We start from the raw sequence: 57121 nt of genomic DNA, 5'->3' as shown, positions 1-57121 counted from the left end.
AACAGGTGATGAGAATGACCTTTTTGTACGGGGTCCCAGCCTGTGTAATTTTTTACTATTTCGCAGAACCACTGACACATATATTCTTTGAATCATCAGCAGCAACCGTGTATTTGCAAATGTTATGGCCATATTTCTTATTCCACTTCTTCTTAATCCCGATGCAAGCTTATTTAATTGGGCTAGGGTTGGTAAAGGATGCGTTTATCCATAATGTATGGTCAACTGTCGTATCATTTGGGATTATGTTTGCCTTGGGCTCCCTTCAAACACTCCAAATGGAAGGAATCATCATTGGCATGAATATGGGCGCTGTTTTACTTGCATTTATGCATTACGTAACAATCTGTAGGAAAATTGGTGTTTCAGTGTTTTCAATCAAGTTTTTACACACGGCGCAATAGTTTGTTTTGTTTGTCTTTATAGTAACTTTGTGATAAAATGAGCATGATTAATGTCTAGCAGTCATTAGTCACATTTTTTATCTTAATAAGAAAGTATCATTTTAATAAATGAAAATGCATTTTTAAAAAGATTGGTAAATGGTAGAATACGATTAAGTCTAACCATGGCCTAGCTTCTATTTGTGTAGAAGTTAGGCCATTTTTTATTGCTTTTTAGGAGGATAATAGATCGGATGTTTAGGAGTTACATGACAAAACAGGAAGAATTAACACAAATCAGCAGCTATGTGAGCAAACAAATAAAATCAAAGTTTGGTAAAGGACCCGAAACTTGCTTTACGTCGATTTCGGAACAATACATTGTGGTTCACATAAAAAGATTCATGACAAAAATTGAATATGAGCTCGTTGAAAAGGAGGATATTGAAACCGCCGAGAGAATCCGAAAAAATATTATGGAAGACCTATTTGTTCCTATTCAGGAAACGTTAGAGGAGCTATTGCATATAAAGATCAACCAATTGTATCAAGACTGGAACTTCCAAAAAAACACGGGTGTGCTTCTGGTGGAAGTGGTTCAAGAAGAGAGGACGCCTTCGGAAAATTCGCTTGAATTTAAGTTGCTACGAAACGAGATCAGCAGACAAAGTGAATTTTATCAATATCAGCCAAAAGAGCTTGAGTTCACAAAAATCGGTTCAACAATTTATATTATTAGATTTGCGGGATATTTACTGCCAATTGAAAGGTTGTTAATAGAGAAAGGTATGCACATTCTCTCAGAAAGGGAAAATAGAGTTCGAAACAACTACAATGCAAATATAAAGAGATTCAGCAAGATTACAAAAAAAGAAATAGATGATATCTTTATGATTTGGAATTATGACAAAGATGTAAGCTATAAAGTTTTTTATTGTAAGTAAGAATTTCCTAATAAAACCTACCGAAAAAGGCAAACTAAACGTGTATGTGGAAAAGCAAGGGAAACGATGCTACAATAATAGAGGCTAATGAATATAAGGTCATTGGTTATTGTAGTGAATTCCCTAAAGGTGGGAATCACATGGATTTACAGGAAGGATTAAAATACATAAGTAGTTACACAAGCAAACTTCTTCGTAATAAATTTGGACGGGGACCTGAAGCCTGTTTTGCGGCTACAGCCGACCAATTTTTAGTTTTGCAAATCCGTGGTTTCATATCTCCAATGGAAGAGGTCCTTTTACAGGAGAATCAGCGTATTCAAGTGGAACATGCAAGAGATGTTATTATCAAAAGTATTGTAGCAGAATTAAAAGGTGTATTTCAGGTAACCCTTGAAACGGAAGTAAAGACATTTTTTCATGATTGGAACTTTCCGAATAATACAGGCGTCATTATTGCAGAATTGGAAAATCCATTAATACCAATGAAAAAGAGTGAGGAAATTAATTTTTCACTTCTTGAATCCGAAGTCGCAAGGATTAGCGAACTCGTTGAAAAGACTCCTGAGGAAACGTCTAGTTTCCAAATTTCCCCGAAAGTTATTATCGTGAAGCGTGAAGGAATATTGGTTCCTATTGAAAAGGCGTTAATCGAGGAAGGCTTTAAAAAAGAGCTCCATTTTACAAAGGACGATCTTGAAAAAAAATATCTGCACCGCTATGGAAAGTTTGATCAAGTATTTCAGCGTACGGTTACCGATATCTTTGTTGACTGGAACTTTAAAAATGATAACAGCTTAATTTGTTTTATTTTATAATAAATATGGTAAATGCGAGGATGTCCTATTTGGACAAGCCTTCGTCATGGCCTAACTTCTATTTATGAGGTTAGGTCTTTTTTCTTTTTGGCTATTTTCGTAAACTTTGTTGCTTTTTGATCCGATTATGCGAGGGATATATTATTGTCCATTCAGTGATTTCAGTGGATGGTACGAGATCCTCGAAAATGCTGGCATTTTCTTCGTGCGGTGTAGTTTCAAGGAAGCAATTCAACGTCCTGCGGGAATAGCGAGCCAGGCGAGACCCCGCAGTGAAGCGAGGAGGCTTGCGGATCGCCCGCGGAAAGCGAGTACCAGGAGCGGAAATCACCCTACAATTAAAAACAACAATCTGTTAGAAAGGAGCCTTCTTTTTTTAATAAAATAGAGAAAAGGTTGGGGAGAAAATGGGAAAGAGAAGATGGAAGGCATTAAATTTTGCGATATTTCTGTGTTCAGTGATTTTGGTATTGGGTCAATTCATTTTTGTTGGTTTTATGAATCGGTGGGAAGTGTATCTCTTCCTAATCGTATTAATTGCATCACTATTTTCTATTTTTGAATCGCGTAAAAATCGAGAGTTCCGCTTTTTGGTGGAAAATGCTCCATATGCAATTGTTCTGATGCGTGAAGAGAAAATTTTCTATATAAATGACATGGGGAAATTTCTTATCGGTGCTTCAGACAATCATTCAGTCATCGGACATCCGCTGTATGATTTTGTCCAATATGAAGCTAATGAGACAACGAGAAAAGTAGAAAAAGGACATAAATTTAAAAAGATAACAGAAGGAACAATTGACCATCCGGTATTAGGCGAAATTTTTGTAGAGTTAAAAGTAATGCCGATTACCTACAAAGGTGATAGTTGTCAATATATAGTCATCCGAGATGTTACGGAAGTGAAGAAGAGCCAAGAGCTTCTTCAACAAACGGATAAACTTTCGATGATTGGTGAAATGGCAGCAGGGATAGCCCACGAGATTCGAAATCCACTTACAAGTTTAAAGGGGTTTGCACAACTTTTACAGGATGAAAAAGCTACAAAAATGATTAATGGTTACTCCGAAATCATGGTATCCGAAATAGACCGGATTAACACTATTGTTGGTGAAATGCTATTACTCGCTAAGCCCAAAAAACTTGAGCTTAAGAAAGCAAAGCTCACAACGATTTTGAATGAAGTGGTGTTTCTCTTAGATACACAGGCAATTCTGCATAATATCCGAATCAAAACAGCCTATGATGATGAAATAAAAAATGCGTTCATCAATTGCGAAGAAAATAAACTGAAGCAAGTCTTTATTAATATTTTGAAAAATAGTATCGAGGCAATCGATGATGGAGGAATCATCGATATTACGTTATATCCAAAAGGGAACAATGCGATACTTCGCTTTGCTGACGATGGTTGTGGGATCCCAAAGGACAAATTGGAGAAAATCGGCAAGGCGTTTTTCACAACTAAAGAAAAAGGCACAGGCCTTGGTTTAATGATCTGCCAAACCATTATTCAAGAGCACGGCGGCCAACTAACAATCGATAGCGAGGAAAACAAAGGCACAACCATAGAAATTACATTGCCGTTAATATCTGCAGGTCTTCATCTGGGATGAAGACTTTTTATTTTGGGGCTGTTGGGCGAGTGAGGGGCATTGGTGGGATGCAAGATTTGAGCTCAAGCTGAGCCGCTCGTGTGAATGAAGTCCCGAACGCGACTGGAGCTGTCGTGCAAAGTCCTTCATAACGTCGATGAAGTCCTGGACACAGGCAGGATCCGCGCGTAAAGTCCTTCATAACGTCGATGAAGTCCTGAACACAGGTAGGGTCCGCTCGTAAAGTCTTTCATAGCATCGATAAAGTCCCGAGCACAGGCAGGGTCCGTTCGTAAAGTCTTTCATGGTGCTGATGAAGTCCCGAACACCAGGAGATCCTGTGCGTAAGGTCATTCATAGCGTCGATGAAGTCCCGAACGCAGGCAAATCCTGCGCGTAAAGTTCTTCATGGTGCTGATGAAGCCCCGAACGTCAACAGATTTCATGCACAAAGTCCTTCATTGCAAGGACGAAGTTCGTTAGGTGTGCTCTTTTTTTAAAGTTAAGGTCTTCATCAAATGATGAAGACCTTAACAGAAGACAAATAATGAACTTAGTCATCCGAATCCAATTGCTTCACAACTTTTAATCCACTATCAGCATCTGGACCTTTCTCCGCGATATACTTTAACACCGAAAGCTTATTATTCCAGAACTGGTCGAAATAACTTAGCCACTCGTGCAGCTCGGATAACGATTCGGGCTGAAGGCGATAGCGTCTTTCTCTACCAACTTTTTTGCCGCTCACTAAATTGGCCTCAGCAAGAATGTGAAGATGCTTTGCTACGGCTGTCCGGCTCATCGAAAAGTGACTTGTTATCTCTGAAATAGGGAGTTCCTTATTTGAAAGTAAACGGAGCACCTCTCTGCGTGTTGGATCAGCAATCGCTTGAAATACATCATATTTCCCGGCTGACTCTGCCACTAATTAGTCGCCACCTGACGAAGTTTTTGTACAATACCTACCCAACCGCCATTCATTGTTTCGCGGATTTCTGAAGCTTTACGATTTGCTTTACCAATAATTTCTTCAGAATCTTTCCAACCGCCATGTATGAGGGTGAACTCAGTTTTTCCATCGACTTCTTTTAATAGAAACTCCACAACCCAACCTTCCGTGTCCCAGGCAAAAGTAAGAAGATGTGGCGCCTCTACTTTTAACACTTTACATGGAGAGGGGCCGAAAGGAGATTGGATATGAAATTCATGGCCTTCCTCCGCTACTAAATCATTTGGCATGAACCAAGTCCCAATTCCTTCCCCGTTCGATACAAGGTCCCATACTTTTTCAATAGGTGCTTCAATTAAAACAGTTTGTTTTATATCAGGTGTTTTTGCCATAATAAAATCTCCTTTATGATTAAATAAAACCATTTGGTTTTGTATTTTGATTATATGAAACCAAAAGGTGTTATGTCAATAGATTTTCATATGTAGTATAAGCATTAATGTTGTGGATAATTCTGGTGGTTTTGCAAGAAAGATTTTGTCCCTGATATATTGAATGTGACAAAAAATAGGAGTATGCTAGAATATGTAATTTATAATCTTGTTATTTTACCATATTATATTGAGGGGGAATTTCCCTATGGATATGCTAACGATTCTTGGACTAGCTATCTCTTCTGGAGCGACAATTGCTCTATTAAAAATTATCGCTATTGATATTATATTATCTGGAGACAATGCTGTAGTAATTGCAATGGCTACCAGAAACCTTCCAAAAGACCAACAAAACAAAGCTATCTTTTGGGGAACGGCAGGAGCGGTTATTCTACGTATTTTATTTGCGGCCATCATTGTTTACTTGCTAAAAATTCCTTATGTGAATGTGATTGGTGGAATATTACTCCTTTTCATTGCCTATAAGGTTTTAGTTGAAGAAGAAGGAGAAGCACATGTGAAGTCTACAAATGGCATTATGGCAGCCATTGGTACGATTATCATGGCAGATGCTGTAATGAGTCTTGATAATGTAGTTGCAGTTGCGGGTGCTGCCAACGGTCACATTGGTATGATTGCACTAGGTGTTTTCATTAGTATTCCTATTATGATCTTTGGTTCTAAGTTCATCGTAAAAGCAATGGACAAATATGCTTGGATTTCATACGTCGGTGCAGGTATTCTTGCATGGACAGCAGGTGAAATGGTGATGAAGGACAAGGGATTTACTAACTTCCTTCACATCGAACATGGTCCAGTTTCATACTTAATCGCAGCAGTATTAACCGTTCTAGTATTAGGACTAGGATACTTGAAAAACAAAAAGATTGCTGCCAAAAAAGAGATTCAAAAAGCAGCTTCAAAAACAGCATAATAAAAAGTAGTAGTAAAGGCCGAATCGTTTAGAGATTCGGCCTTTTTCTTTTACATATGACAATACCAGAGGCTAATTGAAAAAACCCCATAATGTCTTTTATGGGGCAAGATTAATTATTTTGCAATTTTATGAAGCTTTGTGATGATGCTTAACGAGCGACCTGTTCCGATTGCAACTGATTCGAGTGGATTTGGTGCAAGGTGTACCGGGACAACAATTTCTTGGCTGAGCCAATCCTGCATGCCATTTAATAACGCGCCGCCCCCTGTTAAAATAACCCCACGATCCACGATATCACCACTTAATTCTGGTGGGCAATCCTCTAGGGTTGCGCGGATTGCTTCTAAAATATGAAGTAGTGATTCTTTTAGTGTTTCTTGAATTTCGGTTGAACGCAATGTAATGGTTTTTGGAAGGCCAGTGACAAGGTCACGTCCACGAATATCCATTGTTTTTGCTTCGTGTTCAACAAGTGCATAGCCGATTTCGAATTTAACCTGCTCAGCAGTATGCTCTCCGATAAGGACATTGTATCTTTTTCGTACGTATTGGATAATATCCTCATCAAACTGGTCTCCGCCAATTCTAACGGAGTTGCACGTAACAACACCACCAAAGGAAATAATCGCGACCTCTGTATTGCCTCCACCGATATCTACGATTACGTTTGCGACTGGTTCATCAACTGGTAAATCCGACCCAACGGCTGCTGCAACAGGTTCTTCAATTAAATAAACTTGTTTGGCACCACATTGTCTAACTGCGTCTTGGATCGCACGTCGCTCGACAGATGTAGACCCAGAAGGTGTACAAACGACAACATTCGGTTTACGAAGCGAATAACCTGTCTTTTGACTCACTTTTTTCATGACATGACGAAGCATGTCAGCAGTCATATTGAAGTCAGCAATTACACCTTTACGCAAAGGGCGAATGGCTACGATTTTTTCAGGTGTCTTACCGATCATCCTTTTCGCTTCTGCCCCAACGGCAATAACTCTGTTACTTTCGGTGTCAACCGCCACTACTGATGGCTCATTAACGATGATACCTTTATTTTTCGTATATACAAGAATATTTGCAGTTCCTAAATCAATTCCGATTTCCACGTTTGAAAACATTGTTTATCTCCATCCTTTATAAAGTTTGGGGTTATATTTCTAATAGACTAAAAATGGTTTTCCGAAACATTTTAAGTCCACATTGTATTTATAAAAGTAGTCATTTCAACCCACTCACTCTATAAAGATTCACAAAAAAATGTCGATTTTTGGGGGTTGTTGTCAGATTGTAAAAATTGAAATATAGGAGAAATATATGAGGAGAATGGCAAAATGTTCAAAAAACACGTAAAATAGTATTAGATGTAACACTCCAAAAAGGAGGGCGAAAACAATGGATTTTTCAAGTATTGTGTCAGAGGATAAAATTCGTAAGGCCTATAAAGAAGGGGAGTTTGATAACTTACCTGGATATGGGAAACCTCTCAAGCTTGATGATGATTCTGCAATTCCTGAGGACCTTCGAATGGCTTATCGGGTCATGAAAAACGCAGGGTTCATCAATGAAGAAACCGAGATAAAAAAAGAACTTCTTACAATTGAGAATCTCATTAATAACTGTGAGGATGAAGTTCAGCGCCAAATCTACCAGAAAAAACTAAATGAAAAACAATTTCGCTTAAACCAAATTCTAAAAAATAGAAAGACTTCGCATTCAGCCGTTTTTAAAGACTACCAAATGAAATTGCATAATAAATTCAAATAGTGGAGGAGGGCAAAACATTGTGTTTTGCTCTTTTTTTTGGAAGGAAGAGAAAAGTGATTGTATTAAAACGTATTTATGAGCCTTCTAGTGCGGAAGATGGAAAAAGAATATTAGTGGACGGGATTTGGCCACGAGGAATTTCAAAGGAAAAGGCCCAACTTGACAAGTGGATGAAAGAAATCGCTCCAAGTACTGAGCTTCGTAAAGAATTCAACCACAAACCCGAAAGATTTGAAGAATTTAAGGAACATTACATAATAGAACTGCAACAGACTGAGGAGAAAAAAATCGCGTTAAATCAGTTGCTAGAGATGGCGAAGGAAGAAAAAGTTACTCTTTTGTATGGTGCAAAGGATGAAGTACATAACCAAGCGGTCGTGCTGAAGGAAGTATTGGTACGTGCAATGGACGAGGCCCAAAAGGGTTAGTGGCAGTGATTTTGAAATAGCAGCAGTAATTCAGAGTTAGTGGCAGTATTTTTGAAATAGCGGCAGTAATTCTGAGTTAGTGGCACTATTTTTAAAACAACGCCAGTATTTTCACAGTAATTAAATCCACCATATCAGGTTGCTACCTTCCACCAAATCAATAATAGCAATTATTTGACTAACTTGTATATACAAGTTAAACTACAACTACAAATAAGTTTGTTTCCTTTATGAAATACTACAAACATGAATTACTTATATGGTGGTGTAGCAATTGAAGCAGCCTTGGTGGAAGAAGTCTGTGGTTTATCAAATTTATCCAAAGAGTTTTAAAGATACAACTGGAAACGGTGTCGGTGACCTACAAGGGATCATTGAAAAGCTTGATTACCTGAAAAACCTTGGTGTGGACGTCGTTTGGCTAACGCCGATTTACAAATCTCCACAGCGGGATAACGGGTACGATATTAGCGATTATTTTGCGATTCAAGAAGAATACGGTACGATGGAGGATTTTGACCGCTTGCTAGAGGAAGCTCATTCACGCGGTATTAAAATCATCATGGACATCGTTGTGAATCATACCTCGACTGAAAACGAATGGTTCAAGCAGTCCAGGCAGTCAAAGGACAACCCGTATCGCGACTATTATATTTGGAAAGACCCTAAAGATGGTCGCGAGCCAACGAATTGGGAATCAAAGTTCGGGGGGAATGCCTGGAAGTATGATGAAACAACAGGTCAGTACTATCTCCACCTTTTTGACGTAACCCAAGCGGATCTTAATTGGGAAAATGAAGAGGTTCGTCAAAAAGTATATGACATGATGACTTTTTGGTTTGAAAAAGGGGTAGATGGTTTCCGTCTAGATGTAATCAATCTTATCTCAAAAGACCAGAGTTTCCCGGATGATGACGGATCTGTCCCTCCAGGTGACGGCCGGAAGTTTTATACAGATGGGCCGCGCGTCCATGAGTTCATGCACGAAATGAATCAGAATGTTTTTTCGAAATACGATAGTATGACTGTTGGGGAGATGTCCTCAACAACCATTGAAGATTGTATTAAATATTCAAATCCTGACCGTGAAGAATTGAGCATGACCTTTAATTTTCATCATTTAAAGGTGGATTATCCGAACGGTGATAAGTGGACAGTTGCCGACTTTGATTTCCAAGCCTTAAAGAGAATCCTTTCAACGTGGCAGGTTGAAATGCATAAGGGTGGAGGTTGGAATGCACTGTTCTGGTGCAACCATGACCAACCACGGATTGTTTCAAGATATGGGAACGATGGTGAGTATTTAACGGAATCCGCAAAAATGCTTGCAACTACCATTCATATGATGCAAGGTACGCCTTATATTTACCAAGGTGAAGAGTTTGGAATGACCAATCCGAAGTTCAATGACATCTCTGAGTATCGTGATGTGGAGTCCATCAATATCTACAATATTAAAAAAGAACAAGGAATGAGCAACGACGAAATTATCGAGATTCTTAAACATAAATCTCGTGATAATTCTCGGACACCTGTGCAGTGGGATGCAAGTGAACATGCTGGATTCACAAGCGGAACGCCATGGATTAATGTTGCTTCAAATTACAAAACAATCAATGCGCAAAATGCGTTAGAGGATAAAAACTCAGTCTTCTATCATTATCAAAAATTGATAAGGCTCCGTAAGGATTATGACATTATTACGTATGGAGATTATGAATTATTGCATGAGGACCATCCTGAAATCTTTGCGTATGTTCGTAATGGTGAGAATGAGAAGCTTCTAGTTGTAAACAATTTCTATGGAAGAGAAACAACATTTGGAATTCCTGCAGGATTAAATGTAAGTGAGTATACAAGTGACTTACTCGTTTCCAACTATGAGAATTCGCAAATAGATATTTCAAAAGGAATCAAATTACGTCCATACGAATCCGTTGTCTACCATTTGACAAAATAAACAATGAGCCATACCTTAGGGTGTGGCTCATTTTCATAAACGTTATTCTTTTTCATTCGGTAGAGGGTCGATTCTTTTTGAATCATCGTTATCCATCGAAGTGGCGACAAAGTAAAACCAGAATCCAGCGGAGATAAAATACAACACAGACATGCCAATGAGCGTTAGCCAAAGTCCTAGCAAATGTATTCCCCCCTTTAGATGGGACACAGGGACAGGTCCGTTGTCCCAAAGTTACAATGCCCTTTTTATAGATATATGCAAGGGGGAAAAGTTATTGACATAATCTTATAAATTATGTAGCGCCATAATAAAAAAAACGCGATAAGCGGGTTTTAATAAGGGTTATTTTGATTTTTGATCCAATCTTCTTTTGTAAGGTAAAAATAAATTAGGTTTTCTCTTAGGACGGCGTCTCTTCTAAAACCTAAGCGATTCATTAGGGCAATTGATTTTTCATTGCGTGGGTCAACGGTTGCGTCTATGGTTTCAAGGGACATTGCATTAAACCCATATTCCAATAATGATTTCATAGCTTCAGACATGAACCCACTTCCCCAATGCCCTTTGGATAGATCAAATCCAACCTCACCAATAAATTCATTATGATTTCTAATATAGTGGAAACCACAGGTACCAATAAACTCCTCTTTTTCTTTTGTGAATATTCCCCAACGGCAACCGGTATCTTCTAAATGATAAGTAATAATTTCTTCCGCTTCAGTAAGACTTTTGCATGGTTCGATATCCATATAACGTGTAATGTCCTCATCGGAAAATAGCTGAAAAACCTCTTCGGTATGCTCCAATGTGAGCACTTTTAGGTATAACCTTTCCGTTTCAATATCACGGTAATTCAATGATTTTATTAACATTTTATCCCTCATTTTCCCTCAAAAAAACTATCCAAACAAAAATGTCCAGATAGTCATATATGGTTCTATGTATTATTTGTTTTTGCGCAAACTTCCGAGTTCTTCAACAAGTGCCTGCATTTCGTTAGGGCTAAATGAGTTCTTTTTCATGGTAAGGTCGTAAATGTCTTTTAATTCTTCATACATTTCTTCATCAAAATGGGAAGGCTTAATGGCACCAAGGTTAAGAACTTTAAGTTTTTCTTTAATTTTTTCTATCATAAACTCTACGTTTTCGACCGACTTTTGTGAGAGATCCATGTTTTCATCCTTTCAATTTTCAGTGTATTCTTATTGTAACACGTTTCTGCTATTATTTAATATGGCGAGGTACGGAAAAATATGACATGAAGGAGAATGGACAAAAATGATAAAGGTATTATTCGTATGCTTAGGGAATATCTGTAGATCACCGATGGCAGAGGCCATTTTTCGTGATTTAGTACAAAAAGAAGGGCTAGCGGATCGAATCCAAGTAGATTCAGCGGGAACTGGGGACTGGCATATTGGACATCCGCCACATAAAGGCACTCAAACCATTTTAACAAAATATAATATCTCATTTGAAGGGATTAAGGCACGTCAAGTGATGCCGGAAGATCTCGGTCAATTTGATTATATTATTGCAATGACTCAGATAACTTAGGAAACCTTCAAAAAATGATAACTGGCGAAAAAACAGGTCGGATTCAACGGCTCCTTGATTATGTTGATGATAGTAAGGTTGCAGATGTACCTGACCCTTACTACACTGGGAATTTTGATGAGGTGTACGAGCTTGTGACCAACGGTTGTAAACGACTGTTAGAGGTCATTAAAAAGGAAAACCTGGTTGGAAAGGAGTAGTACAAATGGCGAAGCGTAATAAAATGGTGGAAGGCATGGTCATAGGTGCTGCCATTGGTGCAGCAATTTCTTTATTTGATAAGGAAACAAGAGAGCAATTTTTACATACTAGTAAAAGAGTGAGTAAAAAGGCAGTTGAAGTGATGAAAAATCCACAACGATATACAGAGCTCGTTAAGGACCAGTTCAATTCTGTTCGTACAACAGTGGAGCAGGTTGCAGAGGATGTTCGTATCGTAACCTCAAAAGTAAATGAAATCGTTGAAACAACACCAGAAATTGTCGAAGCTGTCAAAGAAACAAAGGATGCAATTGCTAATAAAACGGAAGGTATGAGGGACGATAATATAGAGAGGTGAAGAAATGACCGAAGTTCGAACCTTAGATTTGCGGTTTATTAAGGAATTAATTTTGCGATATAAGGAAGATGAAGTAGGGAGTATGTCTGCAGAATTAGCCTATTTTTTCTTGCTTTCTTTATTCCCATTTTTAATCTTTCTCGTGACACTTATTGGATACCTGCCGATATCCCAAATAGATGTGTTGGCGTTTGTGAGACAGTATGCACCTGAAGGCACAGTTGATATGATTGAAGAAAACTTGAATTTTATAGTCAATTCAAATAAAGGCGGGCTATTATCAATAGGAATCATTGGTACATTGTGGTCGTCATCCAATGGAATCAACGCGGTCGTTAGGTCGTTCAATAAAGCATATGATGTAAAAGAAACCCGGAACTTCTTTATCACTCGTGGGATTTCAATACTTCTCACATTTGGGATGATATTTGTTATTATAGTCGCTTTATTATTACCCGTCTTCGGAAAACAAATTGGGATTTTTATGTTTTCGTCTTTTGGCTTGTCTGATGAATTTCTAGATGTGTGGAATGGAATTCGTTGGATTGTCAGTGCAGCTATCCTGTTTTTTGTATTTACGTTTTTGTACTGGGTGGCACCGAACCGTCCATTAAAAATTAAAGAAATCATATCAGGATCCTTTTTTGCGACTTTCGGTTGGATGTTCGTTTCCCTGGCGTTTTCCTATTATGTGAACAGCTTTGGCCATTATTCTACAACATATGGTAGCCTAGGTGCCATCATTGTACTGATGATTTGGTTCTATTTATCTGCAATGATCATCATCATCGGAGGAGAAATCAATGCCATTTTGAATTGCCATCGAATTAGGGATGGCCGTTAATTTTACCGTAAGTTACCTTCATGGAATGTGAGGTAGCGAGAGATAATAGAGGGTGTAAGTACAGTAAAAGGGAGGCCTTTATTATGTCTAAAAAAGACGGTGGAACAAAGCAAAAGGGAAAGAAAAATAGCCCAAAACAAAAAACTAGCAGTTCTGCAAACGGCAGTAACGGCTATCACTAAAAAGAGGACTTGACCGATGGGGTCAAGTCCTTATTTTATGACTTCAATAAGCGTAGTCCGTTTAAAATAACGAGAATGGTGCTTCCTTCATGGCCAATGACGCCAAATGGGAGGTCAATGATTTGAAAGAAGTTTGACAGGATTAACAGCATAATCACACTGATAGAAAAAATAATATTTTGTTTGATAATACGGTTCATGCGTTTTGAAAGCTTTACGGCTTCAGCAATTCGCGGAAGATCATTTTTCATCAGCACGACATCAGCAGTTTCAAGCGCAACATCCGTTCCTTGACCCATTGCAATCCCAACATTCGCAGTTGCCAAAGCAGGTGCATCATTGATTCCATCTCCAACCATCGCTACAGTCTCATAATTAGAAATAAGGCCTTTAATGTGGTTCACCTTTGTTTCTGGCAAACATTCTGCAATATGTTGGTCAACATGGCTTTCAGCCGCAATGGCTTCAGCTGTTTTTTCGCCGTCTCCAGTAAGCATAACGGTATAAATCCCAAGGTCTTTTATGTCAGAAATAGCTGAAACTGTATCATCGCGGACAACGTCTTTGAGTGCGAGAATACCAGCAATTTCTTCACCTGATTTTACATAAACAATCGTTTTACCTTCAGAAGCCAGTTGTTTCGCGATACCATTTTTAAAAGTAGCTACAGCTTCTTTTCCAACAAGATCAGCTTTCCCAATTAACCAAGGAGTCTCACCGACAATTGCTTTAACTCCATATCCAGGCATATCCTCAATGCCATCTATCGAGATAAGCTTCTGACCATTTGACTTAGCATGATTCACGATTGATTGTGCTAATGGATGTGTAGATTGATTTTCAATTGAAGATACAATTTGTAAAAATTCGTTATGATCAATTGAATCAGATACAATCACATCGGTTACGACAGGTTTTCCTTTTGTCAGTGTCCCTGTTTTATCAAATGCAATAGCTTTTAAATTACCTAACTGCTCAAGGTGAACCCCACCTTTAAACAGGATCCCGCGCCTTGCTCCATTTGAAATCGCCGATAATGTTGCTGGCATAATGGAGGCGACCAGAGCACATGGAGATGCAACTACTAATAAAATCATTGCTCGGTAGAAGGTCTCGGTCCATGTCCAACCTAATACAAAGTGTGGAAGAAACATCATTAAACCTACCGCAATTAAAACAAATTTGACGTACGTACCTTCAAATTTTTCAATAAATTGCTGGGAAGGGGACTTTTCACTTTGAGCGGATTGGACCAGCTTAATAATTTTTTGGAACAATGAATCTTCATTCGGCTTTGTCACTTCAACAGTGATGGACCCACGAAGATTAACTGTCCCCGCAAATACATCGTCACCAAGGGATTTACGTACAGGAATTGACTCACCTGTAATGGCCGCCTGGTCCACGTTTGTGTCACCTTTTAAAAGCTTACCGTCAGCTGGAATGCGCTCACCTGGTTTGACTAAAATCGCATCGCCAATTTGTAGAGAAGAAACATGGACGATTCTCTCAATGCCATTTACAACAAGTGTCGCTTCTTCAGGCTGAAGGCCCATAAGTGAAGAGATTTCCTTATGACTTTTATTCATTGTATAGGTTTCAAGAGCACCACTTAATGCGAAAATAAAGATTAAAATTGCACCCTCATTCCAGTATCCAATGATCGCAGAGCCAATGGCTGCAAAAATCATTAACATTTCTACATTTAATTCTTTTTCCGCAATCGTATCAGAAATCCCTTCCTTTGCTTTTGCATAACCACCAATTACAAACGCGAGAAGATACATAACAATGGAGGTGGTGTTGTGTTCGAAATGCCCTAATGTCCAGGCAATCGCAATTAAACCACCACTCGTTAGCGCTGCTATTAATTCACCGTGCTGCTTTACTTTTTCAAGGAGCGGAAAAGATTCATTATCTGTTTTATATACATGCTGTCGTCTTGGCGCAGTCTTTACTTCTGTACTCATTTCGTTCGCCTCCATTTTCTAATTGAGAAAAACAATCAATTATACATATCTAATTGAGAATAAAAATCAACTTGGTATTGCTAATTGAGAAAGGGAATCACAATCAATTGGCCATTTAAACAAGAAAACTGCAATCTTTTCGATAGCAGTTGCTAATTTAATTGATTTTTACTTTATAATTATTATTAATTATAACACACTACCCAATTTTTAAAAGTGTTTTTTATAATAATTTTAAATAAGCTTACAAGTTCATAAAAAAACAACTCGCCAACGAATGACGAGTTGTTCATCTTTTTATTCTGCGATTTCCTCATAGTGAAAATAGGTGGTGTTATAGATATGCTCGATATCTGCATCGGTCATATACATAAGCTCCGTTTTAGTAATTCCCCTAACTTTCTCAATAAACTCCATCATGTTTTTGCGCTCTTGCCTACTCATTACAATCATCCCCTTAAATTAATTTTCGTTCAATACATCTGTTTTAGAACAGTATATTAATTTATAATGTATTATATAACAGATTTTCAAAAAGCGTCAATAAGATTCTGAAAAATAGGCAGAAAATCATAGAAAAACAATAATAGCTCAGGTGCCTAACGATTGGCCTATGACCTCGATCCGATGGCGCCTTGAGCTAGATAATAAAAAAGACTCCCTAAAAAGGAAGTCAATTTTCAACAGTTTTGGTTGCCGTCCTCGTACCAAAGACAGAGAGAATGATAAATATTAAAAACAGAATCGTACCTATGACATTGAAAAAGCTGATACTTTCAAAGAATTGGATAAACAGTCCACCAACAAACGGTCCAACAAGGCTTCCGATGCTAAAGAAAACGCCACATAGAAGGTTTCCTGTAGGCAATAAATTCTTTGGCATTAAGTCTGTCATATAAGAGATTCCAAGTGAGAACGTTGATCCAACTGCCATTCCTGCAAACGTAATGCAGAGCCAAAGTCCGACATGAGAATGCTCAAGGAAGCTTGCAATGGTAAAACTTAAAAATCCTAAAAACAGTACAATCATTAAAATAGTTCTTCGACCAAACTTATCACTTAGAATTCCCAATGGAAGCTGGGTAATGATGCTACCGAGCGCAAATGAAGTTAGTAGAATTGAAACAAATCCCACATTTAAATCAATCCGTAATCCATAAACCGGGAAGCTTCCGTTAAGAGAGGACTCAAGAAAGCCATAAGCCATTGGCGGTAGAAAGGCAACCCATGCATATTTCCAGGCTTTAGAAAAACGATTGAATGTCTCTCTAAATGAATTCACCCCTAAATCCTGTTCCGGAAACTCATTATTTAGTAGAAATAAAAAGAACCAACCAATTAAACAAAGGACAGAAGATAGAATAAATGGCAGGGTTTCATTAATATTAACCAAAGGTGTCATTAACGGACCAGTTGCAAAGCCAAGCCCAAAGAATAATCCGTATAAGGAAATGTTTCTTCCACGCTTATTTTCAGGAGAAAATGATGTAATCCATGTTTGTGTTCCAAAATGCAAGGAGTGATCCCCAATTCCGATCAAGAGTCTTAGTACAAACCAGAACCAGAATGATTTCCATAATGGGAACATGGCAAGTGCCACGACAACGAGCAATCCTCCAAATAGAATGACTGGTTTGTAGCCATATTTCCTTAACGGATACTCCATAAATGGCGAAACAAGTAATATACCAATATATAGTGCAGTTGCATTTAATCCATTTAAAGTAGATGACATTCCGTTATTTTCAAAAATAACCGCAATTAAAGGAAGCAGCATACCCTGGCTAAACCCAGAAACTGCAACAATACTAACTAATATCCAAAACCTTAATTTCATGTTGTATTTCCCCCAGTTTCATTTCACAATCTAATGATACAAAATTAATCAGGGGTTGGAAATGGAAAAGAATGATTCTCTTTTCTTTTCATTCTTAGGAGAATTTGAGTAAACTAAAGATATCAGACAAAGACAGGGGGAACTTTCCATGATTTTTAAGATGCAAGAAGTCGGCTTTTATACAGATGTTGAATTTGGTAAGTTACAAGTTGCAGGAGACGAGGCATATGGGTTTCGACCATATCAGCTTCTCGTTTCGTCTATCGCAGTTTGCAGTGGGGGAACACTTCGCAAGGTCCTTGAAAAAAAGAGAATGCAGGTAGAGGATATCACCATTAAAACTGAAGTGGAGCGCAATGAGGCTCATGCGAACCGGGTCGAGAAAGTGTACATTCACTATGTGATAAAAGGAAAAGATTTAGCTGAACAGAAAATCCAGCGTTCGATTGAAGTTGCTCATCGAAATTGTCCGATCGCCCAATCCGTAGAGGGAAGCATCGACATTATTGAAACATTTGAGATTGTGGATGCATAAAAATACTTAAATAGAACATAATTTTTAAAGATAAAAACTACGCTAATTATGGGCGTAGTTTTTTAAATTTTCGTTTCGCTAAGTTAAAAGAAGGGTAGTGTTCCTATGAATCGAATCTTCTTGATTATGGTGATTATCGGTGTACCTTTATCAATCATTGGAAGTCTGCTGCATTGGCCAGCTGTCATCATGTTTATTGTGTACTGTTTAACCATTATCGCTTTGGCTGGATTTATGGGAAGAGCGACGGAAAGCCTTGCCATTATTGCTGGTCCACGAATTGGTGGTTTGTTAAACGCAACTTTTGGAAATGCCGTTGAACTTATTATTTCTATCTTTGCTTTAAAAGCGGGGCTTGTCACAGTTGTGCTTGCATCACTAACTGGTTCAGTGCTTGGTAACCTATTACTAGTAGGGGGTCTTTCCTTTTTAGTGGGAGGTATTAAGTTTAAAAGGCAGAAATTTAGTGTACATGATGCGCGGCACAATTCAGGGCTATTAATTTTTTCTGTCATACTTGCCTTTGTTATTCCAGAAGTTTTTTCAATGGACATGAATGATAGAGATACATTTACATTAAGTGTCGGAATATCAATTATTTTAATCATGTTATACTTAGCTGGGCTTTTCTTTAAGCTCGTTTCACATCGAGGCATTTATCAGGAAGATTCGGAACAGGTCGAAAGAGAAAATGCAGAGCATGAAGAACCTGAGTGGGGAAAATGGAAGGCGTTAATTATCTTGGCGCTGTCAACGATTGCGGTAGGGTATGTGTCTGAAAACCTCGTTCATACCTTTGATATCGTGGCGGAAGCGTTCGGTTGGAGTGAAATTTTTATCGGGATTATTATTGTGGCAATTGTCGGAAATGCTGCTGAGCATGCATCAGCCGTTATGATGGCTTATAAAAATAAAATGAATGTTGCTATTGAGATTGCAATTGGTTCAACATTACAGGTAGCGATGTTTGTTGCGCCGTTACTGGTATTGATTTCATTATTCCTTGACACACAAATGTCACTTGTTTTCTCGATGCCAGAACTTATTTCTATGATAACAGCAGTATTCTTAACTATTGCACTAACAAATGATGGTGAAACGAACTGGTTCGAAGGTGGCACTCTCTTAGCTGCATACGCCATTATGGGAATTGGATTTTATTTATTATAAGAAAAAAACGACTCTGTGTAGAACCTCCACACAGAGTCGTTTGGTGTTGTTTTAATCTTCTAAGTACTTTTTAAGGGATAACTTAACTTTTTTTCAATGGTGTTCTCATCGTCCGGCAACTCGATAGCATACCCCCTCCATTAAGGTATGGTCTCCTTATCCCTCCTTCATTTAAGGTATACTTAATAATATTTACATAACATTAAAAATATTCAATTTAATTTTAAAAAAATGAAAAAATATCGATAAATTTTATTAAGTTGATTATAATAAAATCCAATGTTTAAACTAATTTTTTATAAAAAATTTAACCTTTAGGGAGCTCATTCATGATCACACGGCGAATCTTATTCTTTTGCGTTGGGTTATTTGTTCTAGCACTGGGAATCAGTTTAATGATCATTGCAGATATTGGGGCTGGAGCATGGGACGCACTCAATGTTGGACTTTCAGAAACAATCGGCCTCACTGTAGGAAATTGGGTTATAATTGTTGGTATTTTTGTTATGCTTTTAAATGCGTTATTACTTAAAGAACGGCCAGCATACTTATCAATTGGAACTATCATTTTAATTGGCTTTTTTATAGACTTTTGGTTATTAGTTGCACTAGATGAATGGAATTTGGAAGGACTCGTCCTGAAGGCACTTGTTTTGTTAGGAGGGTTAGTAATCGCATCACTTGGGATAGCCATTTACCTGCAAGCTAAGTTTCCACTGTCACCGCTCGATAATCTAATGCTCGCAATTAGCAAACGATTTAAGTTGAGATTTGGGATTTCAAAAACAATTGGTGAGGCGACAGGCTTAGTGTTGGCTCTTTTGTTTGGAGGACCAATTGGCATTGGAACCTTGGTTGTTACCTTCGGAATTGGACCGATTATCCAATTCTTCTATCCACATTGTGAAAGGTTGATGGAAAAGGGCTTCGGTTCCAGGATAAAACCGAAAATTAGTTAGTCGGGCCTTCCGGGTGAACCGGAAGGCTTTTATATTAAGGCAGGTCTGGCTTTGTCCGATAAATTGGGGTTTATGTCCGAAATAATCTGATTTATGTCCGATAAAATGTGCCCAATGTCCGATATCTTATCAACTTTGTCCGATATATTCAAATATATGTCCGATATCTAGATTGAAAGCAAAGAATAGTTAGTCGGCCTTCCTGTGAACCGGAAGGCTTTTATAATGGAGTAAACCTCGATTTGTCCGATAAATTGGGGTTTATGTCCGAAATAATTTGATTTATGTCCGATAAAATGTGCTCAAAGTCCGATATCTTATCAACTGTGTCCGATATATTCAAACATATGTCCGATATCTAGATTGAAAGCAAAGAATAGTTAGTGGGCCTTCCGGTAAAAACGGAAGGCCTTTTAGTATGCCATTTTCGTGCTATTCATTTGTTCCGAGAAATTTCTAATAAAAGGATGGATAATCCGCAAATACTTCGAAAAAACTAATCACAAAGCTAAGGAAAGGAGTACCGATCTATGAAACGATATTTTCATTTTATAGTTGCCGCCATTTTTATGTTTAGTTTTGTTGCAGGAACAGCGATGGCGGAAGGTACCGAAAAGTCAAAGGGTAATAAAGCAGATAAATTCAAAATTCCTAGTTCTGTTTTAGACATATCACAAGATAATACGTACCCGAATCCAACGCAGGATTTGCCATACCTACAACCAAGTAAGCTCACAAAAGAGCTTATTAAGAGTGCTGATGTAGAAATCGAAAATCCAGATCTCATTCGTATCTTAAATGAGTCGGCAATTCAGACGACACCTCTAGCGGTTGGGTATCGCGCAACGATTTATTTAGGCCAATGGCCACTGAACTATGAATCGTCTGAAACAAGCACGAATTGGGAATATGAAAAAATCAATACGAATTATTATGACAATCGTGGTGGAAAGACTCCATATAAAATCCACTACAAACAGGAAATGCAAAAGTTTGTCAAAGGTGGACTAACAGCGGAGATTCAAGATGCTGAAGATGTAAAGAAAATGATGCTGATTGAGGCTGCGAAAAAGTCGAAGCTTCCACTTTCCTTTAAAACGATTATTGGTGGAGGAACGAAAAAAGATCAAATCTATAATGTACCCCCGAAAAAGCTAGGATACTTATATGCCTATGCGCCAGCCGTTAACGAAAAGGGGAAGGTTACATATGGTGAGGTTTATCTCGTTCTAAAAGGAAGCAAAAAATCAATCGTTGTTAAAAATGTGACTCATCAAGGAATCGGTGCATGGATTCCAGTCCAAGACCACGTTTCCTATGGTTTCCTCGTATCAGACACCCCAAGATAAACCGTTAAGACGGGATAAAAAAATTCGGGCGACACTCTGCGCCCGAATTTTTTATAGATTTGTACTCCGTTTTGTAAAGTCATCCTCTTTGTAATACGCATTTTTCACAAGAATATTAGGCCCAAGGCATTTCACTGCAGGGCAGTGGCAACTAATTTCTTTCGCGATTTTTGTTTGTGACCAATTGTCATATGCATCTTGTAGAGAGGTTGTTTGGATATTACCCAGTGGAGGAGTGTCTCCGAAATCAGTTACGATAATATCCCCGTTGAAAATATTCACATTCAATCGAGAGCGACCATCGGGGTCATTACGAACTGTTACATTTTTACTTGAATAAAGTCTCTTTAGTAAAGTAAGATCATCCTCATTGTGACTGCACGGATAAAATGGCAAGGTGCCAAACAACATCCACACATCCTCATTGCGAATATCAAGGAGTTGATGAATGGCGCTCCTAATTTCTTCAAGTGACAGCACCTCTAGATTGCTTGCAAAATCGCTTGGGTACATAGGATGCACCTCATGTCGGCCACACTCCATTTCCTCCACAATTTGTTTATGAATTGTTTCTAAATGTGGTAGAGTACGTTTATTTAACATGGTTTCTGCAGCAACCATCACTCCAGCTCTCGATAAAGCTTTACTATTTTCAATCATTCGCTGAAAATAACGTTCGCGCTGTTCAAATGATGGCTTTTTCTCCATCATCGCAAATCCACCTTCAACAAAATCATCGACCGTTCCCCAGTTATGTGAAATATGAAGCACATCTAAATAAGGAACAATTTTTTCATACCGCGCGAGATCCAGCGTGAGATTTGAATTGATTTGAGTACGAACCCTTCTTTCATGGGCATACTTAAGAAGAGGAACCACATAATTCGCAACAGATTTCGTTGATAGCATTGGTTCGCCACCTGTGATACTTAAGGACCGAAGCTTCGGAATTTCATCTAGGCGTTTTAACAATAAATCGATTGGTAAAGTATTTGGATCCTTTGGTTGTAATGTGTAGCCAACCGCACAATGCTCGCATCTCATGTTACAGAGATAGGTCGTTGTAAATTCAATATTGGTAAGTTGCATTGAGCCATATTGCTCAACATCTAAATAAGCCTCCCACGGGTCATGTGCGGGAGAAATTCGAATAGAAGATTGTAATTTTGACATATGTAACTCCTTTATTCAGATTTGTTAAATCACAAATCGCCATAGGCATTGTATTGAAAAGAATAATAGTTGTCAATGCAAACATCTTTTACTAAGATAAAAAGATATCGGAAAATGAAAGGAACGTTGTCACTTGGGAAACGCAATTCAAGATAAGGACTTACAAATAACCTATTTAAAAAATCGACTAAATATGTTTTTAGAGGTAATTGATTCGATGGACCCTGAATCAACTGATCTAGAAGACATCGACCGTCTAATTGGAATGCTCGATGACTTGGAAGGAAAATACGAACGATTTAAAAAGGATTGGAAAGAATAAAAGATTGAAGGACGCTCAGCATTCGTGCTGGGCGTTTGATTGTTTTTGAATGGACTGACTTAAGGAAAGCAAAAAAACATCGAATCATGCCCGATCTTCGAGTGAGAAGGTGGGAAAAGTAAGGGTGTGAATCGTGCCCGATTGTTGAGCGAGAAGGAGCGAAAGGTAACGCAAGGGTGTGGATCGTGCCCGATTGTCGAGTGAGAAGGAGTGAAGGGTAACGCAAGCGAATCGAAACGGTGTATATAAAAAACAGTGGATTTAAGAAAATCCACTGTTACATACGCCTTATATGGAACCGTCCTCGGGGTGCCCTTGGTTCTTCGTCTCCAAAGTCAATCCTTCTACAACAACGTCTTCATCAATTTCCAATAGCAAACAACGCTTGCCTTGGTACATAATGTATTTGACGTATCTGAGGTCTTTTGGACCGAGTGTAAGCTTAGCTACTTTGGTGTTGATTTTGATTGATTTTGGAACGAGATTCGCTGCTTTGAATTCATGACGCTCATCATCGACTACACTTTTAAAAGCATGTTCCACCTTTACTGTGTCCACATTTTCTACGCCGCTCACCTTTAAGATGCGCTCAACGTCTTGGTAGTTGATCATCGGTGGTTCGCTTTCTTCCTGTTCCTCTTCTTCTTTTTCTTGAACGAAGCGGTCGATTTCTTCATATACGTTCGAGATAACCTCAGATTCTACCTTGTCCCCAATGACATTTTTCAAGATCATTTCAAAGCCGATTTTATCATCTTCCGCTGTCATGATATCTTCACAATTCAATACATCGGAAATAAATGTATAGCTAGGCTCATTCGCCTTTCCAGATGCATAAAGGATATGATTTACGTCCGCTGCATTGTCGTTAAAGGCTGGAAAAAGAAAACCCGTTAACGGAGCAGTCAGATTTATTACTGGGTCCAGCTCAGTATTTGGTTTAAATGTTCTTTCAATATAGTCAAAAACCAATGACTTTTTCGGTTGGTCCATTTTATTCACACTGCAAAGAATGAGCGGGCTAAAATAAACCTCATCAGAGCCGCCAATCTCAGATTCTGGGTCACGTTTTCGAGTTGGCTTACGGTATTCGGCACGGATGAATGTCACTACAGTGTCAAACTCGTAAACCTTATGGGCGTACATTTTCTCCACGATTTGTAGCATTTGCTCCAACCATTCTTCGGTGTCCTCCATTTGTAGTCCGTCGTACAGAAGGTCGCGTGTGCTATTCTCCACACCATGCTGGAACTTTAATTCAAACAGCTTTGTATCAAGTTGACCTGCTAATGTCTTTTTAAAGTTATCTAAAAACAATTCTTGCGCTTCCTGCTCAAGTAGCTCGAATGGCTGGCAAATATGATGATAAATCTCATTGGATTCTTTTTTAACATATACATTGAAAATTTCTTTGATGTTTAAGTATTGATTATTTAACTTAAATTGCTTTCGGATGTTTGCGATATCTTTTTTATTCACTAATCTCAACTCCCATTTTCTGATTATACATGTTGGCTTCAAAAATTGTAATGATTGATTTTTTCATTTATGTATGAGCACTACCGGTATGAAAACCCATATATATAAGGTAAAAAGCAAACAGGGGAAGATATCATTGGGCATACAAACTAGTAAATTTAGATGGGTTATTTTTGCTTCTGTTTTGTTTACGTATGTGGTCATGTCAAGTCAGCGAACCGCACCAGGATTGATTACAGACCAACTGATGACGGATTTTCAAGTAACAGCTACCACGATTGGACTACTCACGAGTATCCAATTTTTTGTGTACACAGGTCTACAAATGCCAATGGGTATCTTGGCGGATCGATATGGACCAAACTTTTTTCTGATACTAGGCGCCATCCTTACAGGCGTTGGAACCATCATTTACAGCTTGGGAACCCATGAAGTCGTCCTCTTTTTTGCAAGAATCCTAACTGGGATAGGGGATGCAACCATTTGGGTGAACTTAGTACTAATTTTAAGCAGATGGTTTAATGAAAGAGAATTTACCCGGCTAATTGGTGTCGCAGGCATGACAGGTAGCCTTGGTTTCTTAATGGCAACTGTCCCTTTTTCAGCATTAATTGTTTTACTAGGTTGGCGAGGCGCTTTTCTCTCAGGGGGAATTCTACTTTGCTTGTGTGGGATTTTTCTTTACATTGTACTTGTCAAAAAGCCTGGCCACCCGATGATAGAGAAAAAAAAGGTTCAGCGTGAAAAAACATCAGTGTTACTCCGACGAATTTTTACCAATCGGCAGGCATGGGCTTTGTTCTTATGTCACTTTGGGCTTGTTGGAGGGTATTTAGGTTTTATAGGTTCGTGGGCAGTACCTTATGGAATGGATATGTATGGCTTGACACGATTGGAAGCAAGCCAGCTTATTATGTTTAGTCTGATTGGCGCGCTAATGGGTGCACCGTTAATTGGCTGGATCTCAAGTCGATTAGGATTAATCAAACGACCTTATATCTTTTTTCATATTGTCACGGTGTTATGTTGGTCTACTTTTCTTGTTTTCAGAGAGGGACCCCCATTATTCTTGCTCATTTCACTTTTCTTTATTATCGGATTTTCGTTCGGTTCAAATTCTCTAACCTTTGCCGTTGTTCGCCAAACGTTCCCAACAAGTGAATCTGGTATGGTTTCTGGATTTGCGAACACGGGTGGTTTTTTAAGTGCCGTATTGCTTCCGGCCATTTTCGGTGTTGTGTTAGACCACGTTACCTTTGGATATTATTATGGCTTTATCATTCCTTTGATTTTTTCAGTCTTCGGTTTGATAGGAGTGAACCTTATAAAATAAAAACCTCAGGTTGCAACGATTCCGGTAAGATAAAATCTGGAATCGTTTGCAAATCCCTTCCCGAAAAAATTAGATAGGGGTATAATGAAAATTGGATTATAAATAACATGTATAAAAATGGGGATATAAGGGAAAGGGGAATACAGATGGATAAGCTACAACAAAGTATGTACAAGTTAATTGTAGAGACATCAACAAGACTTCCAAAGGATGTACGTAGAGCGGTTGCTCGCGCAAAAGCGAGTGAAAGTGCGGGTACTCGTGCTGCTATGTCTCTTTCAACCATCACCAATAATATTTCAATGGCAGACGTAAATGTATCACCAATCTGTCAAGATACAGGTCTACCAACTTTCAAAGTGAAAACTCCTGTTGGAGTGAACCAATTAAAAATCAAAGCTGCGATTCGTGCAGCCATTGTGGAAGCGACTAAAGACGGAAAGCTTCGTCCAAACTCAGTTGATTCATTAACTGGTAAAAACAGCGGGGATAATCTTGGTGAAGGTGTTCCGGTTATTAAGTTTGAACAATGGGAAAAAGACTACATCGATGTTCGCCTTATTTTAAAGGGTGGCGGCTGTGAAAACAAAAACATTCAATACAGCTTACCATGTGAATTAGAAGGACTTGGTCGTGCGGGCCGTGACTTAGACGGTATTCGTAAGTGTATCATGCACTCTGTGTACCAAGCACAAGGACAAGGCTGTAGTGCTGGATTCATCGGCGTTGGAATCGGTGGGGACCGTACATCTGGCTATGAATTAGCAAAAGAACAACTTTTCCGCTCTGTTGAAGATGTCAATCCAAACGAAGATCTTCGCAAACTCGAAGAATACGTAATGGAAAATGCAAACAAGCTTGGCATCGGAACAATGGGCTTCGGCGGCGAAACCACTCTACTTGGTTGTAAAGTGGGCGTTATGCACCGTATCCCAGCAAGCTTCTTCGTATCTGTTGCATATAACTGTTGGGCATATCGCCGTCTAGGTATCACTCTTGATGCTGAAACTGGTGATATCAAAGATTGGTTATACAATGAAGGAGAGGAAATCGACTTCTCTAAAGAACAAGAAGAGGTACAAGAAGTAAAATCAGAAACTCGTGAAGTTGTGCTTCAAGCTCCAATTACTGAAGAGCAAATTCGTGAATTAAAAGTTGGTGACGTGGTTAAAATCAACGGCCGTATGTTCACAGGTCGTGACGCTATCCACAAACATCTATCCGAAAACGATGCACCTGTTGATCTAAATGGACAAGTCATTTACCACTGTGGTCCGGTAATGCTTAAGGATGAAGATGGAAACTGGCACGTAAAAGCTGCTGGCCCAACAACAAGTATTCGTGAGGAACCTTACCAAGGCGACATCATGAAAAAGTTTGGCATCCGTGCTGTAATCGGTAAAGGCGGAATGGGACCAAAAACGCTAGCTGCACTTAAGGAGCATGGTGGAGTTTACCTAAATGCAATCGGTGGAGCTGCACAATATTATGCAGACTGCATCAAGTCAGTCGATGGCGTTGATCTCATGGAATTCGGTATTCCTGAAGCAATGTGGCATCTATCTGTTGAAGGTTTCACTGCCGTAGTAACCATGGATTCACATGGCAACAGCTTACACGAGGATGTTGACAAGTCTTCATTAGAAAAACTAGAACAATTCAAAGAGCGTGTATTCGCTTAATTGATTAAGTACCCGTTACGCATTGTGCGTAGCGGGTTTTTTAGGTTGGTTGGAGGTTAGGGCACAAATAATTGGAGTTAGGGAACAATTAATCAGACTTAGGGCAGAAATAATGTAAGATAGGGCACAATTATTCGAGAATAGGGAACAAATATCACTTAGTATCACTCAGCAGTGTTCACAACAGTGCATTTTCTAAAAAACGTTCATCAAAAATTAAAATAGACAATTATAAATGGTTTTGTGGAGCATACACACTCAAAATAGGAAGAGCATGATAGTTAAAACCTTTTTAAAAGTACAAGCTAAGAGTGGTTTCTCCTAGGAATGTATGACAAGATGAGGCTCGCGGTACACGCTCAAAGCGAAAATGCTCAAGCATGTATGTTAAGAATGGTTTAGCGGTACACGCTCAAACCTAAAATGCCCAAGCATGTCCCGCAAGACCAGTTTAGCGGTACACGCTCAAAGCCGAAAGTCCCATGCATGTCCCGCAAGATCAGTTTCGCGGTACATGCTACAATCAAAAATACCCCAGCATGTACGTCAAGACTATTTTAGCGGTACACACTCAAACCAAAATAGCCACCGGCATGCCCTGCAAGACATTCTCACACTACAAGCTCGGCCAAAAATACACACCAGCATGTTCCGCAAACCCAACCAGCAACACAACTCCGCCCCCACAAATTTTATTCAACTAACCCACAAAATCTTTTTGGTAATGTATTCGTGCATGAACTCCCTAAATGTGGTAAAAACTAACTCTACTACTAACGGAGTTTGGGAGGTTTTACTTTTGAAAAGGCTTTTGGGCTTACTTCTTCTTTTAACTGTTACCTTTTCATTGGTTGGTGCCCACCAGGCAGCAGCAGCTTATTCAAATGCACCCATCCATTGGGGCTTCAAAAAAAGCAAAAATCATGAACCGGCATCAGCGGGTGAGGAGTATGATAAACTACTCGCAAAATATGGGGCATTTTATATTGGGGACCCAACTAAGAAAGATATCTATCTAACCTTTGACAATGGCTATGAAAATGGCTATACCGAAAAAGTTCTCGATGTGTTAAAAGAGAAAAAGGTTCCTGCAACATTCTTTGTAACCGGACATTATCTAAAAGATCAGTCCGACCTCGTCAAACGAATGGCAAAGGAAGGACATATTGTTGGCAATCATTCATGGTATCATCCGGATTTAACAAGAGTGAGTGACGAGCGACTCCGAAAAGAGTTAGATTCAGTTAGGGAGGAAACGAAAAGGCTGACTGGGCAGGATGTCGCCTATCTTCGACCACCGCGCGGCATTTTCAGTGAACGTACCTTAGCATTATCGAATGATTTGGGCTATCAAAATGTATTCTGGTCACTTGCATTTGTTGATTGGCATATCAATAATCAAAGAGGTTGGGAGTATGCCTATAACAACATCATGAGACAAATTCATCCAGGTGCAATTCTATTGTTACATACAGTATCAAGGGACAATGCGGAAGCGCTTGGTAAAGCTATCGACGATTTACGGGAGGAAGGGTATACTTTCCGAAGCTTAGATCACCTAATGGTTGAAAGATCCATTAAAGAAGAGCTACTGTTAAACATGAATTAAATGGGAAAAGGACTTAGAATTTGTCTAAGTCCTTAGTTATTAATGTCGAGCTTCAGGCGCCATCGGCTCGAGGTCATAAGCCAATCGCATCGGAAGGTAAAAGACACCTTCTGTCAGCGCTTGTCTTATGCTTGTCGCCTAAAGCTGAGCGCCTTACGCTTTTCTATTTTACATATATTTTTCAACTAATTCATAGCATCTTTCTTTGGTGACCTGTGCCTGTGTGTTTGTTTTTACTAAAGACTCCATTGTGCCACCTTTGTACTGTTCTGCTTCGTCACTTGCCGCTTTATATTTGTATTTTATCCATCGGCGTTGTTCTTCACGTAACTCATCCATTTCTTCAGTCGGAAGTTGTTTCTCAAGTTCTTTCCAGATTTTATTTAGCGCATCGTCCCAGGCTTTATAATTTGCTGCCGCGATTTCATCCATCTCAACTTGAGTTTCTCCCTCAGGCTGGCTTTCGATTTCCTTCTCAATCGCTTCAAGTTCACTTAAATATTGGATCTTAAGAGGACTGTCTTCTGTCTCCCCTTCGACGTTAGTGTCTGTAGACCCTGCATCAGCATTTTCCTCAGTGGTACTTGCCTCGTTACTTTTTTCAGTGTCTTCAACAGTCTCATTTGGATCTGCTTTCTCTGAGTCTGCAGTATTTTCTTCGTTCTTAGTTGGTTCTTCTGGTGTTAGACTCGTCTCCTTATCTGTATTTGCACAAGCAGCCAGCAAACCTAATATGACAGTTAACAGTAAAAACTTCTTCATGATAAAAACTCCTTGTAAAAATTTGTTTTATGTAAACTACTTTAACAAAAATGCATGTATCGTCAAATTATAACGCAAAAACGATAAAAGAGCTGTAAGTATTCAGCTCTTTTTCTGTGGTACTTTTTTCTTCCGCCAAGGTTTAATGTACGAAATAATAAAAATAAAAATGGTAACTGCCACTTGAAAATAGACCGCATATTGTCTCAATAAGTGGTTTTGAATGAACTCGGGATTGGTCAATGCTAATTCCCGTTGGGTTTCAAGGAGCTCCATATTCGTGATCATGAGCTTGTCTATAATAAAAATCCCAACAATCGTTTGAATTAAATAAAGTACGAATTTTACGCCAACCCATCGATGTTTGAAAAATCCCCAGTTTGTAAAGAATCCATAGGTGAGCCCCACTAATAATGTGCCGATCGCACCCCAGCGAACAATATGATCACTAATGATTACAATATTTTTATATCCCAAATAAGACTCATCAAACTTAGCGAAATCAAGATGTATATTAAGTGCAAGGGAGCTCATTATTCCTCCGAAAAAGACCACGACTAGAAAAACGTGAATAATTTTTAACCATTTCATCCCTTTAGGTCCGATTTTTTTCATATTTCAATACCTCCCGTGTTAACTGAACAACATCACTCATTTTACGCCGAGGAGGAACGTTTACAAATATGCCTCAGACGTAACTTTCACTACAACTGAGGTCCTATATTTTCTACACTTGACCGAGGAGGTAAAATGGAGAAAGAGACTTTTTTATGGTAGGAGGAATCACAATGAATCCATACATCCTTTTGGTTTTTGCGATTATTAGTGAAGTGTTTGGCAGCTCGATGCTCAAAGCAACAGACGGATTCAAAAAGTTCCTGCCTTCTTTAGGAGTCATGGTTGGATACAGTCTAGCATTCTACGGTTTATCACTTTCTTTAACAACTTTACCACTTGGAATGGCTTATGCAATCTGGGCCGGAGTAGGGACAGCACTAACTGCATTAGTCGGAATCATCATCTATAAGGAACATGTTGATCGGAAAAAAATCCTTGGATTCTTCTTAATCATCGGTGGAGTCATTTTACTAAATGTCGGAGGGGGTCATTAAATGAGAGGATATTTTGCATTATCTATTTCAATTATTTGTGAGATTTTTGCAACAGCCATGCTTAAAATGTCCGAGGGATTTACTGTACTTTTCCCCTCAGTCGGTGTCATCATTGGGTACGGACTCGCCTTTTATTGCTTATCCTTATGTTTAAAAACCCTTCCGTTAAGTTTGGCGTATGCAATTTGGTCGGGTGTTGGAACCGCACTAACGGCAGTCATTGGTGCCCTTGTGTGGGGAGAGGTTTTTAGCACTCTTAAACTAGCAGGGATCATTTTGATTATCGGTGGAGTGATTTTATTAAATTCTTCGAAAAGCGAAGAAATTGAGGAATCGAAAGCTAAAGCACTTTAATAAAGAAGCATTACCTTTTATAATTGTAAGGGAATACATAGTAAGGGGGACAAGGAAATGGTTGGAGAATGGGAAAACGCAGAACCAGGGGTAAAACGAAAAATTTTCCCTCCGGGTGAATCAGTGATGATGATGGAAGTGCACTTTGAAAAAGGGGCAGAAGGCTACCAACATAGCCATCCTCATGAACAGTTCACGTACGTCATGAAGGGAAGCTTCCAGTTCACAATTGAAGGTGAACAAACAACGGTATCCCAAGGAGAAACGATTTTTATTCCAGGAAACCATAAACATGGAGTCGTTGCACTAGAAGAAGGTATTTTACTAGATGCATTTACACCGCTTCGTGAAGACCTACTTAATAGATAACAGGGAATCCTCTTGCTTGCAGGGGGATTTTTTTTGTGCTCAAATGGTATAATGTGTCTTAACACTTATTGAATTGAGGTAGGTTTCCATGTGGGAGAAAAATGTGCATGTACAGCCGCCATATAATTTCGATCGCGTCCTAGACCGGCTATCGATAAATCCACTTATCGATTTAAATAAAGATGAACGCTCCGTGAAGGTACCATTTTATATAAAAAATGAACCTGTGGTAATCACGGTAAAAGCAACTGGAACAACGGAGAATCCAATTTTCGTAGTCACTGGTACTCAAACTGGTTTAATGGAGCAGGCATTACAACATGTTTCTCACATTTTTCAATGGGACGTACCGTTAGATAAAATCCAGGATCATTTTTTACAAACAGACCTCAGAGATATTTTCATAGAACATCGCGGGACACCGTTGGTATTAGACTTTGATCCATATTTTTGCTTGATGAAGTGTATCATCCATCAGCAACTCAATATGACATTTGCCTATACATTGACATCACGGTTTGTAACGACATTTGGCGAAGAGATTGAGGGAATGTGGGTGCATCCTCGACCTGAAAAAATAGCGGAGTTAACGGTTGAAGATCTGAGAGAGTTGCAATTTAGTGGTCGGAAGGCTGAATATGTGATAGATACCTCCAAACTGATTGCAGCAGGAGAGCTAACACTTAATGACCTCCAATCGAAAACGGATGATAAAGTCATAGAGACGCTTGTAAAAGTCCGTGGAGTTGGAAAATGGACCGCTGAAAATTTTCTATTATTTGCGTTGGGACGGCCCAATCTATTCCCGATGGCAGATATCGGAATCCAAAATGCCATCAAAAAATTATACAATCTTGAGAAAAAGCCATCCTATGAACAGATGGAAGAATACAGCAAGCCGTGGGAACCATACTTAAGTTATGCCTCCCTGTACTTATGGCGAAGCATCGAATAGAAAGTTGTGTGTAATGATGAAACAACAAAAGGAAAACCAAGCAAAATTACAGGTGGGACAAACATTTCCCCTTACTATAAAAAGACTCGGAATTAACGGAGAAGGTGTCGGATATTTTAAAAGACAGGTCGTCTTTGTTCCGGGAGCACTACCGGGTGAAGAGGTAGTCGTTGAAGCAACAAAGGTCCATCCAAAATTCTCTGAAGGAAAGATTAAGAAAATCCGAAAAAAATCAGAGCATCGGGTGAAGCCACCTTGTCCAATCTACGAATTGTGTGGCGGTTGCCAACTGCAACACTTAGACTATCGTCAGCAATTGAATGAGAAGCGGGACATTGTCGTTCAAGCTTTTGAGCGCTACGGTAAAACGCCGATTGATAAGCTGAATATTAAGGACACGATTCGCATGGTCAACCCGTGGAACTATCGAAATAAAAGTCAGTTCCAGGTAGGACTGGATAAGCAAAAAGTGATCGCGGGACTTTATGGACTTAATTCTCATAAGCTAATCGATATTGCTGACTGTATGATTCAACACCCTGCAACAAGCAAGGTCACTCAAACAGTCAAAATGATCTTACAAGATTTAAAAATCTCAATCTATAATGAAAGAACTCGAAAAGGGCTTGTCCGCACAATCGTTACACGAGTAGGCGTTCAGTCTGGAGAGGTTCAGGTTGTCTTAATTACAGCTCAAAAGGAAATCCCACGTAAACAATTATTAATAGAAGAAATCTCGAAACGTTTACCAGAAGTGAAATCAATCATCCAAAACATCAATGGACAAAAGACTTCACTCATTTTTGGAGACGAATCGATTCATTTACATGGGAATGAGGTCATTCAAGAAACCCTAGGAGACCTTTCATTCGAACTGTCAGCACGTGCATTTTTCCAGCTGAACCCGGAACAAACTGTCAAACTATATGATGAAGTAAAAAAGGCAGCACAATTAACCGGTAAGGAAAAAATCGTCGATGCCTATTGTGGAGTAGGAACAATCGGACTCTGGCTGGCAGATGGGGCAGCAGAAATCCGCGGCATCGAAATCATCCCAGAAGCCATTGAAGACGCAAGAAAAAATGCAAAAAAACATGGCTTCCAAAACGCCACCTATGCCGTAGGAAAAGCCGAAAAGCTCCTACCAAAATGGGTAAACGAAGGCTGGCGCCCAGACGTCATCGTCGTCGACCCACCGCGCACAGGCTGCGACGATCAATTCTTGCAAACTGTGTTAAAAGTGAAACCGAAGAAAATGGTGTATGTATCTTGTAATCCGTCTACATTGGCGAAGGATATTCAAGTGTTATCGAAGCTTTATCGGGTGGAGTATGTGCAACCGGTGGATATGTTTCCGCATACGGCGCACGTTGAGTGTGTTGTCTTGATGTCACGGGTGGAGAAATAAGGCTATTCAAAGCACTGATAAATAAAGGGTTTCCTGACATTGAACTTTGCTCACGGCTACTTTGCCGAGGATGTTAAAGTCGGGAAACCCTCATTTTTATTCTTTGAGGAAACATATCAACTACCCTGAAAACGATAGGGTCGAGTTGATAGATTAGATTTTTTATTGGGGTTGAGGAGACAGTATAGATGTATTATTTAATCTTCTCGTACAGCATCTGTATCGAAAATTCTATCCAGTTCCTCGTTTGATGTTATGCCACGAACTTTATTCCTAATCGTTGTTTTTCCCATATCTAGTCGATAGAAATGTTCACGACCATCTACACCTTTTTTAAGTCGAATGAGCTGAATCCTGCCAAATATATCCCAATGCTTCTCTGCGAATTTTGCTAAACCCACTGCCTTAGGATAATTGTCTTTTCGGCTAGGATCGTGTGGTTCTAAAATATCAAAAACATAACCTTGTGCATCAGATCTAACAATAACTAAATCCGGGAACATAGGAGTGGTGACACCGCTGACTTCGTAAGGGATTTCTAGTGACCACTTTTTGCGGTCAAGATTACGTAACCAGCATACAGCACCATTGTTAAGCTCTTCTGTAACAACTCCGCTTTCCCATGGATTCAGTGATGTTTCAAATGTGCCGTCCTCTAAACAATAAAGATGCTGCTCAAATTTACTGCTATTATCTGGTTTAGAAAAATCAATAGAATCTGGTAACATCCATGGTACAGATATCGGTTGTACAGAAGCATTAGTTAATCTTTCATAGACATTCTTTCGTGCCTCGCTAAGTCTAGCAATGGATCGCTTGTTGTTTTCGTACAGTGTTATGAATTCTTCTTCAGCATAGTCATTAATCCTTTCCATTGCATCAGTATCATGTGTAAGAATGATGATTTCTTTTTTTACATCAATATGGTCTCGGGTACTATGACGAATCCAATATTCCTTGTGTAAACCCTCTCCCAACAACCTTCCAGCTTGCTCAAAATGTCGGGAAATATCAAAATCGGACATGGTCATTGTCTGTGTTTCTTCATCAAAGGAGTAGGCATTGTCTCCGTATTCAAATATCAGTGTACCGAGAGCAAAACCAGTAATTGAAGCCCCTCGAGTGTCAAAGTCTCCACTTTCTTTTATCCGTGAAATCTCACCATCCATTTTTGATAAAACAGCATTTTTAACAGCTTTCTGCGCCCCTAAGTCAATACCATCCATCGTCAGTGCACGTGAAAGCTGTATTAATAATTTAAGTGGTGCCTGCTTTCGAGATGAATCTATCCGATAAGTTATGAGGTTATCCATTGCCTCAAATACATCGGAATAGGCAAGGTTTCGTCCAAGTGTAACAAGCTCTTTACTAGTGCCTGTTTCGGTAGGCATAGCAGCCTCACTGTCACGCAGGGCATTAACTACATTCTTCACTGTTTCTTCATCAAAGTATGGAAGAAATAGGCTGACACTATTAAGCTCAGCATCAGAAGAAATCCGTCTTGCCAAAGGTGTACGTATCATACGTCCTAGCAACTGAGCAATATAAGTATAGTCTTGGGCACTGCGGAATGACATCATCGTTTCAGCTCGCGGGCAGTCCCAACCTGTGGAAAGATTCATTTTGAAAAACACAATCAGCACATTTTCTTCTTCTTGAATTCGGGATGCTTCAATTTGCTGAATTTCAACATCACGTACTTTAAGTGTGCCATGGTCATTAAAAGTATGTACTGCTTCTCCAGGCTGTAATTTGCGTCCCAGCGATTCTTCTAGTAAATCGATGCAAGCCCCCAAATCGGTTTGGGTTGCTATACGATCATTCCCATCATCAACTTGAATAACAAGAATAGGGTTTATCATTTTTTCATCTTCGCGCTCACAGTAAGTCTTCCAATGAGTGCATTTTTTGCGCCAATTATCAATTGCCCCTTTAAACATGGTCATATCAGCATTAAATTGAATATCTGGATAGTGAATAATAATTCTATCTTTCAAAAGACCTGACTCACGAACCTGCTCAGGAGGGACGATGACTTTTTGAACCGTTGAAGTCGTTCCGGCAATTAAGTTATCAAATCTCTGAGGAGTTGCAGTCACACCTATAATTAAAGGCATGACGCAAAGACCGTCATCTTCACTACCCTTAATGAATTTTTGCATGATAGATTGCGCCTTATTTTCTGCTTGCACAGATGTATAAGTTCCCCTATGTGCTTCATCTATCACCACATAAAACTTTTTAGGAATCCGTTTAGCAGTATTAGTAAGGGTTTCCCATATGGAATACTGCCGCTTATCAGATGATGAAGTCAGTAGCTTATCAGAACCGAGTTTTTGTGTATTTAGAAAATAAACGTGACCACCTTCGAAATACTCGGCACTAAAGTTTGAATCAATAGTTACCAAGTCCCTAACAGGGATTTTATCTGATTTGCTTTCAATTTTTAAGCGTGTTTGCTCGTTAAGTTCTGGTGAATCGGAAAGCCAAACAAATACTGAATCTGGATCTCCAATGTTGTCCTCATTACCATAGAGTATTTCTTCAAAAAGAGTCGTCATAATAATAGTTTTTCCCGAACCAGTTGGTGCGGAAAACGAGATTATCTGAGGCTTATTTTCACGCCATACTGCATGAGCATCCTTAATTGCAGAATGCAGTTCACCAAGGGCTGTTTCCTGAAAAGGAAATAATATATCTCTCATTTATGAATCCCTCCTGCTTCCTAACACAAAGTTATCGATATAATCTCGATATAATTGATATGTGTTATTTACTTTTACTCCGGCAGCCATTTCACGGAATGCTTCCTCGGAGTTAGTTACAAAATAGACCATTTGGATACCGTTCTCTTCAGAAAGCTTTTCGGCAAATTCTGCGAACCGTGTTTCATCGACTAAAATAGCAAAGCCATTTTGCGGAAGAATTAACATCTCTGGTTCTTCATTGTAATTTACTTCTGGTCGCTTTCCAATAGCTCCAGATTTGAGCCAAAGTAATGGTAGTATTTCGTGGAACTGTTGGCCCAATGAAACAAGATTTTTATCCAAGAATTCTAGCTTGAAGTATTCAGCATTTGCAGGAAAACCATCGCTCATTGGACGTTTAACTTGTGATGTTACAATAATGGGGCCTAGCAATTCTGAAACACGTGTCTTAATTGACTTGAATATGGCAGTCGATTTTGAGGCTATATAAAAGTCTGATATTTGATCCTGTTCTTCAATGGCAGATAACCACTCATCAACTGCATTTACATCAAAAAGAATTGATGCTGTATGTTTATTTGAAACAATGAATTTACAGTCTTTGGTTACTAATGATTGCGGCAATTGTGACTTTCCTTCCTTATTTCGAAGTAAAGAAACAATTTGCTTTTTTGCAGCTGCTGTTAATTCTGTAGGGTTATCGACAAAACTTAACTGATAGAATGAACGGTCTACTTCATCAGATACAGTCTGAGTAGTAAAGTACTCACCCGTTAAGACAGAGCTATCATCACGTCTTCCAAGGATACTATACTTTGTTCTAGGCCAAGTTATAGCACGACATATTCCATGTTTTTCCCATTCAATATCACCGGGCTTATAGCCATTTTTTTTCAAGGTTTTTGATTCATCATCTGAGACTTCGTTATTAGTTACTAAAATGCAGCGGCGGTTTCCGTTGTCCTCAGCATTAAGTAAATTTACTGCGTGTAATGTGGTACCACTTCCTGCAAAGAAGTCAACAATCAATGCGTCTTTCTTACCCGAAACTGCGAATGTTAGCGCTTCGCGGACTGCATAAAGTGATTTGGGATATGAGAAGCCACCACCAAGTATGGCCTTGATCATATCAGTACCGTGGGCTTCTGCATTACATAACGGATCTGTCCAGACAGTTTTAGGTGGTTCACTTTCCCTACGAAGAATTACTTCTATTCGGTCTCCTCGCCTTTCAACATACATTCGATCCCTAACAGTTTCTACAGTATCTCGTCCATATCTCCATTTCTTTTCTATGCCATTTTTATCAATAGGCCAGACATAAATGGTACCATCGTCATTGTGTTCTACTTGTGCTGATGGATGTAATTCCTTATCAAGTAAATCACCGAAACCGATAATGTTATAATTCGAGTCTAAAATTACGGGATAGAAACATGTTGCGCCTTCATAACGACCTGAGGTACTTCCCCAACGTCTTAGATTATAGACATCGCCACCAGTATGCTGTTTACGGTAAATAATACTATCAGCTGAATATGAAAATATTGCATATTCGTGAGTTACAGAGAATTTTTTACCCTGAGTTCCACCGGGATTATGCTGAATGGTTACGCAAGTATGAGTTAGGTTTGGAAAAATCTCATGAAGAAGAACCCATAGATGCGCATATTCATTATCATCTATTGTAGTAATCAAAACACCATCATCAGCAAGTATTCTTTTTGCAATCTTTAATCGCTTTTGCATCATTGAGAGCCACTTACTGTGTCGCCAGTTGTCACTAGAATCAACATAGTTATTATTGTATTTCCAATCCCGCGCACCGGTGTTGTATGGGGGGTCAATATAAATACAATCAACCTTCTTAGGGTAGAGATATTCCAGTAACTGAAGGGCATGATAATTGTCTGCTTCAATGATTGTATGCCATAAGTTACTATCAGGTGCATTTTTAACTGAATCAATAGGCTGGAGGGTGGGGAAAATTGGCTCGCCAAATTGAGCAACTGAAACTAGCTCCGTGATTGGTATGTTCTCAGTATTACCAGTTGCTTTGTTACGACAAAGGGCAGTATCTCCATCTAATTTCAGCACCGTATATACATTATTAATATGGCCTGTTTTTTGTGCAACAGTAGAGCCACGTTTGATAGAAACCTCATAAAGTGGAGTGCATTCAGGGATATGTTCCTCAAATACAAGTCCAAATTTTTTATTTTTTGAAATGCGGGCAAATTCCTCTTCCAAGCGGCTACGCAAGGAAGTGTCCGGAATTTGGCGCAATAAATCATCAATTGCAGCCATTTCTTTTGATCCTCCTATGTTAATAATCATTCGATTCGTATTTACTCCACGAACGACCAAATAATTCATTTCCGTCCGATAAGCGTAAGATTGCTGTCGATTCTAAAATTTTATGAGCCTTTGTAGTTGTAGAGTCAGCTTTATCAAATGCAATAAAAACCTGACGTCTACTAGCCTGATAACGCTCCAATATGCGTTCCAGATGAACATCCTCGATACGCTTTAAAATATTTGAATCATGGATAAGTGCAGGGATAGGCCGTAATTCAAGTATGCTTAAATCGTACACAACAAGGCTTTTGTATGCTGTTCCCTCACTTGTATTGCTAGGTGTTTCAAAGATGATTCCCTTTTGGGGAGTAATATACAAAAGAGGAGCGGTCTCCTGTCTCTCAGTTACTACGCCATTTATTATTTCCATGCGCAGATTTATGTCATCTTGTATTTCCTCCAACTTTTCTGTTTGTTGCAACAACAGTTGTTCAAGTATTTGTTCCGATTCAGCTCGTGTTTCTTGAAGTTCCTTTTGATGAATTAACTCAGCTGTTTCTTCTTCAAGTTTATCGATGCTTTTAGACACATTAACACACTGGGATAGTACCCTCTCAGACATCTCTTTTGCAAGACCAGATTCTTCAATTTTTCGATTAAGGCGCGTAATCTCTTTGTCATATTCACCGATTAGTGGTTGTAATCGCTCGATTTCCTCATCCATTTCTTCACTTAGAATTTCTCTGATTTTTTTATGAAAATATTCAATCTCTTCAAAAGCCTTTAAATTAGTGTTTGGGAAAAAATGTACCAAGGAATCAAATTCACTTGCGGTGTCGACTTTGTTTTCAGCAATATTGTTCTTTATAGCATTTAGCTGTGATTGGAGGCGATTACGCTTGCGAACAAAGATATTCAACTCTTTTTGGATTGCTGAAATTCGTTCAAACGTTTGAGTGTCAAATCCGAACAATGCTAATTGAGCTTCTTCACTATTTTTCATTAGCTTTTGAAGTCTATTCCTCAACGACTCTATTGTTTTTTGGTTACTTTCAATTTTCTCTATATCCACTTTCTGGCGCTGACGTGACTTAAGTTGTGATGATTTAATTCCGAGTTCTTCCTCCATACTTTTTATAGAAGCAAGAATTCTGTAATGCCCAAATAGCTTTAATAGAAAATCTACAGCTTTTTCATCCTGCTCACGTGGTTTTACCAGCAACGGATACTTTTCAAGTGTATTTTCACGACCATAGATACGGAAAAAACGCTCGGTTATTTCTGAAAATGTAAGGGCAGGAAGCTCAATTTTATATTCCTGAAACAGAAATTTCCGAAAATCTTCTAGCGATAATTTTGTAATGAATCGGCCCTCTTCATCGCTTCGATATACGTTTTTAGGATCATCCGTACTTCTATAGAAATAGTATGGCTGTTCATCAAACTCGAAAGTGAAATAGATGATATGCGAACCCATTTCCTTTTTTATATCATCAGTTAGGGAGTAATAGCTTTCACCGCCGAATACATAATCTATAATCCATAGAAATGTTGATTTTCCGATTGCGTTGCTACCGCCTGCGCTACCTAAAACTGTATTTAGGCCTGAATTAAACCGGATAACTCGATGATCCGGTGCAAATTTATCACACTGAATTTCCTTTAACATAGCGAAGCACCCTCCCTTCCTCAATTAATTCAATTTTACCTAATGCAAACAAGCAATTTAAAGCACTCAGGAAATCAGCCATGTCCTTTTTACGAAAAGTTGTTATTTCAAACAATTCTTTAGGGGACATGTCCTGTTGTGCCAATGCCTCTAAGATATCTGGGAACAGAGCAATAACGCTATTAGTATAGGGAATTACTTTATTTGGTAATCTCATCGAACACCTCACACCTTTGTACGAAGTAGGAGATTATAATCTCACACGCACCTCTATATTTGCGGCCTGTCTTTTCAAACAATGTTTCAACAAGCAGATAGTAAATTTCGCTTTGCGATATATGTGATTCACTTGCATCTTCATACATCCGCCTAACATTTCTAGCAAATTTATCAACGTTTAAACTGTTTTCTCCTGCAAGCCTATATAATGAATCGTTGACCCCTTCATATAACTGCCGAACATCTCCGAGCACCCGGTCTTTCAACCGTTTTTCGGTAATTTTATTTTCTACCTTAACAGGTTCGATTTTTAACTGTGTATCATCGGTTACATCCATTAAATCGACTTCCCGAAGTACTTGTTCAATTTGCTTCTCTATTACATATCGTGAAGTAGCATCTCTTGCCATCATAAGATTTTCCAAGTCACGCTTGTCCGAGAGTAAAGCCAATTTCTCTTCTTCGGAGGCACTTTGCATTTCACGTTCACAATCAACACATAGAACCACTTCATCAGTTTCTGAAAGGCGAACGACCTTAGCGTAGTTAATGTCGTTGCCTTCTTTTTTTATACCTAAAACTCTTCCGCACTTTTGGCATTTGCCCCCTGTTTCTGCAAGCAATACGAGGGAGTGGGCATCAATCGCAATTTCGTAAGCAGTCTTTGGAGTCAAATTACTATATGTATTAATAAGGCTTATGTCTAATCTTTTATCTTCAAAGGACTGTATGTATTCATTTGTTATCTCGCGAACACTACTTTCACAATTTCGATTTTCGACGTTAAGCACTGTATAAAGTAGGATGCCTGCAAGAAAGTCCTCTAATACAAAGGCATTACGCTTTATGATATCTTCCTTTGTCATGCTGTTTACTAATTCAACAACTGTATCAGGCTTGATAGAGTCATCAGATGCAATAATGTCCTTCAAGGCTAAAACGATTAGATTTCTCTTATTACTATCCAACATCTGGAGAATGTTTTGCTTAAAGTAATCTGAGATAGCATGAGGGTCTGCACCAGGAGCGGTATCGGTTACTATAGGGGATAAATTCTTTTTACCTAGTATTAAATCTGAAACGGTACCATCTTCTCCACTAATATCATAGGTAGGCGCAATAGAAAGCAGCATGGTACCACACAATCGTTTTTGTGAAATTCTTTTAGCCTTGCATCTCTTTAAAATTGTTGCAAAAGTACCAAAGCATAACTTTTTCATACATTGCGCCTCCTTCAATAGTTTTATTTCTTCGGAGTATCATCATCGATGTAGTCAACGATATCGCCTATGTTAACTTCAAGAGCTTTACATATTCTTCCTAACACATCCATGCTTACCGGTAAATCTTTCCCCATTTTTGCTAACGTTGTTGAAGTTAAATTTGTTCTTTCCATTAAATCCTTTTTCAACATCTTTTTATCAATTAAAAGTTTCCATAGTTTATTATAACTAAATGCCATTTTTAACGCCCTCCAAGCACTATTGGATGGTTTTTATTAATGCGTATTTACTATTATAGCAATTTACTAAGCGTGTTTCAATCAATAATCTAAAAATACTAAGTATTTCTTTACGAATGCTTAGTTTTTTGTCGTGGTGAAAATGAAAAAGATTTGCGGAGTATCAGCAGAGTGTCAGCTGAGGATTTCAGATGCCCAAATTAATAAAATTTAAATAGATGGTAAGACAAGCTTACTTTTAGCAAAAAAGAAAAACTCGTTCGCTTACCAGCTATAAAAATATCAAATGCCTGATTTGCAATAAGGGCAAAGGATACATATTGTTACGTTTCAGTCCGTTAAGGATTGTTATGCGTTGCAATAGAAGTACCTTACCTTGTTGCGCTCATTTTCAGGACAAAGGGTCTGTGTACTTCGAGGCACAGACCTATTTTTGTATCCTTTGCCGCCAATGCAGTCCGGCGGAAAGGATGCAAAATGAAAATTAGAATTATGTACGACAACAAACCTACCTATTTGGAGGTACCAGACGAGGACTTTACCTTAATGATTGATGCAGATTACGAGGACAGGCTATCCTGTGCCGAAGATAAGGAAACGGTAACTCGTCGTTCACCACAGGAGATTATGGACGAGCGTTTTAACAAGCCCGACTACAATAACTGGCACAAGTTTGATAGAAACAGAGGGATGCCAAAGAAGCCATTCCGTAAAGATGACCAAGCTGTAGATGAAACCGATCATATGGACTATTTCTCTGATAACACACATGAAGAGACTCGTGAGAAAAAAGAAGAATATGAGTATTGCTGTGAGATTATTCGTACCATTCTTAAGCCGAAACATTCAGAACCTTTTATTGCTGTATATCTTGATGGCATGTCAATGACCGACTATGCAAAAAGTGTGGGTGTAAGTAAAAGTGCTATTTCACATCGTTTAAATACAGCTAAGAAGAATTTCAAAAAAGTTTTTCCAGAATCCTCAACTTTCCCCTCTTGCCACGGCTAATAGATAGAGGGCAGTACATAAACGCTCTCGGAAAGAGGTGAAGAACATGAAACACAACTTGAAAATCAGTGTTTCAAAAACTCCACAGTCTGGCGGGATTGTAACTTGCCGTAATGTCACCATAAGGGGGCGTTTCCTTTGTTTCTTACTTGGTGATAAGCAGAAACTGACTATCCTTGTTCCGGGTGACACCGTACAGGAACTCGCCATCAGTGAGATTAAGGAGGGAGGATTAAACCATGAGCAAAATCAAACTACTTCTTAATGTGGTTTCTGATATGCGCTCTTTGGCAGACAGTATACAAGCGGTTGCTGATGCGATGGCGAGCAATGAACCTGTCGAAGCAAAAGAACCGACGACAACTGTAAAAGAGCCTGAACCAAAGAAAAAGGAAATCACTCTAGAGGAAGTCAGAGCAAAACTCGCTGAGAAGAGTCAAGCTGGTCTTACTGACCAGGTGAGAGAAATCATCCAAAAATACGGTGGCTCTAAGTTAAGCGAAGTTGACCCAAAACATTATGCAGATATGTTGAAAGATGCGGAGGTACTAGGTAATGAGTGATCACGCAGTACTTTCCGCATCGGGGTCCCATAGGTGGTTGAATTGCCTTCCATCTGCAAGATTGGAACTGGAGTTTGAAAATAGAGAATCCAATGCAGCCGCTGAAGGCACCGCCGCCCATGCTCTCTGTGAACATAAACTTAAAAAAGCACTTCACATGAGAAGTAAGCGTCCTGTTTCATCTTATAACACCGATGAGATGGAAGAACACAGCGATGCCTATGTTGAATTTGTAATGGAGCAGTTTGAACTGGCGAAACAAAGCTGTACCGACCCGTTAATACTTATTGAACAACGTCTTGACTTTTCCTGTTATGTACCACAGGGGTTCGGAACTGGTGACTGCATCATTATTGGAGATAAAAAGCTTCATATTATCGATTTTAAGTACGGCATGGGTGTGTTGGTAAATGCGGTGGATAATCCGCAGATGAAATTATATGCCCTTGGTGCTTTGGAAATCTACGATAGCCTGTATGATATCGAGGAGGTTTCCATGACCATCTTCCAACCCCGCAGGGAAAATGTCAGCACATGGACAATCCCGGTAAAGGAATTAAAAGACTGGGCAGAAAATGAACTGAAACCAAAGGCGAAAAAGGCCTATGAAGGCGAAGGTGACTATCTTCCAGGTGAATGGTGTACTTTCTGTCGAGCGGCTGTCAAATGCCGTGCAAGGGCAGAAGAAAAGCTGAAATTAGCGCAGATGGAATTTAAACTGCCACCCTTACTTACGGAATCTGAAATTGAGGAAGTTCTCTCTAAATTGTCCGACATTACAAAGTGGGCCAATGAAATTATTGGTTATGCCACGGATGCTGCCGTTAATCACGGGAAAGAGTGGCACGGTTTTAAGGTAGTCGAGGGCAGGTCTGTCCGCAAATATAAGGACGAAGAAGCTGTGGCTGAAGCGGCCAAGGCAAACGGATATAAGGATATCTATCGTCAGAGTCTCATTACCCTAACGGAAATGCAGAAACTGATGGGGAAATCAAAATTTCAAGAAATCCTCGGTGGTCTCATACATAAACCACCAGGTAAGCCAACGCTGGTTCCACTTTCAGATAAGCGGCCAGCTATGAATATATCAAACGTAAAAAACGAGTTTAACGAGATAACGGAGGAATAGGAATATGAATAATCAAAACAGAACAAAGGTTGTTACAAGAGTCAACACACGTCTTAGCTATTTTCACGGTTGGGAACCGGTATCCATCAATGGCGGAGCGGAAAAGTACAGCGTATCTGTATTGATTCCCAAGACAGATAAGGAAACTATCAATGCTATCAATGCAGCAGTAGATGCAGCCATTGAAGAGGGCATTGCAAAGTTTGGTGGTAAAAAGCCGAATAAGGCGGCTATCAAACTGCCACTTCGTGATGGTGATGTAGAACGTGATGATGAGGCTTATAAAGGGCATTATTTTGTAAATGCCAACAGCAAGACGCCACCCCAAATAGTAGATAAAGCGGTTAGACCTATCTTGGATCGCAACGAGGTTTACAGCGGTTGTTATGCAAGAGTATCCCTAAATTTCTATGCTTTTAACTCTAATGGCAATAAGGGTGTAGCATGTGGTCTTGGCAACATCCAGAAGATAAGAGATGGAGAGCCTTTAGGTGGAAGGACCAATGCAGCTGATGACTTCACAACTATTGATGATGATGATTTTCTAGCATAAGGAATAAATACAGACGAGGTGGTGGAGGTTGTTCTTCTGCCACCTCGTCTGTATTGGAAAGGGCGGTAATATATGAATTCTATTTCTATTGATATTGAAACATTTAGTAGTGCCAACCTTCAAAAGTCTGGAGTTTACCGTTATGCAGAGAGTGATGATTTTGAAATTCTACTATTTGGTTATTCGGTGGATGGCGGTGAAGTACAGGTGGTTGACCTTGTCAGTGGGGAGGATATCCCCGATGAAATCATAAACGCACTTATGGATGAATCCGTTACCAAGTGGGCTTTCAATGCAATGTTTGAGCGTGTGTGTCTATCAAAATGGCTTAACCTTGCAGATTATCTTGATCCTGCATCCTGGAAATGTTCCATGATATGGTCGGCATATATGGGATTACCTCTTTCTTTAGAGGGAGTTGGTGCAGTTCTAGGTTTGGAGAAACAAAAGTTAACAGAGGGTAAAGACCTCATTAAATATTTCTGTACACCTTGCTCCCCTACTAAATCAAATGGTGGTCGAGTTCGTAATCTGCCAGAACATGACATGGATAAATGGGAGCGGTTTAAAGCATATAACCTTCGTGATGTGGAAGCCGAGATGTCTATACAACAGAAATTATCTAAGTTTCCGATGCCTGAGAACATCTGGGAGGAATATCATCTCGATCAAGAAATCAATGATCGTGGCATTGCCATTGACATGACTTTCGTAAAACAGGCTGTTGCAATAGATGAACATTCCCGTGAAAAGCTAATGGCTTTAATGCAGGATATAACCAATTTGGAGAATCCAAATTCTGTACAACAAATGAAAGACTGGCTTGCCGATAATGGGCTAGAAACAGATACTCTTGGTAAAAAAGCGGTTGCTGAGATGTTAAAGACGGCTCCTGAACCACTAGGTACTGTTTTGGAACTTCGTCAGCAACTTGCGAAATCATCGGTGAAAAAATACACGGCAATGGAGAATGCGGTATGTAGTGACGGTCGTGCAAGAGGAATGTTCCAGTTTTACGGAGCCAACAGAACTGGCAGATTCTCTGGCAGGCTGATTCAACTACAAAATCTCCCCCAAAACCATATGTCCGATTTAGAACAGGCTCGAGCTTTGGTTCGAAGCGGAAACTTTGATGCACTTACTTTACTTTATGATTCAATCCCAGAGGTACTGTCGGAACTTATCCGTACAGCTTTTATACCCCAAGATGGCATGAAGTTCATTGTGGCAGATTTTTCAGCGATTGAGGCTCGCGTCATTGCATGGCTTGCAGGTGAGAAATGGAGAATGGATGTATTCCAAAAGGGCGGTGACATCTACTGTGCCAGTGCCTCTCAGATGTTTAATGTACCGGTTGAAAAGCATGGTGTGAATGGTCACCTTCGACAGAAAGGGAAAATTGCGGAACTTGCCCTCGGTTATGGTGGATCTGTTGGAGCATTAAAATCAATGGGTGCTTTAGAGATGGAAATTGAAGAAGAGGAACTTCAGCCTCTTGTAACGGCTTGGAGACAATCCAATCCCAATATCACAAAACTCTGGTGGGATGTTGACCGAGCAGTAAAAACTTGTGTTAAGCAAAAAACTCCCACAGAGACACACGGCATTAAATTTATCTATCAAAGTGGAATGCTCTTCATTGTCCTCCCTTCTGGCAGACGGCTTGCCTATGTGAAACCTAGTATGGGAGAGAATATGTTTGGCGGTGAGTCGGTTACTTATGAAGGGGTCGGTGGGACGAAAAAATGGGATAGAATCGAAAGCTATGGACCCAAATTTGTAGAGAATATTGTTCAGGCAATCAGTCGTGACATCTTGTGTCATGCCATGCAGACATTAAAGAATTGTTCCATTGTGGCTCATGTACACGATGAAATTATCATCGAGGCAGATATTGGGACGTCACTTTCCGCAATTTGTGAACAGATGGCTAAGATACCAACATGGGCAAATGGCCTGTTGCTTAGTGCTGATGGTTATGAGTGTCAGTTTTATCAAAAAGATTAAATTAATTGGTAATCGGATAATCGTGTGGGAGGAGGTTAAAAGACCTTCAATTTTTAAATAATGAAAACAGGATAGCACTTATTTTATGACCGGTACGTGCTATCTTGTTTGTTTAATAAACGCTCCATTTTTGTGGAATAAAGGGTTAAAATTCGAATCTTGAAGAAATATAGTGAAAGAACCGATTTTGACTCCTCTCTCTATAAAGTTAATAATAAATCATGGGGTAAGACTAAGTCTATTAAAAACACATGGGACAATAATTGATACATCGACCGATTAGCTTAATTGATTTTATTGCAGAGTGTCTCTAAATGATAACGAATAACTTCCTTCACCTTTTCTGGAGAGTATACATCAGGTCTTAATAAAGCATGAATCGACAATCCCTCTATTAATGCCGTTAACCTACTCTTTTCTAATTCTGCATTCATTGAATCTGATAATACGCCTTTTAGAGCTAAGATTTCAATCATTGAATTTGCTAATTCATATGTACCGTCCGTCATTTCATCTTTTTTGTCCTTTATTGTATCACTTGTAAGTGAACGTAATGCAAGAATCCACCAAACACTCGTTTCAATTTTCTTTTCTTCATCTATTGGTACTAGCTCTAATAAAACTTCTTCTACTGCCTGCACTGGGTTTTCTGACCATTCTTTATTTTGAGAACGTTTTTTCCCTTCTTCTAAGTAGTAATTCATAATAAATAATAACATTTCATCTTGAGTTGAAAAATAATGTCTTAACGCACCAGAAGACATCCCTGCCTCAGCTGCAACTCTTCGTATAGACGCTTTCTCAACCCCTTCTTTCCTAATAATATTCCATGCAGCCTCAGCAATTTGTTTGCGCTTTTCATCATGATCAACAATTTTTGGCATTATAAAAATCACTTCCTTTATTTAGCACAGTGTGTTATTATCTTTTTATAGCACGATGTGTTAAATAGATAATACCACAACATTTAAAGGAGGACTAGTTTGTTTGATCGAAACTATTGAAGCATTGATGCCTTCTTCATCATTAGACATTTCTTCAGCATTAATGATTATTTTTTTGTGTGCTTTAATTGATATTTTAAGTCCCGGTGTACTGACTGTAACAGCCTATTTATTACTGACACAACCGAATCAGTTATCTTCTCGTTTATTTGTGTTTTTATTCATCACGCAGTTAGGCTATTTCATCACGGGTTTATTACTCTACTTTGGTGGAAATTCATTATTGAAGAGAATAGAACAATTGTCTCAGTTTGACTTTATCAATTGGTTTTATATCCTACTTGGAGCAGTTCTTGTTCTAATAAGCTTCAGTAAACCAAAAGAGACTACAAAAAAACGTTTAATTTCATTTATCCCCAAAAATACAACTATTAAAGGGATGATTATATTAGGGATCATTGTTTTCCTAATTGAATTTGTAACGGCACTGCCTTACTTTTATTCAATCTTTTTAATGTATCATCAAACAATTGAGACTACACCTGCTATCTTAATAATTATTGGATACAATCTAGTAATGGTGCTTCCTTCTCTATTACTATTAGGGGTTAATATTATATTTAAAGAAAGGTTGCAACAAATTCTTGTTAAAATGAGGTCAAAATTAAATGAAGCTCCAATCTCTTCACTCTTGGTAGCGACAGGAGTCATAGGTGCAGTTTTTTTAAATATCGGTCTTAGAGGCATATTAAATTAGAAAAAATATTAAAGAGGTGTTCATCATGAAAGAAATTATCAGTGGACTCAGCCTACTTTTTATTATTCAGGGAGTAGGAGGATTAATCAATCATTTGACTAATGGAGGAAAAAGTTGGTTTTTAGTAAATTATATTGATGCGTTTCAAGGGTTGGAAATCGTTTTGGACATTGTATTTATTGCAGTTGGTGGGATCATAGCTTTAGCCACTCGTAAAATAACATCAAGTAAAAGCGATAAGTGAACGATGCAAAAATAAAAAATACAGAGTGAGAATTTCTCGCTCTGTATTTTTTATTTTAATTGATTCTCCTCAGACTCTACCAACCTTACTCACCTAGGTCATAGATAAAATATGATACCAAAATGACTGTTTTTCTCTTTTCCTATTAGCCCCAAATCACTATAGGCCTATTACTGTTTACGTTACCATTTCTTGTTTATCAATCTAGTCCGTTTGTTAAAGTAGAAAATTACTAATCAACTGTTAAATCTATTTTACATACTCAAATTCCGAAAAACAATCGGATGTATAATTTATTTTTTTTAAAATCCTCAACAATCATTACCTCCTGTGGCTATTAGGTAGAGGAACTTTCCTCTGACTATATTGCAGGAGGTAATTCGTATGGACGAATTAGTAAAAATCAATTATGAAAATCAACGACCAACCGTACTCGGTCGTGATTTACATGAAGCCTTGGAAGTAAAGACCGCTTATAAAGATTGGTTTCCAAGAATGTGTGAGTACGGATTTGAGGAAGGATCAGACTTTAGCTCATTTTTGAGCGAAAGTACTGGAGGCAGACCAAGCATTGACCATCAGTTAACAATTGACATGGCAAAAGAGCTATGCATGATACAGCGTACTCCAAAAGGGAAAGAGTGTCGCCAATACTTTCTTGAAATAGAAAGAAGATGGAATTCCCCAGAAGCAATCATGGCAAGGGCACTTCAGATTGCTAATCAACAGCTAACTCAAGTAAGGAAACAAAATAAAGTGCTTGAAGGTACGATTGCCGTTCAAAATCAGCAAATTGCAGAAATGAAACCGAAAGTCTCTTATTACGATGTGGTTTTAAATTGTAAAGACCTCATTTCTACTTCAGCAATTGCTAAAGATTACGGCAAGTCAGCTATTTGGATGAACCGCTATCTTAATAAAAAGGGTGTCCAGTTTAAACAAGGCGGCATTTGGCTTTTATATCAGAGGTATGCAGAAAAAGGTTACACCAGCACTAAGACACATAGCTACCTTGGCAGTAACGGTCAACAGCATACAAAGGTCCATACATACTGGACTCAAAAAGGCAGACTCTTCATTTACGAACTGATGAAGGCAGACGGTATTTTGCCTCAGATAGAAATGGAGTGTGCGTAATGGGAATCAACAAATTCAATCACGAAGGATACCATGACCCAACTCCCCATGAAGCACTGACCAACATAATGAAAAAGGAAAAGGCAGAGAAAAAATCTGCCTTTAAGCCGCTTATATATATCTGTTCTCCCTACTCTGGTGATGTAGAAGGAAACGTTGAAAAGGCTCGCAGTTTTTGTAGGTTTGCCTTAGACCAAAACTGTATCCCGATTGCTCCCCATCTTATGTTTCCTCAGTTTATGGATGATGAGAACCCAAAGGAACGGGAGCTTGCCATATTCATGGACATTGTGCTCATGGGCAAATGCTCCGAGGTGTGGGTGCTGGGCAATACCATCTCAACCGGTATGGCAAGGGAGATTGAAGTTGCCAAGAAACGCAGACAAACGGTCAGATATTTTAACCCGGAGCATGAGGAGGTTGAAAGCTTATGAAAATTGCAGTGGGCAATAGCCGGATGGATAGAAAATGGAAAAACAAAGATATCTCCTGGGAGGATTTTTGCTCCCGTGTAAAGACGACGCAACGCACCACGGAAACAGTAGAAGAATATCGGAAGTTAAAAAAGGGTCAACAAGATGATATCAAAGACGTGGGCGGCTTTGTCGGAGGACATTTAAAAGAAGGAAGGCGAAAGAAGGGCAATGTTATCTGCCGTTCTTTGCTTACCCTTGATATGGATTACGGTAGACCAGATATTTGGGAACAAATCAGCATGCTTTTCGATTTCAAATGTTGCGTTTACTCCACCCATAAGCACACACCAGAAAATCCGAGACTTAGACTTATCGTTCCCCTTGCTCGTGAGATCAGCGAAGAGGAATATGCAGCTGTTGGACGTATGGTGGCAAAAGAAATTGGGATTGACCTTTTCGATGATACGACATATGAAGCGCATCGCCTTATGTATTGGCCATCCACTTCCTCTAACGGTGAATTTGTCTACGAAGAGCAGGATGGAGCATTACTTAACCCAGATATTTATCTTTCAAAATATGAAAACTGGCGAGATACATCGACTTGGCCCGTATCAAGCAGGCAGTCTGAAGTTATTAATCGCAGTCTTAAAGAACAAGCAGATCCGCTTTTAAAGGAAGGTGTGGTAGGAACATTCTGTCGTGCCTACTCTGTTCGTGAAGCAATTGATAAATTTTTAGGAGCAGTTTATGAACCATCTGCTATGGAAGGACGCTATGACTATATTCCAGCTGACAGTAGTGCGGGTGTGATTATCTATGATGATAAATTCGCATACAGCCACCATGCCACCGACCCAGCAAGTGGTCTGCTCCTCAATGCTTTTGACCTCGTTCGTATTCATAAATTCGGCTCTTTAGATGAGAGAGCTTCCACTACTACGGCTCCTGGCAGGATGCCGTCTTTTGTGGCAATGTGCGAGTTTGCTATAAAAGATGAAGCGGTGAAAGCTGAGTTTGCTAAGGAAAGGCAGGCCCAGGCTGAAGAGGAGTTTAGTGATGAGGATTGGCAGACGGGATTGGAATTGGATAAGCAAGGTCGGATAAAAGACACTTTGGACAATATCGTCTTGATTATTCGTCATGATAAGGAATTACAGCATATCGCTTTCAACTGCCACCGTGATGGTATTGATGCCAAAGGTGGTCTGCCTTGGGACCAGATTAAGGCGGGCTGGAATGATTCGGACAATGCACTGCTGAAGGTGTACTTAAGTGGCAAATACGGAGTTTATTCGCCTACCAAGACCAAGGATGCTGTGTTAGCGGTAGCGGCTGAACGAGCCTACCATCCTGTTAAGGAGTACCTAGACTCCCTGCCAAAATGGGATGGTATTAGTCGAGTAGAAAATCTGCTTATTGATTATTTCGGTGCAACAGATAATTCCTACACAAAGGCAATTATTCGCAAAACGATGGTTGCAGCGGTAGCCCGTATTTATAGACCAGGCACAAAGTTTGATAGTGTTCTTATCTTAAACGGTCCTCAAGGCATCGGTAAGTCAACTTTCTTTGCCATGCTTGCAGGGGATTGGTTTTCAGACAGTTTAACTCTCACGGACATGAAAGATAAATCTGGGGCTGAAAAACTTCAGGGATATTGGTTGTTGGAACTCGGTGAGCTTGCTGGGATGCGTAAGACGGATGTGGAGATTGTGAAGTCCTTTATTTCGAGGGCGGACGATAAGTACCGTGCCAGTTATGGAGTTAACGTGGAAAGCCATCCCCGGCAATGCGTAATTGTAGGTTCTACTAATGCGGAAAGCGGTTTTCTTCGTGATATTACGGGCAACCGCAGATTTTGGCCAGTCCGCATTAGCGGTAACGGTAAAAAGAAAGCTTGGCAGATGACCAAAGAGGAAGTACAGCAGATTTGGGCCGAGGCACTAGTGCTATATGAGAAGGGCGAAAAACTCTACCTTGAAGGTGATGATGTATCCATGGCAACTAGTGAACAGGCAGATGCTATGGAAACAGATGAACGAGAAGGACTGGTTCGTACTTACTTGGATACGCTCTTGCCGGATGATTGGGACACGATGTCTTTGTACGAGCGTAGAAATTTCCTCGGCGGTAGCGAATTTGACGGCGGCACCCGTGTTGGAACAGTAAAAAGAACCCTTGTTTGCAATATGGAAATTTGGTGTGAGTGTTTCGGTAAAGAGGCATCAATGCTAAAACCATCAGATTCCTATGCCATCGGTGCCATTATGAGAAAGATCAGTGAGTGGAACAAGTACACTGGGAACAAGAATGGTGTTGTGGCGTTTCCTATCTATGGAAAGCAACGAGCTTATTCCCGAGTCGAGGAACAACGCTAAGTTGTACCTTACCTTGTTCCCATACTGGTTCTTTCCCTAAAGCTAGTAATGATAAGGAAAATCAACGGTTTGGAACAAGTGGAACAAGAAGTATCCTATTTATTTATAAATAGTAAAAAGAAGTAATAGTAGCCTGTGCATACACGCATACGCGCACGTATAGGAAAATTGGGTCAAAGTTGTTTTCTTGTTCCGAGCCTTTTTATATGGGAGGTATTTATGCTTGAAAAGTATATAGAAAAGAAACTGGTAGCGGAGGTAAAAAAGATGGGAGGCATTGCGGCGAAGTTTGTTAGTCCAGGTTTAGATGGGATGCCAGACCGCCTAGTACTTTTACCACATGGGAAGATGGCTTTTATAGAATTAAAGGCTCCCGGAAAGAAACCTCGTCCGTTACAGATCAGAAGAATAAGGCAATTACAGAAGTTAGGCTTTACCTGCTATGTCATTGATGATGTTAAGCAGATTGGAGGGGTACTGGGTGAAATACAATCCTCATAAATATCAGACCTATGCAACGAATTTCATTCTAGAGCATCCCATAGCCGCGGTGTTTTTAGAAATGGGTCTTGGCAAAAGCGTCATTACTCTAACGGCTATTTTTGACTTATGTCTTGATCGTTTTGAAATTGGAAAGGTTCTGGTCATTGCTCCACTTCGAGTAGCAAGGGATACTTGGCCAGCTGAGATAAATAAGTGGGAGCATTTAAAAGGACTGGAGTTTTCGGTAGCCATCGGCACAGAACAGGAGCGATTGGCGGCTCTTAGAAAACCTGCAAGTGTCTATCTTATAAATAGAGAAAATGTTGACTGGTTGGTAAACAAAAGTGGCATCCCTTTTGATTATGACATGGTGGTCATCGATGAGCTATCATCCTTTAAGTCCTATGGTGCAAAAAGATTTAAAAGTTTACTTAAAATCAGACCAAGGGCAAAACGGATTGTGGGTCTTACGGGTACACCTTCCAGTAATGGGTTAATGGATTTGTGGGCAGAGTTTCGTATTCTCGACATGGGTAAAAGACTCGGCAGGTACATAACTCACTACCGCAATTCCTTTTTTACACCAGATAAACGCAATCAACAAATCGTATTTTCATATAAACCCTTGCCAGGTGCTGAAGATGCCATATATCGGCTCATTTCGGATATCACCATTTCCATGAAATCAGTGGATTTTCTGAAAATGCCAGAATGCATGATCAATGAAGTGCCTGTGTATCTAAATGACAAAGAACAATCCGTATATGATCGCTTTCGTGAAGAAATGGTTCTTGAGCTTGCCAATGAGGAGATTGATGCCATGAATGCAGCAGTCCTTTCTGGTAAACTCCTGCAAATGGCAAACGGTGCTGTCTATGATGATGATAGAAATACTCATATTATTCATGACCGCAAGCTGGATGCTCTTGAAGATTTAATCGAAGGTGCAAACGGCAAACCTGTCCTTATTGCATATTGGTATAATCACGATTTAGAGCGTATTAAAGGAAGATTTAATGTTAGAGAAATTAAAACATCCAAGGATATCAAGGACTGGAACAACGGTGATATTTCTGTGGCGGTTATCCATCCTGCATCAGCAGGACACGGTCTCAATTTACAAAGTGGTGGTTCAACACTTATCTGGTTTGGTCTTACTTGGAGTCTGGAACTCTATCAGCAAACAAATGCAAGACTTTGGAGACAAGGACAAAATGAAACGGTGGTTATCCATCACATTATTACTAAAGGCACGATTGATGAAGATGTGATGAGAGCCTTGAAACGAAAGGAAAAGACACAGTCCGATCTTATAAATGCTGTCAAAGCAAATCTGGGGAAAGCGAGGGATGTTGTATGATGGATGCATTTGAAAAACTGGCAAATGCCATTATTCTACAGGCGGTCAAGGATTATCGTTTTGCTTTGAAAAGACTAGCAAAATACCCTCGCAATGATTCTGCTAGATATACGAAACGTGAGATTGAGCGTTTCTTTCATTCCGGGTATTTCAATACCCTGACATCCCTCGATCCTGAGATGCTAATTAAAAAGCTACATGAGGAGGTGGTGCGATGACGGCAAAGGAATTCTTGAAACAAGCTTATCGCTTAAACGAGCTAATTAATTCCGATCTTGAGGAGTTGCAAAATCTAAGGGAACTCTCAAGAAGTGTTTCATCTCCTGTTCTTGAGGAAAAAGTCAGTAAAACAAAAAGTACTGATCCACCTTTTGAAAAATATGTGATAAGAATAGTAGATTTGGAGAAGCAGATACAACAAGAGGTGGAACGTTTAATAAAGCTTAAGTCAGATATTCGTGAAGCGATTAACCAGATGGAAAACGTGGATGAAAAGCTGCTTCTTCGCTACCGCTACATTAACTTTCTTAACTGGGAAGAAATTTGTGTCAACCTTAATGTTTCTATGAGAACAGTGCATAGACTTCACTCATCAGCCTTGCAGCATTTAAAGGTGCCTAAATAAAAGTTGGCACACTTTGGCACAGGTTGGCATACGATGACACTGTTAGTCCGTAGTGAAAGTTATATAATGGTAGTATGGAATATTGGCAAACAGAAGCCTTCACGGGAGCATTTCTCCTGCGAGGGCTTTTTCTATGGGCAAAAGGAGGTGTAGTATGCCAAGGAAACCTAAGCGACCATGCTCTTACCCTGGTTGTCCAGAGCTGACTGACAGACGTTTTTGTGAAGAACATGCTAAAAAGGAAGCCGCACGGTATGAAAAGTATGACCGCGATCCAGCAACTCGTAAGCGATATGGTCGTGCATGGAAAAGAATACGTGACCGCTACATTGCGGCTCATCCTCTTTGCGAGGAGTGTAAACGACAAGGAAAGCTGACCCCAGCAACCGAGGTGCATCACATTCTTCCTCTTGCAAGAGGTGGAACCCATGATAGAAGCAATCTGATGTCCCTTTGTACTTCCTGTCACTCTACCATCACTGCAAAAGATGGAGACCGTTGGGGAACCCGGTAGGGGGAGTCAAATCTCCACAGCTTTTAGATGTGCAACGGGCGCGGGGCAACGCGTGAAAATTCGCGGTTTCAAACAGGGTAATAGGCCCATCGATGAAAAGAGGTGAGTGAATGGCCAAGGATGGAACAAATCGTGGTGGCGCCCGTATAGGCTCTGGTCAAAAGAAAAAACCACTTGCTGACAAAATTGCAGAGGGAAATCCCGGTAAAAGAAAGCTTGAAGTCGTTGAGTTCCAAAATACCGCTGACCTGAAGGGGCAAGAAATGCCAAAGCCAATGGCCATGCTCTCCGCAGTTCAAAAGGATGGGAAAACCCTAGTAGCAAGTGAAATCTATGAGATTACATGGAAATGGCTTGAGGAACGTGGCTGTGCCCATTTGGTACTTCCACAGCTTCTAGAGCGTTATGCCATGAGTGCGGCCAGATGGATACAGTGTGAGGAAGCAGTAACTGAGTTTGGCTTTCTAGCCAAGCACCCAACCACCGGCAATGCTATTCAAAGTCCATATGTAGCGATGAGTCAGAACTTTATGAGTCAGACAAATAGGCTATGGATGGAGATATATCAAATCGTTCGAGAGAATTGTGCTACAGAGTATTCTGGTTTAAATCCACAGGACGACGTGATGGAGCGACTGCTATCTGCCCGCAGAGGAAAATAAAGATAAGGAGATATGATGTAATGAGTAAAAGATACTTAACAGCAGAAAGTGTATGCGCCGGACATCCTGATAAACTATGCGACATCATAGCAGATAGCATTTTGGAAGCTTGCCTACGTAAAGATAGGGCATCAAGGGTGGCTTGCGAGGTTATGGCGACTAAAGGAAAAATTATCGTGGCGGGCGAGATCTCCTGCAGCGAGAAAATCGACATCCGATACATTGTTAGAAATGTCCTAAA

Annotated in this window: 61 protein-coding genes and 1 pseudogene (2 of these 62 running past the window's edge); 42 read left to right on the top strand and 20 right to left on the bottom strand. The window is 39.5% G+C overall.

The features are described 5' to 3' along the window. The 4 genes from AC6CHV_RS11095 to AC6CHV_RS11080 form a co-directional block, all read left to right on the top strand. Nucleotides 1–404: the 3' end of a polysaccharide biosynthesis protein gene (locus tag AC6CHV_RS11095; RefSeq protein ID WP_341329960.1), read on the top strand. It extends 925 nt beyond the left edge of the window; 404 of the gene's 1329 nt are visible here — the last part of the coding sequence; its start codon lies beyond the left edge, outside the window; its stop codon occupies nt 402–404. A gap of 233 nt (nt 405–637) precedes the next feature. Next, complete coding sequence (locus AC6CHV_RS11090; protein ID WP_341329961.1) at nt 638–1327, top strand: Na-translocating system protein MpsC family protein; 690 nt, start codon at nt 638–640, stop codon at nt 1325–1327. A gap of 140 nt (nt 1328–1467) precedes the next feature. Continuing rightward, complete coding sequence (locus AC6CHV_RS11085; RefSeq protein ID WP_440272650.1) at nt 1468–2145, top strand: Na-translocating system protein MpsC family protein; 678 nt, start codon at nt 1468–1470, stop codon at nt 2143–2145. Between the two features lie 407 nt (nt 2146–2552). Further along, entirely contained in the window at nt 2553–3761 is a 1209-nt protein-coding gene (locus AC6CHV_RS11080) for an ATP-binding protein (RefSeq protein ID WP_341329963.1), read from the top strand. A gap of 532 nt (nt 3762–4293) precedes the next feature. On the opposite strand, the gene AC6CHV_RS11075 is transcribed toward AC6CHV_RS11080, so the two are convergent. Beyond that, nucleotides 4294–4665 (bottom strand): metalloregulator ArsR/SmtB family transcription factor, encoded by a 372-nt coding sequence (locus AC6CHV_RS11075; RefSeq protein WP_498078913.1) that lies wholly within the window; start codon nt 4663–4665, stop codon nt 4294–4296. After that, nucleotides 4665–5081: an SRPBCC domain-containing protein gene (locus tag AC6CHV_RS11070; protein WP_498078912.1), complete on the bottom strand. Its 417-nt coding sequence runs from the start codon at nt 5079–5081 to the stop codon at nt 4665–4667. The genes AC6CHV_RS11075 and AC6CHV_RS11070 overlap by 1 nt, the downstream gene beginning before the upstream one ends. Nucleotides 5082–5328: 247 nt before the next feature. Between AC6CHV_RS11070 and AC6CHV_RS11065 the strand changes: the two genes are divergently transcribed. After that, entirely contained in the window at nt 5329–6057 is a 729-nt protein-coding gene (locus AC6CHV_RS11065) for a TerC family protein (protein WP_341329964.1), read from the top strand. A 116-nt stretch (nt 6058–6173) separates the two neighbouring features. Here the strand turns inward: AC6CHV_RS11065 and mreBH are convergent, their stop codons facing one another. Beyond that, nucleotides 6174–7181, bottom strand: a complete 1008-nt coding sequence (mreBH, locus tag AC6CHV_RS11060; protein ID WP_121448761.1) for a rod-share determining protein MreBH — start codon at nt 7179–7181, stop codon at nt 6174–6176. A gap of 274 nt (nt 7182–7455) precedes the next feature. Between mreBH and AC6CHV_RS11055 the strand changes: the two genes are divergently transcribed. From AC6CHV_RS11055 to treC, 3 genes are all read left to right on the top strand, one after another. Then, nucleotides 7456–7827 (top strand): DnaJ family domain-containing protein, encoded by a 372-nt coding sequence (locus AC6CHV_RS11055; RefSeq protein WP_498078911.1) that lies wholly within the window; start codon nt 7456–7458, stop codon nt 7825–7827. Nucleotides 7828–7880: 53 nt separating this feature from the next. After that, nucleotides 7881–8255, top strand: coding sequence for a DUF488 family protein, N3 subclade (locus tag AC6CHV_RS11050; RefSeq protein WP_498078910.1), 375 nt, complete (start codon nt 7881–7883; stop codon nt 8253–8255). 274 nt (nt 8256–8529) lie between these two features. Beyond that, nucleotides 8530–10215, top strand: coding sequence for an alpha,alpha-phosphotrehalase (treC, locus tag AC6CHV_RS11045; RefSeq protein ID WP_440272648.1), 1686 nt, complete (start codon nt 8530–8532; stop codon nt 10213–10215). Nucleotides 10216–10257: 42 nt separating this feature from the next. Here the strand turns inward: treC and AC6CHV_RS11040 are convergent, their stop codons facing one another. The 3 genes from AC6CHV_RS11040 to AC6CHV_RS11030 form a co-directional block, all read right to left on the bottom strand. Further along, nucleotides 10258–10398: a hypothetical protein gene (locus tag AC6CHV_RS11040; RefSeq protein ID WP_165918260.1), complete on the bottom strand. Its 141-nt coding sequence runs from the start codon at nt 10396–10398 to the stop codon at nt 10258–10260. A gap of 152 nt (nt 10399–10550) precedes the next feature. Continuing rightward, entirely contained in the window at nt 10551–11090 is a 540-nt protein-coding gene (locus AC6CHV_RS11035; protein ID WP_440272647.1) for a GNAT family N-acetyltransferase, read from the bottom strand. A gap of 72 nt (nt 11091–11162) precedes the next feature. After that, entirely contained in the window at nt 11163–11390 is a 228-nt protein-coding gene (locus tag AC6CHV_RS11030; protein WP_099355475.1) for a DUF1128 domain-containing protein, read from the bottom strand. A gap of 106 nt (nt 11391–11496) precedes the next feature. Here AC6CHV_RS11030 and AC6CHV_RS11025 point away from each other — a divergent pair. From AC6CHV_RS11025 to AC6CHV_RS11015, 3 genes and pseudogenes are all read left to right on the top strand, one after another. Then, nucleotides 11497–11975 (top strand): annotated as a pseudogene (locus tag AC6CHV_RS11025) (low molecular weight protein-tyrosine-phosphatase). Nucleotides 11976–11980: 5 nt separating this feature from the next. After that, nucleotides 11981–12334, top strand: coding sequence for a YtxH domain-containing protein (locus tag AC6CHV_RS11020; protein WP_440272645.1), 354 nt, complete (start codon nt 11981–11983; stop codon nt 12332–12334). A gap of 4 nt (nt 12335–12338) precedes the next feature. Beyond that, nucleotides 12339–13178: a YihY/virulence factor BrkB family protein gene (locus tag AC6CHV_RS11015; RefSeq protein WP_440272644.1), complete on the top strand. Its 840-nt coding sequence runs from the start codon at nt 12339–12341 to the stop codon at nt 13176–13178. Between the two features lie 217 nt (nt 13179–13395). On the opposite strand, the gene AC6CHV_RS11010 is transcribed toward AC6CHV_RS11015, so the two are convergent. From AC6CHV_RS11010 to AC6CHV_RS11000, 3 genes are all read right to left on the bottom strand, one after another. Further along, nucleotides 13396–15330, bottom strand: coding sequence for a heavy metal translocating P-type ATPase (locus tag AC6CHV_RS11010; RefSeq protein ID WP_498078909.1), 1935 nt, complete (start codon nt 15328–15330; stop codon nt 13396–13398). A gap of 297 nt (nt 15331–15627) precedes the next feature. After that, a complete protein-coding gene (locus tag AC6CHV_RS11005) occupies nt 15628–15774 on the bottom strand; it encodes a BH0509 family protein (protein ID WP_121448742.1) in 147 nt (48 codons plus the stop codon). Between the two features lie 229 nt (nt 15775–16003). Continuing rightward, nucleotides 16004–17167, bottom strand: a complete 1164-nt coding sequence (locus AC6CHV_RS11000) for an MFS transporter (RefSeq protein WP_498078908.1) — start codon at nt 17165–17167, stop codon at nt 16004–16006. A gap of 148 nt (nt 17168–17315) precedes the next feature. On the opposite strand from AC6CHV_RS11000, the gene AC6CHV_RS10995 reads away from it, so the two are divergent. The 4 genes from AC6CHV_RS10995 to AC6CHV_RS10980 all read left to right on the top strand — a co-directional run bounded on the left by AC6CHV_RS10995 (nt 17316) and on the right by AC6CHV_RS10980 (nt 21180). Beyond that, complete coding sequence (locus AC6CHV_RS10995) at nt 17316–17702, top strand: OsmC family protein (protein ID WP_440272641.1); 387 nt, start codon at nt 17316–17318, stop codon at nt 17700–17702. Between the two features lie 105 nt (nt 17703–17807). Further along, complete coding sequence (gene cax, locus AC6CHV_RS10990) at nt 17808–18872, top strand: calcium/proton exchanger (protein WP_440272640.1); 1065 nt, start codon at nt 17808–17810, stop codon at nt 18870–18872. Nucleotides 18873–19201: 329 nt separating this feature from the next. Then, nucleotides 19202–19831 carry a DUF6198 family protein gene (locus AC6CHV_RS10985; protein WP_498078907.1) on the top strand — a complete coding sequence of 210 codons (630 nt, stop codon included), beginning with the start codon at nt 19202–19204 and terminating at the stop codon, nt 19829–19831. A gap of 530 nt (nt 19832–20361) precedes the next feature. Next, a complete protein-coding gene (locus tag AC6CHV_RS10980; protein WP_121448737.1) occupies nt 20362–21180 on the top strand; it encodes a YfkD famly protein in 819 nt (272 codons plus the stop codon). 51 nt (nt 21181–21231) lie between these two features. Here AC6CHV_RS10980 and yfkAB read toward each other — a convergent pair whose 3' ends face one another. Next, nucleotides 21232–22353, bottom strand: a complete 1122-nt coding sequence (gene yfkAB, locus AC6CHV_RS10975) for a radical SAM/CxCxxxxC motif protein YfkAB (RefSeq protein WP_498078906.1) — start codon at nt 22351–22353, stop codon at nt 21232–21234. 133 nt (nt 22354–22486) lie between these two features. Here yfkAB and AC6CHV_RS10970 point away from each other — a divergent pair, with 133 nt between their 5' ends. Next, nucleotides 22487–22675, top strand: a complete 189-nt coding sequence (locus AC6CHV_RS10970; RefSeq protein ID WP_498078905.1) for an SE1561 family protein — start codon at nt 22487–22489, stop codon at nt 22673–22675. Nucleotides 22676–22963: 288 nt separating this feature from the next. Here AC6CHV_RS10970 and AC6CHV_RS10965 read toward each other — a convergent pair whose 3' ends face one another. Continuing rightward, entirely contained in the window at nt 22964–24154 is a 1191-nt protein-coding gene (locus AC6CHV_RS10965) for a DUF4317 family protein (RefSeq protein ID WP_498078904.1), read from the bottom strand. Nucleotides 24155–24290: 136 nt separating this feature from the next. Here AC6CHV_RS10965 and AC6CHV_RS10960 point away from each other — a divergent pair, with 136 nt between their 5' ends. The 3 genes from AC6CHV_RS10960 to pdaA all read left to right on the top strand — a co-directional run bounded on the left by AC6CHV_RS10960 (nt 24291) and on the right by pdaA (nt 28778). Next, on the top strand, nt 24291–25487 hold the full coding sequence (locus tag AC6CHV_RS10960) for an MFS transporter (protein ID WP_498078903.1): 1197 nt from the start codon (nt 24291–24293) through the stop codon (nt 25485–25487). A gap of 146 nt (nt 25488–25633) precedes the next feature. Beyond that, nucleotides 25634–27169 (top strand): fumarate hydratase, encoded by a 1536-nt coding sequence (locus AC6CHV_RS10955; protein WP_440272634.1) that lies wholly within the window; start codon nt 25634–25636, stop codon nt 27167–27169. A gap of 847 nt (nt 27170–28016) precedes the next feature. Continuing rightward, nucleotides 28017–28778, top strand: a complete 762-nt coding sequence (gene pdaA / locus AC6CHV_RS10950; RefSeq protein WP_498078920.1) for a delta-lactam-biosynthetic de-N-acetylase — start codon at nt 28017–28019, stop codon at nt 28776–28778. Between the two features lie 168 nt (nt 28779–28946). Here pdaA and AC6CHV_RS10945 read toward each other — a convergent pair whose 3' ends face one another. Further along, nucleotides 28947–29540: a lysozyme inhibitor LprI family protein gene (locus tag AC6CHV_RS10945; protein ID WP_498078902.1), complete on the bottom strand. Its 594-nt coding sequence runs from the start codon at nt 29538–29540 to the stop codon at nt 28947–28949. Between the two features lie 102 nt (nt 29541–29642). After that, complete coding sequence (locus tag AC6CHV_RS10940) at nt 29643–30155, bottom strand: DUF2269 domain-containing protein (protein WP_498078901.1); 513 nt, start codon at nt 30153–30155, stop codon at nt 29643–29645. Nucleotides 30156–30328: 173 nt separating this feature from the next. Here AC6CHV_RS10940 and AC6CHV_RS10935 point away from each other — a divergent pair, with 173 nt between their 5' ends. The 5 genes from AC6CHV_RS10935 to rlmD all read left to right on the top strand — a co-directional run bounded on the left by AC6CHV_RS10935 (nt 30329) and on the right by rlmD (nt 33738). Further along, nucleotides 30329–30652: an SMR family transporter gene (locus tag AC6CHV_RS10935; protein WP_121448729.1), complete on the top strand. Its 324-nt coding sequence runs from the start codon at nt 30329–30331 to the stop codon at nt 30650–30652. Further along, on the top strand, nt 30653–31006 hold the full coding sequence (locus AC6CHV_RS10930) for a DMT family transporter (RefSeq protein ID WP_121448728.1): 354 nt from the start codon (nt 30653–30655) through the stop codon (nt 31004–31006). Nucleotides 31007–31063: 57 nt separating this feature from the next. Next, nucleotides 31064–31375 (top strand): cupin domain-containing protein, encoded by a 312-nt coding sequence (locus AC6CHV_RS10925; RefSeq protein WP_121448727.1) that lies wholly within the window; start codon nt 31064–31066, stop codon nt 31373–31375. A gap of 88 nt (nt 31376–31463) precedes the next feature. After that, nucleotides 31464–32330 carry a DNA-3-methyladenine glycosylase family protein gene (locus AC6CHV_RS10920; RefSeq protein WP_121448726.1) on the top strand — a complete coding sequence of 289 codons (867 nt, stop codon included), beginning with the start codon at nt 31464–31466 and terminating at the stop codon, nt 32328–32330. A 13-nt stretch (nt 32331–32343) separates the two neighbouring features. Continuing rightward, on the top strand, nt 32344–33738 hold the full coding sequence (gene rlmD, locus AC6CHV_RS10915) for a 23S rRNA (uracil(1939)-C(5))-methyltransferase RlmD (RefSeq protein ID WP_498078900.1): 1395 nt from the start codon (nt 32344–32346) through the stop codon (nt 33736–33738). 197 nt (nt 33739–33935) lie between these two features. Here rlmD and AC6CHV_RS10910 read toward each other — a convergent pair whose 3' ends face one another. The 6 genes from AC6CHV_RS10910 to AC6CHV_RS10885 are packed head-to-tail and all read right to left on the bottom strand — an operon-like array spanning nt 33936 to nt 42094. Further along, nucleotides 33936–36443, bottom strand: a complete 2508-nt coding sequence (locus AC6CHV_RS10910; RefSeq protein ID WP_498078899.1) for a DEAD/DEAH box helicase family protein — start codon at nt 36441–36443, stop codon at nt 33936–33938. Next, nucleotides 36444–38753: a site-specific DNA-methyltransferase gene (locus AC6CHV_RS10905; RefSeq protein WP_040303644.1), complete on the bottom strand. Its 2310-nt coding sequence runs from the start codon at nt 38751–38753 to the stop codon at nt 36444–36446. It lies immediately after the preceding gene. A gap of 19 nt (nt 38754–38772) precedes the next feature. Next, nucleotides 38773–40413, bottom strand: a complete 1641-nt coding sequence (locus AC6CHV_RS10900; RefSeq protein ID WP_021623134.1) for a DUF2326 domain-containing protein — start codon at nt 40411–40413, stop codon at nt 38773–38775. Beyond that, the gene (locus AC6CHV_RS10895; protein ID WP_021623133.1) at nt 40391–40630 is read right to left on the bottom strand and encodes an ABC-three component system middle component 7; all 240 of its coding nucleotides are present in this window, start codon (nt 40628–40630) and stop codon (nt 40391–40393) included. Before AC6CHV_RS10895 ends, AC6CHV_RS10900 begins: the two co-directional genes overlap by 23 nt. Beyond that, a complete protein-coding gene (locus AC6CHV_RS10890) occupies nt 40614–41852 on the bottom strand; it encodes an ABC-three component system protein (RefSeq protein ID WP_021623132.1) in 1239 nt (412 codons plus the stop codon). The genes AC6CHV_RS10895 and AC6CHV_RS10890 overlap by 17 nt, the downstream gene beginning before the upstream one ends. A 23-nt stretch (nt 41853–41875) precedes the next feature. After that, nucleotides 41876–42094, bottom strand: a complete 219-nt coding sequence (locus AC6CHV_RS10885) for a helix-turn-helix domain-containing protein (RefSeq protein WP_021623131.1) — start codon at nt 42092–42094, stop codon at nt 41876–41878. Nucleotides 42095–42571: 477 nt separating this feature from the next. Between AC6CHV_RS10885 and AC6CHV_RS10880 the strand changes: the two genes are divergently transcribed. The 6 genes from AC6CHV_RS10880 (at nt 42572) to AC6CHV_RS10855 (ending at nt 47357) form a co-directional block, all read left to right on the top strand. Further along, on the top strand, nt 42572–43105 hold the full coding sequence (locus tag AC6CHV_RS10880) for a sigma-70 family RNA polymerase sigma factor (RefSeq protein WP_274338058.1): 534 nt from the start codon (nt 42572–42574) through the stop codon (nt 43103–43105). A 46-nt stretch (nt 43106–43151) separates the two neighbouring features. Further along, nucleotides 43152–43370, top strand: a complete 219-nt coding sequence (locus tag AC6CHV_RS10875) for a hypothetical protein (RefSeq protein ID WP_498078898.1) — start codon at nt 43152–43154, stop codon at nt 43368–43370. Then, nucleotides 43345–43668, top strand: a complete 324-nt coding sequence (locus AC6CHV_RS10870) for an rRNA biogenesis protein rrp5 (protein ID WP_498078897.1) — start codon at nt 43345–43347, stop codon at nt 43666–43668. The genes AC6CHV_RS10875 and AC6CHV_RS10870 overlap by 26 nt, the downstream gene beginning before the upstream one ends. Beyond that, nucleotides 43661–44797 (top strand): DUF2800 domain-containing protein, encoded by a 1137-nt coding sequence (locus AC6CHV_RS10865; protein WP_498078896.1) that lies wholly within the window; start codon nt 43661–43663, stop codon nt 44795–44797. Before AC6CHV_RS10870 ends, AC6CHV_RS10865 begins: the two co-directional genes overlap by 8 nt. Before the next feature lie 4 nt (nt 44798–44801). Then, complete coding sequence (locus AC6CHV_RS10860; protein ID WP_498078895.1) at nt 44802–45350, top strand: ssDNA-binding protein; 549 nt, start codon at nt 44802–44804, stop codon at nt 45348–45350. A gap of 72 nt (nt 45351–45422) precedes the next feature. Beyond that, complete coding sequence (locus AC6CHV_RS10855; protein ID WP_498078894.1) at nt 45423–47357, top strand: DNA polymerase; 1935 nt, start codon at nt 45423–45425, stop codon at nt 47355–47357. 284 nt (nt 47358–47641) lie between these two features. Here AC6CHV_RS10855 and AC6CHV_RS10850 read toward each other — a convergent pair whose 3' ends face one another. After that, complete coding sequence (locus AC6CHV_RS10850) at nt 47642–48241, bottom strand: TetR/AcrR family transcriptional regulator (RefSeq protein ID WP_015926218.1); 600 nt, start codon at nt 48239–48241, stop codon at nt 47642–47644. Nucleotides 48242–48344: 103 nt separating this feature from the next. On the opposite strand from AC6CHV_RS10850, the gene AC6CHV_RS10845 reads away from it, so the two are divergent. From AC6CHV_RS10845 to metK, 12 genes are all read left to right on the top strand, one after another. Beyond that, nucleotides 48345–49058, top strand: coding sequence for a GAP family protein (locus AC6CHV_RS10845; RefSeq protein WP_498078893.1), 714 nt, complete (start codon nt 48345–48347; stop codon nt 49056–49058). Nucleotides 49059–49083: 25 nt separating this feature from the next. After that, nucleotides 49084–49302, top strand: a complete 219-nt coding sequence (locus tag AC6CHV_RS10840; protein WP_039236448.1) for a hypothetical protein — start codon at nt 49084–49086, stop codon at nt 49300–49302. A gap of 384 nt (nt 49303–49686) precedes the next feature. After that, a complete protein-coding gene (locus AC6CHV_RS10835; protein WP_498078892.1) occupies nt 49687–50439 on the top strand; it encodes a phage antirepressor KilAC domain-containing protein in 753 nt (250 codons plus the stop codon). After that, nucleotides 50439–50873 (top strand): DUF7768 domain-containing protein, encoded by a 435-nt coding sequence (locus tag AC6CHV_RS10830; RefSeq protein WP_498078891.1) that lies wholly within the window; start codon nt 50439–50441, stop codon nt 50871–50873. Before AC6CHV_RS10835 ends, AC6CHV_RS10830 begins: the two co-directional genes overlap by 1 nt. Next, on the top strand, nt 50870–53236 hold the full coding sequence (locus AC6CHV_RS10825) for a VapE domain-containing protein (protein WP_498078890.1): 2367 nt from the start codon (nt 50870–50872) through the stop codon (nt 53234–53236). The genes AC6CHV_RS10830 and AC6CHV_RS10825 overlap by 4 nt, the downstream gene beginning before the upstream one ends. 219 nt (nt 53237–53455) lie before the next feature. Beyond that, entirely contained in the window at nt 53456–53737 is a 282-nt protein-coding gene (locus tag AC6CHV_RS10820) for a VRR-NUC domain-containing protein (protein ID WP_072903410.1), read from the top strand. Further along, nucleotides 53718–55079 carry an SNF2-related protein gene (locus AC6CHV_RS10815; protein WP_498078889.1) on the top strand — a complete coding sequence of 454 codons (1362 nt, stop codon included), beginning with the start codon at nt 53718–53720 and terminating at the stop codon, nt 55077–55079. The genes AC6CHV_RS10820 and AC6CHV_RS10815 overlap by 20 nt, the downstream gene beginning before the upstream one ends. After that, entirely contained in the window at nt 55079–55297 is a 219-nt protein-coding gene (locus AC6CHV_RS10810) for a hypothetical protein (protein ID WP_254904789.1), read from the top strand. The genes AC6CHV_RS10815 and AC6CHV_RS10810 overlap by 1 nt, the downstream gene beginning before the upstream one ends. Further along, nucleotides 55294–55704, top strand: a complete 411-nt coding sequence (locus AC6CHV_RS10805) for a DUF1492 domain-containing protein (protein WP_035150326.1) — start codon at nt 55294–55296, stop codon at nt 55702–55704. The genes AC6CHV_RS10810 and AC6CHV_RS10805 overlap by 4 nt, the downstream gene beginning before the upstream one ends. Before the next feature lie 154 nt (nt 55705–55858). Further along, nucleotides 55859–56218 carry an HNH endonuclease gene (locus AC6CHV_RS10800; RefSeq protein WP_048718009.1) on the top strand — a complete coding sequence of 120 codons (360 nt, stop codon included), beginning with the start codon at nt 55859–55861 and terminating at the stop codon, nt 56216–56218. A 110-nt stretch (nt 56219–56328) separates the two neighbouring features. Further along, nucleotides 56329–56880, top strand: a complete 552-nt coding sequence (locus AC6CHV_RS10795; protein ID WP_001029957.1) for a P27 family phage terminase small subunit — start codon at nt 56329–56331, stop codon at nt 56878–56880. A 20-nt stretch (nt 56881–56900) separates the two neighbouring features. Further along, on the top strand, nt 56901–57121 hold the 5' portion of the coding sequence (metK, locus tag AC6CHV_RS10790) for a methionine adenosyltransferase (RefSeq protein WP_498078888.1). The gene runs 955 nt beyond the window's last position; only the first 221 of its 1176 coding nucleotides appear in the window; the start codon lies at nt 56901–56903; its stop codon lies beyond the right edge, outside the window.

It is taken from the genome of Ferdinandcohnia sp. GQ5 (assembly GCF_059759275.1).
This window is presented reverse-complemented; position numbering and strand designations above follow the sequence as displayed.

What these genes read in the sequence shown, in the direction of transcription:
- AC6CHV_RS11090 (WP_341329961.1), top strand. Translation starts at nt 638, where the DNA reads ATGTTTAGGAGTTACATGACAAAACAGGAAGAATTAACACAAATCAGC.
- AC6CHV_RS11085 (WP_440272650.1), top strand. Translation starts at nt 1,468, where the DNA reads ATGGATTTACAGGAAGGATTAAAATACATAAGTAGTTACACAAGCAAA.
- AC6CHV_RS11080 (WP_341329963.1), top strand. Translation starts at nt 2,553, where the DNA reads ATGGGAAAGAGAAGATGGAAGGCATTAAATTTTGCGATATTTCTGTGT.
- AC6CHV_RS11070 (WP_498078912.1), bottom strand. Translation starts at nt 5,081, where the DNA reads ATGGCAAAAACACCTGATATAAAACAAACTGTTTTAATTGAAGCACCT.
- AC6CHV_RS11065 (WP_341329964.1), top strand. Translation starts at nt 5,329, where the DNA reads ATGGATATGCTAACGATTCTTGGACTAGCTATCTCTTCTGGAGCGACA.
- mreBH (WP_121448761.1), bottom strand. Translation starts at nt 7,181, where the DNA reads ATGTTTTCAAACGTGGAAATCGGAATTGATTTAGGAACTGCAAATATT.
- AC6CHV_RS11055 (WP_498078911.1), top strand. Translation starts at nt 7,456, where the DNA reads ATGGATTTTTCAAGTATTGTGTCAGAGGATAAAATTCGTAAGGCCTAT.
- AC6CHV_RS11035 (WP_440272647.1), bottom strand. Translation starts at nt 11,090, where the DNA reads ATGTTAATAAAATCATTGAATTACCGTGATATTGAAACGGAAAGGTTA.
- AC6CHV_RS11030 (WP_099355475.1), bottom strand. Translation starts at nt 11,390, where the DNA reads ATGGATCTCTCACAAAAGTCGGTCGAAAACGTAGAGTTTATGATAGAA.
- AC6CHV_RS11020 (WP_440272645.1), top strand. Translation starts at nt 11,981, where the DNA reads ATGGCGAAGCGTAATAAAATGGTGGAAGGCATGGTCATAGGTGCTGCC.
- AC6CHV_RS11015 (WP_440272644.1), top strand. Translation starts at nt 12,339, where the DNA reads ATGACCGAAGTTCGAACCTTAGATTTGCGGTTTATTAAGGAATTAATT.
- AC6CHV_RS11010 (WP_498078909.1), bottom strand. Translation starts at nt 15,330, where the DNA reads ATGAGTACAGAAGTAAAGACTGCGCCAAGACGACAGCATGTATATAAA.
- AC6CHV_RS11005 (WP_121448742.1), bottom strand. Translation starts at nt 15,774, where the DNA reads ATGAGTAGGCAAGAGCGCAAAAACATGATGGAGTTTATTGAGAAAGTT.
- AC6CHV_RS11000 (WP_498078908.1), bottom strand. Translation starts at nt 17,167, where the DNA reads ATGAAATTAAGGTTTTGGATATTAGTTAGTATTGTTGCAGTTTCTGGG.
- AC6CHV_RS10995 (WP_440272641.1), top strand. Translation starts at nt 17,316, where the DNA reads ATGATTTTTAAGATGCAAGAAGTCGGCTTTTATACAGATGTTGAATTT.
- cax (WP_440272640.1), top strand. Translation starts at nt 17,808, where the DNA reads ATGAATCGAATCTTCTTGATTATGGTGATTATCGGTGTACCTTTATCA.
- AC6CHV_RS10985 (WP_498078907.1), top strand. Translation starts at nt 19,202, where the DNA reads ATGATCACACGGCGAATCTTATTCTTTTGCGTTGGGTTATTTGTTCTA.
- AC6CHV_RS10980 (WP_121448737.1), top strand. Translation starts at nt 20,362, where the DNA reads ATGAAACGATATTTTCATTTTATAGTTGCCGCCATTTTTATGTTTAGT.
- yfkAB (WP_498078906.1), bottom strand. Translation starts at nt 22,353, where the DNA reads ATGTCAAAATTACAATCTTCTATTCGAATTTCTCCCGCACATGACCCG.
- AC6CHV_RS10955 (WP_440272634.1), top strand. Translation starts at nt 25,634, where the DNA reads ATGGATAAGCTACAACAAAGTATGTACAAGTTAATTGTAGAGACATCA.
- AC6CHV_RS10945 (WP_498078902.1), bottom strand. Translation starts at nt 29,540, where the DNA reads ATGAAGAAGTTTTTACTGTTAACTGTCATATTAGGTTTGCTGGCTGCT.
- AC6CHV_RS10940 (WP_498078901.1), bottom strand. Translation starts at nt 30,155, where the DNA reads ATGAAAAAAATCGGACCTAAAGGGATGAAATGGTTAAAAATTATTCAC.
- AC6CHV_RS10935 (WP_121448729.1), top strand. Translation starts at nt 30,329, where the DNA reads ATGAATCCATACATCCTTTTGGTTTTTGCGATTATTAGTGAAGTGTTT.
- AC6CHV_RS10930 (WP_121448728.1), top strand. Translation starts at nt 30,653, where the DNA reads ATGAGAGGATATTTTGCATTATCTATTTCAATTATTTGTGAGATTTTT.
- AC6CHV_RS10925 (WP_121448727.1), top strand. Translation starts at nt 31,064, where the DNA reads ATGGTTGGAGAATGGGAAAACGCAGAACCAGGGGTAAAACGAAAAATT.
- AC6CHV_RS10920 (WP_121448726.1), top strand. Translation starts at nt 31,464, where the DNA reads ATGTGGGAGAAAAATGTGCATGTACAGCCGCCATATAATTTCGATCGC.
- rlmD (WP_498078900.1), top strand. Translation starts at nt 32,344, where the DNA reads ATGATGAAACAACAAAAGGAAAACCAAGCAAAATTACAGGTGGGACAA.
- AC6CHV_RS10910 (WP_498078899.1), bottom strand. Translation starts at nt 36,443, where the DNA reads ATGAGAGATATATTATTTCCTTTTCAGGAAACAGCCCTTGGTGAACTG.
- AC6CHV_RS10905 (WP_040303644.1), bottom strand. Translation starts at nt 38,753, where the DNA reads ATGGCTGCAATTGATGATTTATTGCGCCAAATTCCGGACACTTCCTTG.
- AC6CHV_RS10900 (WP_021623134.1), bottom strand. Translation starts at nt 40,413, where the DNA reads ATGTTAAAGGAAATTCAGTGTGATAAATTTGCACCGGATCATCGAGTT.
- AC6CHV_RS10895 (WP_021623133.1), bottom strand. Translation starts at nt 40,630, where the DNA reads ATGAGATTACCAAATAAAGTAATTCCCTATACTAATAGCGTTATTGCT.
- AC6CHV_RS10890 (WP_021623132.1), bottom strand. Translation starts at nt 41,852, where the DNA reads ATGAAAAAGTTATGCTTTGGTACTTTTGCAACAATTTTAAAGAGATGC.
- AC6CHV_RS10885 (WP_021623131.1), bottom strand. Translation starts at nt 42,094, where the DNA reads ATGGCATTTAGTTATAATAAACTATGGAAACTTTTAATTGATAAAAAG.
- AC6CHV_RS10880 (WP_274338058.1), top strand. Translation starts at nt 42,572, where the DNA reads ATGAAAATTAGAATTATGTACGACAACAAACCTACCTATTTGGAGGTA.
- AC6CHV_RS10875 (WP_498078898.1), top strand. Translation starts at nt 43,152, where the DNA reads ATGAAACACAACTTGAAAATCAGTGTTTCAAAAACTCCACAGTCTGGC.
- AC6CHV_RS10870 (WP_498078897.1), top strand. Translation starts at nt 43,345, where the DNA reads ATGAGCAAAATCAAACTACTTCTTAATGTGGTTTCTGATATGCGCTCT.
- AC6CHV_RS10865 (WP_498078896.1), top strand. Translation starts at nt 43,661, where the DNA reads ATGAGTGATCACGCAGTACTTTCCGCATCGGGGTCCCATAGGTGGTTG.
- AC6CHV_RS10860 (WP_498078895.1), top strand. Translation starts at nt 44,802, where the DNA reads ATGAATAATCAAAACAGAACAAAGGTTGTTACAAGAGTCAACACACGT.
- AC6CHV_RS10855 (WP_498078894.1), top strand. Translation starts at nt 45,423, where the DNA reads ATGAATTCTATTTCTATTGATATTGAAACATTTAGTAGTGCCAACCTT.
- AC6CHV_RS10850 (WP_015926218.1), bottom strand. Translation starts at nt 48,241, where the DNA reads ATGCCAAAAATTGTTGATCATGATGAAAAGCGCAAACAAATTGCTGAG.
- AC6CHV_RS10840 (WP_039236448.1), top strand. Translation starts at nt 49,084, where the DNA reads ATGAAAGAAATTATCAGTGGACTCAGCCTACTTTTTATTATTCAGGGA.
- AC6CHV_RS10835 (WP_498078892.1), top strand. Translation starts at nt 49,687, where the DNA reads ATGGACGAATTAGTAAAAATCAATTATGAAAATCAACGACCAACCGTA.
- AC6CHV_RS10830 (WP_498078891.1), top strand. Translation starts at nt 50,439, where the DNA reads ATGGGAATCAACAAATTCAATCACGAAGGATACCATGACCCAACTCCC.
- AC6CHV_RS10825 (WP_498078890.1), top strand. Translation starts at nt 50,870, where the DNA reads ATGAAAATTGCAGTGGGCAATAGCCGGATGGATAGAAAATGGAAAAAC.
- AC6CHV_RS10820 (WP_072903410.1), top strand. Translation starts at nt 53,456, where the DNA reads ATGCTTGAAAAGTATATAGAAAAGAAACTGGTAGCGGAGGTAAAAAAG.
- AC6CHV_RS10810 (WP_254904789.1), top strand. Translation starts at nt 55,079, where the DNA reads ATGGATGCATTTGAAAAACTGGCAAATGCCATTATTCTACAGGCGGTC.
- AC6CHV_RS10805 (WP_035150326.1), top strand. Translation starts at nt 55,294, where the DNA reads ATGACGGCAAAGGAATTCTTGAAACAAGCTTATCGCTTAAACGAGCTA.
- AC6CHV_RS10800 (WP_048718009.1), top strand. Translation starts at nt 55,859, where the DNA reads ATGCCAAGGAAACCTAAGCGACCATGCTCTTACCCTGGTTGTCCAGAG.
- AC6CHV_RS10795 (WP_001029957.1), top strand. Translation starts at nt 56,329, where the DNA reads ATGGCCAAGGATGGAACAAATCGTGGTGGCGCCCGTATAGGCTCTGGT.